General features: G+C 37.5%; 74 protein-coding genes and 1 riboswitch (2 of these 75 cut by a window edge). Of the genes, 63 read left to right on the plus strand and 11 right to left on the minus strand.

The features are described 5' to 3' along the window. The 6 genes from QBE53_05810 to QBE53_05835 all read left to right on the plus strand — a co-directional run. A protein-coding gene (locus QBE53_05810; GenBank protein WZL82625.1) for a cobyric acid synthase crosses the window boundary here: on the plus strand, window positions 1–703 show its end. The gene continues 827 nt to the left of window position 1, outside the view; the window shows 703 of its 1,530 coding nt (coding positions 828–1,530); the start codon falls outside the window, past its left edge; the stop codon is at window positions 701–703. Beyond that, window positions 700–1,656, plus strand: coding sequence for an adenosylcobinamide-phosphate synthase CbiB (cbiB, locus tag QBE53_05815; protein WZL82626.1), 957 nt, complete (start codon window positions 700–702; stop codon window positions 1,654–1,656). Before QBE53_05810 ends, cbiB begins: the two co-directional genes overlap by 4 nt. Beyond that, a complete protein-coding gene (cobD, locus tag QBE53_05820) occupies window positions 1,653–2,726 on the plus strand; it encodes a threonine-phosphate decarboxylase CobD (GenBank protein ID WZL82627.1) in 1,074 nt (357 codons plus the stop codon). The genes cbiB and cobD overlap by 4 nt, the downstream gene beginning before the upstream one ends. A 12-nt stretch (window positions 2,727–2,738) precedes the next feature. Beyond that, entirely contained in the window at window positions 2,739–3,386 is a 648-nt protein-coding gene (locus QBE53_05825; protein ID WZL82628.1) for an MtnX-like HAD-IB family phosphatase, read from the plus strand. A 109-nt stretch (window positions 3,387–3,495) separates the two neighbouring features. Next, the gene (locus tag QBE53_05830) at window positions 3,496–3,861 is read left to right on the plus strand and encodes a metalloregulator ArsR/SmtB family transcription factor (protein WZL82629.1); all 366 of its coding nucleotides are present in this window, start codon (window positions 3,496–3,498) and stop codon (window positions 3,859–3,861) included. Between the two features lie 18 nt (window positions 3,862–3,879). Beyond that, window positions 3,880–6,000: a heavy metal translocating P-type ATPase gene (locus QBE53_05835; GenBank protein WZL82630.1), complete on the plus strand. Its 2,121-nt coding sequence runs from the start codon at window positions 3,880–3,882 to the stop codon at window positions 5,998–6,000. Here QBE53_05835 and QBE53_05840 read toward each other — a convergent pair. Next, window positions 5,997–6,857, minus strand: a complete 861-nt coding sequence (locus tag QBE53_05840; GenBank protein ID WZL82631.1) for an AraC family transcriptional regulator — start codon at window positions 6,855–6,857, stop codon at window positions 5,997–5,999. The two genes, QBE53_05835 and QBE53_05840, sit on opposite strands and share 4 nt — an antisense overlap. A 343-nt stretch (window positions 6,858–7,200) precedes the next feature. Between QBE53_05840 and QBE53_05845 the strand changes: the two genes are divergently transcribed. The 4 genes from QBE53_05845 to QBE53_05860 all read left to right on the plus strand — a co-directional run bounded on the left by QBE53_05845 (window position 7,201) and on the right by QBE53_05860 (window position 12,648). Beyond that, window positions 7,201–8,559 (plus strand): sugar ABC transporter substrate-binding protein, encoded by a 1,359-nt coding sequence (locus QBE53_05845; GenBank protein WZL82632.1) that lies wholly within the window; start codon window positions 7,201–7,203, stop codon window positions 8,557–8,559. A 140-nt stretch (window positions 8,560–8,699) separates the two neighbouring features. Then, entirely contained in the window at window positions 8,700–9,548 is an 849-nt protein-coding gene (locus QBE53_05850; GenBank protein WZL83269.1) for a sugar ABC transporter permease, read from the plus strand. A gap of 13 nt (window positions 9,549–9,561) precedes the next feature. Then, on the plus strand, window positions 9,562–10,392 hold the full coding sequence (locus tag QBE53_05855; protein ID WZL82633.1) for a carbohydrate ABC transporter permease: 831 nt from the start codon (window positions 9,562–9,564) through the stop codon (window positions 10,390–10,392). Between the two features lie 45 nt (window positions 10,393–10,437). Further along, window positions 10,438–12,648 (plus strand): alpha-galactosidase, encoded by a 2,211-nt coding sequence (locus tag QBE53_05860; protein ID WZL82634.1) that lies wholly within the window; start codon window positions 10,438–10,440, stop codon window positions 12,646–12,648. 76 nt (window positions 12,649–12,724) lie between these two features. Here QBE53_05860 and QBE53_05865 read toward each other — a convergent pair whose 3' ends face one another. Further along, window positions 12,725–13,240, minus strand: a complete 516-nt coding sequence (locus tag QBE53_05865; protein ID WZL82635.1) for a hypothetical protein — start codon at window positions 13,238–13,240, stop codon at window positions 12,725–12,727. A gap of 88 nt (window positions 13,241–13,328) precedes the next feature. Further along, window positions 13,329–13,412, minus strand: a riboswitch (cyclic di-GMP riboswitch). A 195-nt stretch (window positions 13,413–13,607) separates the two neighbouring features. Between QBE53_05865 and ptsP the strand changes: the two genes are divergently transcribed. The 5 genes from ptsP (at window position 13,608) to QBE53_05890 (ending at window position 18,934) form a co-directional block, all read left to right on the plus strand. Then, window positions 13,608–15,248, plus strand: coding sequence for a phosphoenolpyruvate--protein phosphotransferase (gene ptsP, locus QBE53_05870; GenBank protein WZL82636.1), 1,641 nt, complete (start codon window positions 13,608–13,610; stop codon window positions 15,246–15,248). 185 nt (window positions 15,249–15,433) lie between these two features. Continuing rightward, window positions 15,434–16,267 carry a PRD domain-containing protein gene (locus QBE53_05875; GenBank protein ID WZL82637.1) on the plus strand — a complete coding sequence of 278 codons (834 nt, stop codon included), beginning with the start codon at window positions 15,434–15,436 and terminating at the stop codon, window positions 16,265–16,267. A gap of 14 nt (window positions 16,268–16,281) precedes the next feature. Beyond that, entirely contained in the window at window positions 16,282–16,785 is a 504-nt protein-coding gene (locus QBE53_05880) for a PTS glucose transporter subunit IIA (protein WZL82638.1), read from the plus strand. Window positions 16,786–16,869: 84 nt separating this feature from the next. Next, window positions 16,870–18,303, plus strand: coding sequence for an N-acetylglucosamine-specific PTS transporter subunit IIBC (nagE, locus tag QBE53_05885; protein ID WZL82639.1), 1,434 nt, complete (start codon window positions 16,870–16,872; stop codon window positions 18,301–18,303). 19 nt (window positions 18,304–18,322) lie between these two features. Then, window positions 18,323–18,934 carry a carbohydrate-binding family 9-like protein gene (locus QBE53_05890; protein WZL82640.1) on the plus strand — a complete coding sequence of 204 codons (612 nt, stop codon included), beginning with the start codon at window positions 18,323–18,325 and terminating at the stop codon, window positions 18,932–18,934. Window positions 18,935–19,281: 347 nt separating this feature from the next. Here QBE53_05890 and QBE53_05895 read toward each other — a convergent pair whose 3' ends face one another. The 8 genes from QBE53_05895 to QBE53_05930 all read right to left on the minus strand — a co-directional run bounded on the left by QBE53_05895 (window position 19,282) and on the right by QBE53_05930 (window position 24,401). Then, window positions 19,282–20,463: a site-specific integrase gene (locus tag QBE53_05895; GenBank protein WZL82641.1), complete on the minus strand. Its 1,182-nt coding sequence runs from the start codon at window positions 20,461–20,463 to the stop codon at window positions 19,282–19,284. A 145-nt stretch (window positions 20,464–20,608) separates the two neighbouring features. Then, window positions 20,609–21,571: an Abi family protein gene (locus QBE53_05900; protein WZL82642.1), complete on the minus strand. Its 963-nt coding sequence runs from the start codon at window positions 21,569–21,571 to the stop codon at window positions 20,609–20,611. Between the two features lie 139 nt (window positions 21,572–21,710). Further along, on the minus strand, window positions 21,711–22,091 hold the full coding sequence (locus QBE53_05905; protein WZL82643.1) for a hypothetical protein: 381 nt from the start codon (window positions 22,089–22,091) through the stop codon (window positions 21,711–21,713). Window positions 22,092–22,101: 10 nt separating this feature from the next. Then, window positions 22,102–22,551 (minus strand): ImmA/IrrE family metallo-endopeptidase, encoded by a 450-nt coding sequence (locus QBE53_05910; GenBank protein WZL82644.1) that lies wholly within the window; start codon window positions 22,549–22,551, stop codon window positions 22,102–22,104. 38 nt (window positions 22,552–22,589) lie between these two features. After that, window positions 22,590–23,117 carry a helix-turn-helix transcriptional regulator gene (locus tag QBE53_05915; GenBank protein WZL82645.1) on the minus strand — a complete coding sequence of 176 codons (528 nt, stop codon included), beginning with the start codon at window positions 23,115–23,117 and terminating at the stop codon, window positions 22,590–22,592. Window positions 23,118–23,127: 10 nt separating this feature from the next. Then, window positions 23,128–23,664 (minus strand): helix-turn-helix transcriptional regulator, encoded by a 537-nt coding sequence (locus tag QBE53_05920; protein WZL82646.1) that lies wholly within the window; start codon window positions 23,662–23,664, stop codon window positions 23,128–23,130. Window positions 23,665–23,703: 39 nt separating this feature from the next. Continuing rightward, on the minus strand, window positions 23,704–24,027 hold the full coding sequence (locus QBE53_05925; GenBank protein ID WZL82647.1) for a helix-turn-helix transcriptional regulator: 324 nt from the start codon (window positions 24,025–24,027) through the stop codon (window positions 23,704–23,706). Between the two features lie 38 nt (window positions 24,028–24,065). Further along, entirely contained in the window at window positions 24,066–24,401 is a 336-nt protein-coding gene (locus QBE53_05930) for a helix-turn-helix transcriptional regulator (protein ID WZL82648.1), read from the minus strand. Between the two features lie 154 nt (window positions 24,402–24,555). Between QBE53_05930 and QBE53_05935 the strand changes: the two genes are divergently transcribed. Next, the gene (locus QBE53_05935; GenBank protein WZL82649.1) at window positions 24,556–24,777 is read left to right on the plus strand and encodes a helix-turn-helix transcriptional regulator; all 222 of its coding nucleotides are present in this window, start codon (window positions 24,556–24,558) and stop codon (window positions 24,775–24,777) included. A 124-nt stretch (window positions 24,778–24,901) separates the two neighbouring features. Here QBE53_05935 and QBE53_05940 read toward each other — a convergent pair whose 3' ends face one another. After that, window positions 24,902–25,294: an SWIM zinc finger domain-containing protein gene (locus QBE53_05940; GenBank protein WZL82650.1), complete on the minus strand. Its 393-nt coding sequence runs from the start codon at window positions 25,292–25,294 to the stop codon at window positions 24,902–24,904. A gap of 114 nt (window positions 25,295–25,408) precedes the next feature. Between QBE53_05940 and QBE53_05945 the strand changes: the two genes are divergently transcribed. From QBE53_05945 to QBE53_06175, 47 genes are all read left to right on the plus strand, one after another. Continuing rightward, window positions 25,409–25,597, plus strand: coding sequence for a hypothetical protein (locus QBE53_05945; protein ID WZL82651.1), 189 nt, complete (start codon window positions 25,409–25,411; stop codon window positions 25,595–25,597). 321 nt (window positions 25,598–25,918) lie between these two features. Further along, window positions 25,919–26,167: a hypothetical protein gene (locus QBE53_05950; protein WZL82652.1), complete on the plus strand. Its 249-nt coding sequence runs from the start codon at window positions 25,919–25,921 to the stop codon at window positions 26,165–26,167. Window positions 26,168–26,202: 35 nt separating this feature from the next. After that, window positions 26,203–26,439: a hypothetical protein gene (locus tag QBE53_05955; protein WZL82653.1), complete on the plus strand. Its 237-nt coding sequence runs from the start codon at window positions 26,203–26,205 to the stop codon at window positions 26,437–26,439. 143 nt (window positions 26,440–26,582) lie between these two features. Continuing rightward, a complete protein-coding gene (locus QBE53_05960; GenBank protein ID WZL82654.1) occupies window positions 26,583–26,819 on the plus strand; it encodes a hypothetical protein in 237 nt (78 codons plus the stop codon). Continuing rightward, window positions 26,807–26,965: a hypothetical protein gene (locus tag QBE53_05965; GenBank protein ID WZL82655.1), complete on the plus strand. Its 159-nt coding sequence runs from the start codon at window positions 26,807–26,809 to the stop codon at window positions 26,963–26,965. The genes QBE53_05960 and QBE53_05965 overlap by 13 nt, the downstream gene beginning before the upstream one ends. Window positions 26,966–27,047: 82 nt before the next feature. Continuing rightward, window positions 27,048–27,599, plus strand: coding sequence for an NUMOD4 motif-containing HNH endonuclease (locus QBE53_05970; protein ID WZL82656.1), 552 nt, complete (start codon window positions 27,048–27,050; stop codon window positions 27,597–27,599). Further along, window positions 27,586–27,798 (plus strand): hypothetical protein, encoded by a 213-nt coding sequence (locus QBE53_05975; protein ID WZL82657.1) that lies wholly within the window; start codon window positions 27,586–27,588, stop codon window positions 27,796–27,798. Before QBE53_05970 ends, QBE53_05975 begins: the two co-directional genes overlap by 14 nt. A gap of 158 nt (window positions 27,799–27,956) precedes the next feature. Continuing rightward, window positions 27,957–28,331 (plus strand): hypothetical protein, encoded by a 375-nt coding sequence (locus tag QBE53_05980; GenBank protein ID WZL82658.1) that lies wholly within the window; start codon window positions 27,957–27,959, stop codon window positions 28,329–28,331. 11 nt (window positions 28,332–28,342) lie between these two features. Next, window positions 28,343–29,083 carry a hypothetical protein gene (locus tag QBE53_05985; protein ID WZL82659.1) on the plus strand — a complete coding sequence of 247 codons (741 nt, stop codon included), beginning with the start codon at window positions 28,343–28,345 and terminating at the stop codon, window positions 29,081–29,083. An 87-nt stretch (window positions 29,084–29,170) separates the two neighbouring features. Beyond that, entirely contained in the window at window positions 29,171–30,106 is a 936-nt protein-coding gene (locus QBE53_05990) for a hypothetical protein (protein ID WZL82660.1), read from the plus strand. 2 nt (window positions 30,107–30,108) lie between these two features. Then, entirely contained in the window at window positions 30,109–30,639 is a 531-nt protein-coding gene (locus tag QBE53_05995; protein ID WZL82661.1) for a replicative helicase loader/inhibitor, read from the plus strand. 12 nt (window positions 30,640–30,651) lie between these two features. Then, complete coding sequence (locus QBE53_06000) at window positions 30,652–30,981, plus strand: hypothetical protein (protein WZL82662.1); 330 nt, start codon at window positions 30,652–30,654, stop codon at window positions 30,979–30,981. 172 nt (window positions 30,982–31,153) lie between these two features. Continuing rightward, window positions 31,154–31,411 carry a hypothetical protein gene (locus tag QBE53_06005; GenBank protein ID WZL82663.1) on the plus strand — a complete coding sequence of 86 codons (258 nt, stop codon included), beginning with the start codon at window positions 31,154–31,156 and terminating at the stop codon, window positions 31,409–31,411. Between the two features lie 21 nt (window positions 31,412–31,432). Continuing rightward, window positions 31,433–31,651 carry a hypothetical protein gene (locus QBE53_06010; protein WZL82664.1) on the plus strand — a complete coding sequence of 73 codons (219 nt, stop codon included), beginning with the start codon at window positions 31,433–31,435 and terminating at the stop codon, window positions 31,649–31,651. A gap of 15 nt (window positions 31,652–31,666) precedes the next feature. Then, on the plus strand, window positions 31,667–31,858 hold the full coding sequence (locus QBE53_06015; GenBank protein WZL82665.1) for a hypothetical protein: 192 nt from the start codon (window positions 31,667–31,669) through the stop codon (window positions 31,856–31,858). Window positions 31,859–32,270: 412 nt separating this feature from the next. Further along, window positions 32,271–32,468, plus strand: a complete 198-nt coding sequence (locus QBE53_06020) for a hypothetical protein (protein WZL82666.1) — start codon at window positions 32,271–32,273, stop codon at window positions 32,466–32,468. A 23-nt stretch (window positions 32,469–32,491) separates the two neighbouring features. Continuing rightward, window positions 32,492–33,055, plus strand: a complete 564-nt coding sequence (locus QBE53_06025) for a hypothetical protein (GenBank protein WZL82667.1) — start codon at window positions 32,492–32,494, stop codon at window positions 33,053–33,055. A 134-nt stretch (window positions 33,056–33,189) separates the two neighbouring features. Further along, window positions 33,190–33,531: a hypothetical protein gene (locus QBE53_06030; GenBank protein ID WZL82668.1), complete on the plus strand. Its 342-nt coding sequence runs from the start codon at window positions 33,190–33,192 to the stop codon at window positions 33,529–33,531. Window positions 33,532–33,541: 10 nt separating this feature from the next. Continuing rightward, window positions 33,542–34,102, plus strand: coding sequence for a tyrosine-type recombinase/integrase (locus QBE53_06035; GenBank protein WZL82669.1), 561 nt, complete (start codon window positions 33,542–33,544; stop codon window positions 34,100–34,102). Window positions 34,103–34,308: 206 nt separating this feature from the next. Continuing rightward, window positions 34,309–34,938 carry a hypothetical protein gene (locus tag QBE53_06040; GenBank protein ID WZL82670.1) on the plus strand — a complete coding sequence of 210 codons (630 nt, stop codon included), beginning with the start codon at window positions 34,309–34,311 and terminating at the stop codon, window positions 34,936–34,938. Between the two features lie 157 nt (window positions 34,939–35,095). Beyond that, window positions 35,096–35,686 (plus strand): hypothetical protein, encoded by a 591-nt coding sequence (locus tag QBE53_06045; GenBank protein ID WZL82671.1) that lies wholly within the window; start codon window positions 35,096–35,098, stop codon window positions 35,684–35,686. Beyond that, the gene (locus tag QBE53_06050; GenBank protein ID WZL82672.1) at window positions 35,649–37,475 is read left to right on the plus strand and encodes a phage terminase large subunit family protein; all 1,827 of its coding nucleotides are present in this window, start codon (window positions 35,649–35,651) and stop codon (window positions 37,473–37,475) included. The genes QBE53_06045 and QBE53_06050 overlap by 38 nt, the downstream gene beginning before the upstream one ends. 5 nt (window positions 37,476–37,480) lie before the next feature. Further along, the gene (locus QBE53_06055; protein ID WZL82673.1) at window positions 37,481–37,729 is read left to right on the plus strand and encodes a DUF6148 family protein; all 249 of its coding nucleotides are present in this window, start codon (window positions 37,481–37,483) and stop codon (window positions 37,727–37,729) included. A 12-nt stretch (window positions 37,730–37,741) separates the two neighbouring features. Beyond that, entirely contained in the window at window positions 37,742–39,310 is a 1,569-nt protein-coding gene (locus QBE53_06060) for a phage portal protein (protein WZL82674.1), read from the plus strand. After that, window positions 39,294–40,448, plus strand: coding sequence for a Clp protease ClpP (locus tag QBE53_06065; protein WZL82675.1), 1,155 nt, complete (start codon window positions 39,294–39,296; stop codon window positions 40,446–40,448). The genes QBE53_06060 and QBE53_06065 overlap by 17 nt, the downstream gene beginning before the upstream one ends. 2 nt (window positions 40,449–40,450) lie before the next feature. Beyond that, window positions 40,451–40,822: a head decoration protein gene (locus QBE53_06070; GenBank protein WZL82676.1), complete on the plus strand. Its 372-nt coding sequence runs from the start codon at window positions 40,451–40,453 to the stop codon at window positions 40,820–40,822. A gap of 12 nt (window positions 40,823–40,834) precedes the next feature. Then, the gene (locus QBE53_06075) at window positions 40,835–41,881 is read left to right on the plus strand and encodes a major capsid protein (protein WZL82677.1); all 1,047 of its coding nucleotides are present in this window, start codon (window positions 40,835–40,837) and stop codon (window positions 41,879–41,881) included. Between the two features lie 10 nt (window positions 41,882–41,891). Beyond that, on the plus strand, window positions 41,892–42,230 hold the full coding sequence (locus QBE53_06080) for a hypothetical protein (protein ID WZL82678.1): 339 nt from the start codon (window positions 41,892–41,894) through the stop codon (window positions 42,228–42,230). Beyond that, window positions 42,220–42,519, plus strand: coding sequence for a hypothetical protein (locus QBE53_06085; protein ID WZL82679.1), 300 nt, complete (start codon window positions 42,220–42,222; stop codon window positions 42,517–42,519). Before QBE53_06080 ends, QBE53_06085 begins: the two co-directional genes overlap by 11 nt. Then, window positions 42,519–43,070, plus strand: a complete 552-nt coding sequence (locus QBE53_06090) for a phage tail protein (protein WZL82680.1) — start codon at window positions 42,519–42,521, stop codon at window positions 43,068–43,070. Before QBE53_06085 ends, QBE53_06090 begins: the two co-directional genes overlap by 1 nt. After that, the gene (locus QBE53_06095) at window positions 43,067–43,516 is read left to right on the plus strand and encodes a hypothetical protein (GenBank protein WZL82681.1); all 450 of its coding nucleotides are present in this window, start codon (window positions 43,067–43,069) and stop codon (window positions 43,514–43,516) included. Before QBE53_06090 ends, QBE53_06095 begins: the two co-directional genes overlap by 4 nt. Window positions 43,517–43,529: 13 nt before the next feature. Beyond that, window positions 43,530–44,969, plus strand: coding sequence for a phage tail sheath family protein (locus QBE53_06100; protein WZL82682.1), 1,440 nt, complete (start codon window positions 43,530–43,532; stop codon window positions 44,967–44,969). Window position 44,970: 1 nt separating this feature from the next. Beyond that, complete coding sequence (locus QBE53_06105) at window positions 44,971–45,486, plus strand: phage major tail tube protein (GenBank protein ID WZL82683.1); 516 nt, start codon at window positions 44,971–44,973, stop codon at window positions 45,484–45,486. Between the two features lie 9 nt (window positions 45,487–45,495). Further along, window positions 45,496–45,825: a hypothetical protein gene (locus tag QBE53_06110; GenBank protein WZL82684.1), complete on the plus strand. Its 330-nt coding sequence runs from the start codon at window positions 45,496–45,498 to the stop codon at window positions 45,823–45,825. Between the two features lie 144 nt (window positions 45,826–45,969). Continuing rightward, window positions 45,970–48,174: a hypothetical protein gene (locus QBE53_06115; GenBank protein WZL82685.1), complete on the plus strand. Its 2,205-nt coding sequence runs from the start codon at window positions 45,970–45,972 to the stop codon at window positions 48,172–48,174. Between the two features lie 12 nt (window positions 48,175–48,186). Then, window positions 48,187–48,387 (plus strand): tail protein X, encoded by a 201-nt coding sequence (locus QBE53_06120; GenBank protein ID WZL82686.1) that lies wholly within the window; start codon window positions 48,187–48,189, stop codon window positions 48,385–48,387. Next, on the plus strand, window positions 48,384–49,352 hold the full coding sequence (locus QBE53_06125; GenBank protein WZL82687.1) for a contractile injection system protein, VgrG/Pvc8 family: 969 nt from the start codon (window positions 48,384–48,386) through the stop codon (window positions 49,350–49,352). The genes QBE53_06120 and QBE53_06125 overlap by 4 nt, the downstream gene beginning before the upstream one ends. Next, the gene (locus tag QBE53_06130; protein WZL82688.1) at window positions 49,352–49,570 is read left to right on the plus strand and encodes a hypothetical protein; all 219 of its coding nucleotides are present in this window, start codon (window positions 49,352–49,354) and stop codon (window positions 49,568–49,570) included. The genes QBE53_06125 and QBE53_06130 overlap by 1 nt, the downstream gene beginning before the upstream one ends. Next, window positions 49,567–49,959, plus strand: coding sequence for a phage tail protein (locus QBE53_06135; GenBank protein ID WZL82689.1), 393 nt, complete (start codon window positions 49,567–49,569; stop codon window positions 49,957–49,959). Before QBE53_06130 ends, QBE53_06135 begins: the two co-directional genes overlap by 4 nt. A 7-nt stretch (window positions 49,960–49,966) precedes the next feature. After that, window positions 49,967–50,248 (plus strand): hypothetical protein, encoded by a 282-nt coding sequence (locus tag QBE53_06140; protein ID WZL82690.1) that lies wholly within the window; start codon window positions 49,967–49,969, stop codon window positions 50,246–50,248. Further along, a complete protein-coding gene (locus QBE53_06145) occupies window positions 50,245–51,372 on the plus strand; it encodes a baseplate J/gp47 family protein (GenBank protein WZL82691.1) in 1,128 nt (375 codons plus the stop codon). The genes QBE53_06140 and QBE53_06145 overlap by 4 nt, the downstream gene beginning before the upstream one ends. Then, the gene (locus QBE53_06150; protein WZL82692.1) at window positions 51,365–53,713 is read left to right on the plus strand and encodes a phage tail protein I; all 2,349 of its coding nucleotides are present in this window, start codon (window positions 51,365–51,367) and stop codon (window positions 53,711–53,713) included. The genes QBE53_06145 and QBE53_06150 overlap by 8 nt, the downstream gene beginning before the upstream one ends. Window positions 53,714–53,724: 11 nt before the next feature. Next, on the plus strand, window positions 53,725–54,609 hold the full coding sequence (locus QBE53_06155) for a hypothetical protein (GenBank protein ID WZL82693.1): 885 nt from the start codon (window positions 53,725–53,727) through the stop codon (window positions 54,607–54,609). Between the two features lie 9 nt (window positions 54,610–54,618). Then, entirely contained in the window at window positions 54,619–54,933 is a 315-nt protein-coding gene (locus QBE53_06160) for a hypothetical protein (GenBank protein WZL82694.1), read from the plus strand. Next, a complete protein-coding gene (locus QBE53_06165) occupies window positions 54,933–55,103 on the plus strand; it encodes a CD1375 family protein (protein ID WZL82695.1) in 171 nt (56 codons plus the stop codon). Before QBE53_06160 ends, QBE53_06165 begins: the two co-directional genes overlap by 1 nt. An 11-nt stretch (window positions 55,104–55,114) precedes the next feature. After that, a complete protein-coding gene (locus QBE53_06170; GenBank protein ID WZL82696.1) occupies window positions 55,115–56,266 on the plus strand; it encodes a stalk domain-containing protein in 1,152 nt (383 codons plus the stop codon). Window positions 56,267–56,269: 3 nt separating this feature from the next. After that, on the plus strand, window positions 56,270–56,573 hold the 5' portion of the coding sequence (locus QBE53_06175) for a phage holin family protein (protein ID WZL82697.1). Its footprint extends 122 nt past the window's final position; 304 of the gene's 426 nt are visible here — the first part of the coding sequence; the start codon lies at window positions 56,270–56,272; its stop codon lies beyond the right edge, outside the window.

The following is a 56,573-nucleotide window of genomic DNA, read 5'->3' on the forward strand; positions in this document are numbered from 1 at the left end:
TGAGCCGTTTATGTACGAACCGGATTGCCGTTTAAGGATTATTCGTACAGCAGATGAATTTAAAGAACCCCATGCGATTATTATTCCTGGAACCAAGTCAACGATTGATGACTTGATCTGTTTAAAGGAAAATGGACTTTTTGATAAAATTCGTGCCTATCAACAAAGGGGTGGTTTTGTCTTTGGCTTGTGTGGTGGATTTCAAGTTTTGGGAGAAAAAATTGTTGATGAGGAAGGCGTAGACCATGATCATGTGCAAACGATTGATGGATTGGGACTTCTTCCGATAGAGACCATGTTTAATGATAAAAAAAGAGTAACTCAAGTCCAGGGTAAAGTTATTGCATCTGTATTTTCAAAAGACAAGGTTTGTGTGGACGGCTATGAAATTCACCTTGGACAGACTCAATATAAAAAACAGGCGTGTCCATTTATTGAACTGGAGGGACAAGTCCTTGATGGGTGTATTGATTCAAGTGGACATGTCATTGGATCATATTTGCACCATATATTTCATAATGATCACTTTCGTCAAATTTGGCTCAATCATATTCGACAACACTATGGATTTGATTTACAACCGGTAGTAGATACAAGTCAGCATAAGGAAGCAGCGTATGACCTTTTGGCAAAAAGAGTTGCAGAGGCTCTTGATATGGAACGTGTCCAAAAAATAATTGACAAAGAGGATATACGGTTATGATTGCTCTTTTAATAGGATTAATCGTGGATATGATAATAGGAGATCCGGAGCATTGGACACATCCGGTGCGCTGGATTGGACGTGGCATACAAAAAACTGAAGAAATAATATACCCCTTTCATAATAAGCGTTTTATGGGAGGGGTACTTGTCGTTGTTATTTTATCAGTGATTACTGGGGTTGTTCTTGGTATTGACATGACCCTTAATAGGTTGGAGTGGACATGGGTAAGGTTCGGTTTTCATATATATGCTTTTTTTGCCGGAATTGCCTTTGGTTCTTTAGTGCGTATTGTAAAAAAAGTGATGATTCCTTTTGCGGCAGGAGACTTAGATAAGGCACGTTATGAGCTTGGCTTTTTTGTTAGCCGTGAGACCAAAGAGTTGACACAAGAGCAAGTGCTAAAAACAGTTATTGAAACATTGGCGGAAAATACAGTCGATGGTATTATTGCGCCTGTATTCTATGCCTTTTTGGGCGAACTTTTTTTTCAGCAAGGCATCTTGTGCATCTGGATCTATAAAGGCATTAACACCATGGATTCGATGATAGGCTATAAAAATGCACGCTATCAGGAGTTTGGTTACGTTGCAGCAAAATTAGATGATGTGGTTAACTTTATACCGGCACGTGTTGGCGCGCTTTTGATTCTTGGTGCGGGAGGACTGTGTGGTTTTGATATGAAGCATGGATTTAAGATGGTACGCCGCGACCATCATAAAACGGAAAGCCCCAATGCAGGATACCCGGAAAGTGCGATGGCAGGTCTTTTAGGGGTGCAAATTGGTGGAACCTATACATACTTTGGAAAAGAAAAAGCCAAACCAACCTTAGGTGAAGCTCTAGAACCCATTCATATGAAGCATGTATATCAAACCAAAAAACTCATCTGGACAATGCAAGTATGTATGCTTATTCTTACTTGTATTGTTATTATGGAGGGGATATTATGATGCCGTTACATGGAGCAAATATTCAAGGAACCTATGCGGCGTATGATGTAGCCTTACCAAAGGAAGAGATTATTGACTTTTCAACAAATACCAACTGCATTGCTCTTACACCTGCATTACAAAAATATTGGAGTGAACTAACTCAGGATATTGACTGTATTTGTCAATATCCTGGAGCGGAACATGGGCAACTGATAGAGGCGATCGCACAGATGCATCAACTATCCCAAGAGCGATTATTGCTTGTTAATGGTACGAATGAAGCTATCTACCTTCTTGCGTCGCTCTTGAGCAAAAAACGTGTAGGCATTATAGAACCTACGTATCCGGAATATGAATGCGCACTAAAGGCTTACAATGCCCATGTTGTTCATATCCAATATGAAGACTTTTGCAATGATGCACTAGATTATAGTCAAGTGGACGCTCTCATACTATGCAACCCAAATAATCCGACAGGTCAATACTTGTCCTATGGGGATTTAGAAGAAAAGGTTGAGCAAATGCAGGCGCATGGCGTGCTTTGTATTATGGATGAAGCCTATATGGATTTTCTGCCGTTAAAGACAGACACGATACATGCGCAGACAAAGCAATGGGCAGAAAAATATAGGCATGTGCTTTTTTTACGAAGCCTCACAAAAATATTTCGTATACCAGGGATTCGTTTAGGCTATGTGATGGCTCATCCGGAATATATAAAAGCTCTGGAAAAAAGGCAACCATCTTGGTCGGTTAATCGCTTAGCCATTGCCTTAGGGATACGTTTGATGGTAGAACAAGACTATATTCAAGAGACAAAAAACTACTATCATAAGGAGCGGGAGCGAGTTACGCAGCAACTAGTGGGTCAAGGATGGAAGGTTCTTTTTTCAACAGTGAATTTTTTTGTGGTAGAGGTATCTAGAGCGGATGACTTGATTGTGTGGTGCTTAAGGCATGGCGTTGTATTAAGGCATACCAAAAATCACAAAGGGCTTGATGGAAAATATATCCGTATTGGATTACAAAGACCGAAAGAAAATGATCGGTTGCTTGAGGTTTTAAAAGCATATCGACATCAAGAATAGAAAGGGAAAAAGATGAAGGATTTTGTATTTATTTCAGATTTTGATGGAACCATAACAAAAAAAGATTTTTATTGGATTTTACTGGAAGAGTATATTGGACAAAAAGGTATTGATTATTATTATGAATGGAAAAAAACACAAAAAATTGGAACACAGTTTTTAAACACCGTCTTTACATGGCATACCTTTACAGAACAAGAACGACTAGATGCATTAAATAAAGTTGAAATCGATAAAGACCTAAAGCCAGTTATTGAAGAAGTACATCAGCAAGGTGGAGATTTTGTTATATTAAGTGCAGGGTTTCGCTATTATATTGAATATGTGCTGTCGCAACAAGGTATTCAAGAGGTTGATGTTTATACAAATGATGGAAGCTTCAAAAACAATACATTTATAATGGAACCGGATAAAACATCACCCTTTTATTCAAAACTTTATGGAATTGATAAAGAAAAAGTCGCAATCATGCATAGAGAAAAATATAAAACCATTATATTTGCAGGAGATTCTGAACCAGACTATAAAGCGGCACTTCATGCCGACGTCATCTTTGCAAAAGATGAATTAGCTAGGCTTTTAGATGAAAATGGACATGCCTATAAACCCTATTCGTGCTTTCAAGATATTCTAACTTACTTACAACAAAGAGCCAAATAAAAAGAATGGGAAAATAGCCTTGACAAAAAGAGAATGGGTTCTTATAATATAACATATGAATACTTGTTCATATGAACAAGTATGATAATCAAAAACAAAAGGAGAGCTTATGTCAGATAAGAAGATAGATTTTGAGACGTGTCAGTGCAATGTATTTCATGAAGATATTATTCGAAGTGTTCATCAGAAGATGCCGGAAGACGAACAACTGTATGAGTTAGCAGATTTATTTAAAGTATTTGGTGATTCAACACGAATTAAGATTATATTTGCGCTATTTACTGAAGAAATGTGTGTGTGTGACATTGCAGCGCTTCTTGGTATGTCTCAGTCAGCGATATCACATCAGCTGCGTGTACTTAAGCAGGCACGTTTGGTCAAGTACAGAAAAGAAGGCAAAGTTGTCTACTATGCACTTGATGATGATCACATTAAGAACATCTTTGACCAGGGACTAAATCACATTATGGAATAGCATAAGGAGGTACTTACAATGGGAAAGAACACAAAAAAAGAGTTTCGTATTACCGGGTTGGACTGTGCACACTGTGCAACCAAGATTGAACAGGGGATTCAAAATATTGACGGGGTCAGCGTTGCTTCGCTAAACTTTGCATCTCAAACATTAACACTGCATGTACAAGACGGAAAAGATGCAGACCAAATTTATAAAGAAGCAGGAGTACTGGCAGATCATATTGAAGCTGGTGTGGCACTAGTGGATAAAGACGATACGACGGCTTCGTCTAAAGAAAGTCTTCTCAATATAAAAGAATTGAGTGTTTTGGGTGTAGGCGTTATTTTATTTGCCATGGCGATTATAGGCACCTTTTCACCGATGATTGAGTTTGGACTTTATTTTGCAGCCTATTTACTCATTGGTGGTGAAGTTCTCTTGCGGGCAGGAAAAAATATCCTCCGCGGACAAGTATTTGACGAGAATTTTCTAATGGCGATAGCAACGATCGGAGCTTTTGCAATCGGTGAATATCCTGAAGGTGTAGCTGTTATGCTATTTTACCAGGTAGGAGAACTATTCCAAGACCTTGCAATAAATCGCTCTAGACGGTCCATTAAAGAATTGTTGGACATTAAGCCGGAATATGCAAACCTTGTTGAAGGTGAGAAGAGCCGACGGGTAAAACCGGATGAAGTAACTGTAGGAAGTCGAATCATAGTAAAACCAGGAGAAAAAGTACCTTTAGATGGTGTGGTTCTTGAAGGAAACTCCATGGTTGATACGATGGCATTAACTGGAGAGTCGATGCCAAGAGATATCGGAAAAGGCGATACGATTTTATCTGGGTTCATTAACCAAAACAGTGTATTAACAGTGGAAGTTACCAAAGTCTATGCAGATTCAACAGTAGCCAAAATCATGGATTTGGTGGAAAATGCAAGTAGCAAAAAAGCCCAAACAGAAAATTTTATTACAACATTTGCGAAGTATTACACACCGGCAGTTGTGTTTTCAGCATTAGCTTTAGCGATTATTCCGCCGATTGTGACGGGAGGCGATTTTTATGACTGGATTTATCGTGCGCTTATCTTCTTGGTCGTGTCGTGTCCTTGTGCTCTTGTTATTTCTATACCTTTAGGCTTTTTTGGAGGTATCGGTGGAGCGTCTAGACATGGTGTGTTAATAAAAGGCAGTAACTATCTTGAAGCATTAAATAAAGTGGATACAGTGGTATTTGATAAAACAGGGACATTGACCCATGGGTTCTTTGAAGTAACACAGATGATTCCACATGCAAATACCGCCTTAAGTCAAGAAGAACTGCTTTATTATGCAGCGATTGGTGAAGTGCACTCGAATCATCCGATTGGTCTATCAATACTAAAAGCCTATGGAAAAACCATAGACGAAAGTAGAATTGTTCATTATGAAGATTTTGCAGGCAAGGGTGCTAAGGTGAAGTATGACCAAGATGAAATTGTAGTCGGTAATGACAAGATGATGCGCCAGATGGGTGTGGAGTTTGAATCGGTGCAATCGTTGGGAACAATTGTATATGTGGCTCTTAATAATCAGTACGCAGGTTATATTGAAATAGAAGATACCATAAAAGAAGATGCAGCGTCAACGATTAAGCGATTAAAGAAAATCGGCGTCCATAATATTGTCATGCTGACAGGAGACCGTAAAGAAGTCGGTCAGATGGTAGGTGCAAAACTTGGGATATCCGATGTTCGTGCAGAATTACTTCCAGGAGATAAGGTAACCGAGCTTGAAACCATTGTGGAAGCAAAAGCACCTTCAAAACGCGTTGCCTTTGTAGGTGATGGAGTCAATGACGCCCCTGTGCTTGCACGTGCAGATATTGGTGTGGCAATGGGAGGCTTGGGTTCAGATGCGGCTATTGAAGCGGCAGATATTGTCTTAATGACCGATGAACCATCCAAGATCGTTTCGGCCATGCATATAGCAAAGCGTACACGAAGTATTGTTTGGCAGAACATTATTTTTGCTTTAGGTGTAAAAGCCATCGTATTGCTTATGGGTGCGGGAGGAGTTGCCACAATGTGGGAAGCCGTTTTTGCAGATGTTGGCGTTGCTTTTATTGCAGTGTTAAATGCTATGCGCGTCATGCGGATAAAAGATATTCATTAAATTTGTTCACGATATGTCTTGGGACTTTTCCCATAAGAGTTTTTAAACATTTTAGAAAAATTCAGTGGATTATTATACCCGGTCTCAAGTGCGACGTCTTTAATAGGCAGCTGAGTTGTTTCCAACAACTTGGCTGCTTTTCCAAGGCGGTAATTAATAAGATATTCTTGGGGTGAGACATTGAGTTCTTTTTTAAAAATGGTTGTTAAATATGATCGGTTGATACCGACATAGTCTGCGATATCGCTGACTTTAATCTCTTGTTTATAATTAATCGCTATATATTGCAAAGCGTGTTCAACGTAAGTCTCGCTTGAGTAATCATAGCGATTTTTTTTATTTCTTTTTTCATTCTGTGCATCAATCAATGTCGATATAATATCAAATAGATAACCTACACGCTTAATTTCGTTGGTAAAAGTCAATTCATTTGAATCTAGAATTTTTCGAATGAGAGGCAAGTATGAAGCGGTAGGTATTCCGGAAGCTGCAACCGGATGATCAGCGGATAAGCCTGCGTGTTGAAGATAGTCTATCGCCATCTCTCCGTCAAAAGTTACCCACATATATTCCCAAGGATCGTTCATATCCGCGGCATAATCGATAGGAACCGATTTTGGAATTAAAAAAAGATCATCTTTTTTTAAAGCATAGGTAGTACCATTAATGGTAAGACTGCCCTTCCCGCTTAAAATGAAATGCAGATGATTTTCGTTAGGGGTTTTATGATTATAGGTATATCCGGGAGTGCAGTGCTGATGTCCGCAATGAACAAGGTATAGATCATTGGTTTGACGCTTTATGTTACGCAGACAACGGAAACCGACGCGCGAATTATAAGTTGTGGGTTTGTCCATAAGAATCCTCCTATAGAATCAATAATTATGTTAAGTTCGTCGAAGTGGCTTTGACGCTTTAATCAAGTATACGCCAAAAAGTATTGAAATGCAACATTATAACATATACATATAACATAAGGATATGGGCGTTAAGTATTAGTGGATATGCTTTGAAAAAGTGTGTAAAATCCTTGTTGATGGTGTATAATATATAAAAAAATATATAAAAACAACGAATATATATACAAATATGACATTATGATATATTTATGCAACATGAATATATTTAACTTCGCATTTATTGTATGTATAATAGGGGCATAGTCAACAAAGACTATCACAAGATAAAAGGAGGATTCATATGAAGCTAAAAAAAGTGATGGCATTAATGTTAACATTAGTAATGGTATTAAGTTTGGCTGCGTGTAGCGGGGGAGACAATTCTAATGAAGGAGGAACAGATTCAGGAGCATCAACCGATACAACCGATACTTCGTCAGAGAGCACCGATTCAGAAAGTTCCGATACATCAGGTTCTTCAGATGTCGCATTAACAGTGGCGATTTGGGATACCAATCAAGAACCTGGATTAACACAGATTATTAATGATTTTACAGAAAAAACAGGTATTAAGGCTCAAATACAAGTAACGCCATGGGAGCAATATTGGACAATGCTTGAAGCAGGTGCAACAGGCGGATCATTACCGGATGTTTTTTGGATGCACTCAAACGAAATTGCAAGATATTCTGAGTATGAGATGCTTCTTGATTTAACTGAACGTATTAAGTCCAGTGACGTATTGGATATGTCAAAATTCCCTCAAGAGATTATTGAAATCTATAACTGGGAAGGTACAACACAATATGCAGTACCAAAAGATATTGATACCATCGGATTGTGGTACAACAAGACCATGTTTGACGAAGCCGGTGTAGCATATCCAGATGATTCATGGACATGGGAAGACTTTAGAGCGGCTGCTGAACAACTTACAAAAGATGATGGAAGCCAATATGGACTTGCGCTTCGTCCAAGTAATAACCAAGCAGGTTGGTACAATTTAGTCTATGGTAAAAATGGTTACATTATTTCGGATGATAAAAAATCTTCAGGCTTTGACTTGCCGGAAACTATTGAAGCGATTGACTTTTTTGCTTCTATGTCAAAAGACGGATTAATGCCACCTTATGAAGTGCTTGCAGAAAATGAAGAACATGCACTTTTTGAAGCAGGAAAAGTGGCGATGATTATGCAAGGTTCTTGGATGCTTGCAGAATTATGTAATAATGAATATGTTATAGAAAATGCTGACATTGCAGTTCTTCCAAAAGATGCAGAGACTGGACGACGACCTTCCATTTACAACGGTCTTGGATGGGCGGCATCAGGAAATACAGAATATCCTGAAGAAGCATGGGCGTTGATTGAGTACATGGGATCAGAAGAAGCGCAACAAAAACAATCAGACCTTGGTATTGTTATTTCAGCGTATGAAGGAACAATGGATAATTGGACAGGAGCATATCCAACATTTAACCTTCAAGCGTATCTAGATATGATGGATGATCTAGTGATTCGTCCATATTCAAAAACAACGGTTCGATGGGAAAATATGGCCAATGACAAAATGATTATGGCATGGACAGGAGATAAGACGGCTGAAGAAGTTTGCTTAGAGATAGCGACAGAGATGAATGCGTTATTAGCAGAAGAATAAAAATGGGGATATAGGCGCCAAAACACATCCGTTTTGGCGCTTATATACATCTGACGAGGAAGTAAGGAGATGATGACGTGTCAACAAGAACAAAAGTAAAGGGAACAAATCGTGCCCGCAGTGAGTTCATTTGGGGGTGGATGTTTATACTTCCGACGATGATTGGATTATTTGTATTAAATATTATCCCTATTTTTCAGACAATATATCAAAGTTTTTTTAAAGCAGGAGCATTTGGAAAGGGGAATGTATTTGTTGGGCTGGACAACTACCGACGTATGTTTGCCGATGCCAGTGTTTGGCAAGCACTGATTAATACATTTAAATATGCTGTTGTTGAAGTGCCTTTTTCTATTGCAATCGCTTTGGTACTTGCGGTATTACTTAATCGTCATATGCGCGGGCGATCACTTTATCGAACGATATATTTCTTGCCGATGGTGGCTGCACCGGCAGCCGTAGCCATGGTTTGGCGCTGGTTATATAACTCTGAATTCGGTTTATTGAATCATTTGTTAAATACCTTGGGATTTGATTCAGTAAATTGGATATCGAATCCAAATACGACATTTATATGGATTGCGGTTGTGGGTATTTGGTCAGTTATTGGATATAATATGGTCCTATTTCTTGCAGGTCTACAAGAAATTCCGCAAGACTATTATGAAGCGGCGATGATTGATGGAGCAAGTGCAGTCAAACAATTTTTTCATATTACCATTCCGCTTATATCACCGATGATGTTTTTTGTATCCGTAACACGAATTATCGCGGCAATGCAAGTGTTTGATGTAATCTATATGATGATGGATCGCAATAATCCGGCATTTTTTAAGACGCAGTCGCTGGTATATCTATTCTATCGATACTCTTTTGTTGAATCAGATAGAGGATATGGATCAGCCATTGTAATGCTGCTACTCTTGGTGATTATGGTCATTACGGTGATTCAAATACGCATGCAAAAAAAATGGGTAAACTACAATTAGGAAGGAGATTATTATGCAAAACAGAAAAATACTCAATTCGATTATCTTACATACGGTATTAATTATTGGCTCAATTGTTATGCTTGTCCCTTTCCTATGGATGGTGTTAACTGCATTTAAGACAATATCAGAGTCAACGCAGATGAACCCATTTGTGATTTTTCCAACGCAATGGCGTACAGACGCATTCGAATCAGTAATGACAAAGATGAATTTTGGGCGCTTATACTGGAATACTTTTGTACTTATGTTGGGACGTGTGTTTTTTGCGGTCATTACAGCAACGTTGGCAGGCTATGCCTTTGGACGTCTTCGGTTTAAGGGACGTGACTTGATGTTTAGCCTAGTGATTTTTCAAATGATGGTACCGGTGCAGATTTTTATTATTCCTCAATACTTGATTGTTAGCAAGTTAGGTATGCTTAACACAAGTTTTGCACTGATATTTCCGGGGCTTGTTACAGCCTTTGGTACGTTCTTATTGCGACAATCCTATATGAGTTTGCCAAAAGACTTGGAGGAAGCGGCTCGACTTGACGGATGTAATATCGGGCAAACCTTTTTATATGTGATGGCGCCGTTGACGCGCTCGGCAATGGTTGCTTTGGGAATATTTACAGCACTCTTTGCCTTTAAAGACTTGATGTGGCCATTAGTTGTCAATACAGAACAAAGTACGATTCCCCTATCGGCAGCTTTAGCAAAAATACAAGGTCAATTTTCGGCAAATTATCCTGAACTTATGGCTGCATCTTTACTTGCGGTTATTCCGATGATTATCATCTATCTTTTCTTTCAAAGACAGTTTATTCAAGGTATTGCTACCAGTGGTGGTAAGTTGTAGGAAAAGGCATATACATACAAAACGAACACATAAGGAGAAAAAAATATGGCAATTATTTTTCATGAACAATCAAGAGAGTTTCACCTCTATAATAATGGGCTAAGTTATATTATTGAAATTATGGATAATGGTCAGTTAGGAAATCTGTATTTTGGTAAAAAGATACATGACCGTGCCTGCTTTAATCATCTACATGAAGAACAAAAAAGAAGTATGGGTGCAAGTCATATGGAGTCATCTCCGCTACTTTTTTTAGAGTATACAAAGCAAGAATATCCTTCTTATGGTACAGGAGACTTTCGTTACCCGGCTTTTGAGATCAAGCAAGAAAATGGAAGTCGAATTAGTCATTTTACATATGTATCCCATAATATTTTTAATGGCAAGAAAAAAATAGAACCCCTTCCGGCAGTCTACGTTGAAGAGGAAGACGAAGCCCAGACATTAGAAATCGAACTATGGGATGAAGTGATGCAGACGCGTTTGATTTTGTCCTATACCTTATTTATGAATTATCCGGTGCTAACACGCCACGCAAAGTTCGTTCATGAAGGGAAGGAATCAATCTGCCTGACAAGTGCGTTGAGTGCGAGTGTGGATCTTGTGGATATGAACTATGAAATGTTGCATTTATCTGGGGCGTGGTCGAGAGAACGCTATGTGAAAAAAAGAATGCTAGAACATGGAGTTCAAGCGGTGCATAGCATGCGAGGTGCCAGTAGTCTAGAACATAATCCGTTTTTGGCATTAAAACGACCTGAGGCTACAGAATTTGATGGAGAAGTGTTTGGGTTTAGTTTGGTTTACAGTGGAAGCTTCTTGGCGCAAGTGGAAGTGTCCACCCATGATATGACACGGGTATCAATGGGGATTCACCCAAACAATTTTGAGTGGAGCTTAAGTTATGGCGAGACTTTTCAAACGCCGGAGGTTGTTATGGTCTATTCGGACCAAGGTCTAAACAAGATGAGTCAGACCTATCATGAACTCTATCGGACACGCCTAGCGCGCGGGCTTTGGAGAGATAAAGAACGTCCGGTACTTCTAAATAACTGGGAAGCAACCTATATGGATTTTACGGAGGATAAAATCTTAGATATAGCCAAAAAAGCCAAAGAAGTCGGTGTAGAGTTATTTGTTCTAGATGATGGCTGGTTTGGAACGCGGGATGACGACATGCAAGGCTTAGGCGATTGGTATGTCAATACAGATAAGTTGCCTAATGGTATTCGGGGGCTATCGGAAAAAGTAGAAGACTTAGGTATGAAGTTTGGTCTATGGATTGAGCCGGAGATGGTTAACAAAAATAGTGGGTTGTATCGTGCCCATCCGGAGTGGTTGATTTCAACACCTAATCGCTTAGACAGCTTTAGCCGTACACAACATGTGCTGGATTACTCCCGAAAAGAAGTGGTGGATTATATTCATGAGATGATATCAAAGATTATCCGTGAATCAAAGATCTCATATATAAAGTGGGATATGAACCGATATATAACAGAATGCTATTCTCATGGAGCATCACCAATGGAACAGGGAAAAGTCATGCATCGTTATATTCTAGGTGTCTATGATTTGTATACACGTTTAATTCAGGAGTTTCCGCAGATTTTATTTGAGTCTTGTTCAAGTGGTGGAGGACGATTTGACCCGGGGATGCTATATTTTGCACCTCAGACATGGACAAGTGATGATACGGATGCTATAGAACGTTTAAAGATTCAATATGGGACGAGTGTTGTCTATCCGTTATCAAGTATAGGGGCGCACATATCTGCAGTACCCAATCATCAAATTAAACGGATGACACCGCTTAAAACCCGTGGGAAAGTTGCATTTTTTGGGGCGTTTGGATATGAGATGGACTTAAATACCCTATCGGATGATGAGCTAATGATTGTACGTGAACAAATCGCTTACTATAAAGAAAATAGAGCGTTAATTCATCAAGGCGTATTTTATCGGCTAAAAAGTCCTTTTGAAGGGCATGATACGGCATGGATGGTTGTGGCAAAAGATCAAAGTGAAGCTATTGCAGCTTATTATCAAAGTCTAAACCGGGTCAATGCTAGCTGGCTTCGCTTTAAACTTAAAGGACTTCATCCCGATAAAAAATATCAGGTGACCAACCCATATATGTCCCATGAAGCATACGGAGATGAACTTATGGAGATAGGCCTTGTTCTTCGACGTAAATGGTTGAATCTAGAAGGTGGAGATTTTGCTTCGCTCATCTTTAACCTAAAAGAATGTTAAGATAAGCGTTGATTTTAACGTAAAAGAGGCATTGCGCCAGCAGATGATATGCTGGTGCAATGCCTCTTAAGCTTTTTTATTTATTGGGTTTATTTGCGTTATTGCCTTTGTTATTTTTTTCGGGTTTTCCGGCTTTCTCCGGTTTGTCAGATTTTTCCGGTTTTTCCGGTTTGACTTTAGCGTTACTGGATGGGTTAGCTTTTAATTCTTCTTGAGCTTTCTTTTTGTTTTCAATACGCTCTTTTTGAATTTCGCGAATTGTTTTTTGAGCCCACTCATCAAGATCAATGGAATCATCTAAATCCGTTGCTTTTAATCGAGTAAGCAAATTTGCTTTTCCAGGGGAGATGGAATACTTCGTTGCCATTTCAAAACGTTCTTTGATAAAATCTGGCAATGGATTCTCAATAGAGATGGCTCCATCCGTTGTCTGTGAAGTATCGCCGTCAATCTCTACTCCTTCAATAACATCGGGAGTTTCGCTGGAACTTGTGGTGCTGTCTTCATTTGCAAAAAGAGTGAAGCTAAAAGCGATTAAAAAAACAGTAACCGTCATTCCAAGTTTTGCTAATACATTTTTTGTGTTCATCATAAATCCTCCTAAAAAAAATATGTGTATAGTAGCGCGAATACTTTCTATCCGAAATAATGCGCAAAAAGAGAATACGATGAAGCATCTCTTCGGCAACTGGCTACCTTTCCATATAGGTTAAGGCCCTTAAGTTTTGCGTCCTTATTTTTCAATAAGTTTGCCTTTATCGGATAAAATAAGTATAAAGAAAAATGCATAAAAAATCAAGAGTTATATTGACAGGTGATTAAAGTCATGCTAGGATAATGAAAGTTAAATATAGAAGTATATGGATTGTTACTTAATTTTAAGGCAAAACCAAAAACCAAGAGATAGCAAGGAGTCTCTAGTTTTTGGTTTTTTTTGTGAGTATGGAAAGGTGGTTGTTATGAAAACAATTTATGGGAAAGGTGTAGTTGATGGGATTACAAAAGGTAAGATCATGTACTACCAACCAGCAACAAATGAAGTGCCAACCCAGCTATGTAAAGAACACCAGCATGAATGGGAAAAATTCATTCAAGGACGTGCATTGGCTCAAAAAGAACTTGGTGCATTGAAGCAAGCGATGGATGAAGAGACATCTAAAGAAGAAGTGGATATTCTAGAAGCACATATGATGATGATGGATGATGTGACGTTTGAAGAAATGATTAAGGAAAACATATGGACTCATTCAATGAATGCAGCCTATGCAGTATCGAGTGCGTCTAAAGAGCTGGTAGAGATTTTTAATCATATGGAAAACGCATATATGCGTGAACGTGCTCTTGACTTAAAAGATGTGACAAGGCGTATAATAAATGCTATATTGCATCCTCAATCAAATCTTAAGCGTGGTTTTAATCCAGAAGGAGAGATGATTATCCTGGCAGCGAAAGACTTGTTGCCAAGTGAAACGATTCAGATGGATAAAACAAAAATTTTGGCGTTGCTTACAGAAGAGGGGACTCCAAACTCTCATACGGTTATTATTGCGCGCTCCCTCAATATTCCTGCAATTATTTCGGTAGGAGAACAGCTAAATAGTTCCCTTGACGGAAAAGAGGCTATTGTAGATGGCGATCAAGGTAGAATTCATATTGAACCTGATGCCAAAACAATATCAAGCTTTCAAAAGCGTCAGAGTATGATAGAAAAGCAAAGAGAAGAAGATGATGAACTGATTGGCTTGGATAATGTTACAAAGGATGGCAAGCGTATAAATGTATATGCAAATATTGGAAGTCCGGAGGAAGTTGAAGCGGTATGTCGATATGATGCAGGGGGAATCGGACTTTTTCGAAGTGAATTTTTGTTTTTAGAAAAGACAGATTATCCAACAGAAGAAGAGCAATTTCAAGCCTATAAAAAAGTGGCGGTTGCGATGAAGGATAAGCCGGTTATCGTAAGAACAATAGATATAGGTGCGGATAAACAAGCGAGTTACTTTAAGATTCCGCAAGAAGAAAACCCGGCAATGGGCTATCGGGCGATACGGATTTGCTTGGAAGAACCGGAAATTTTTAAAGTTCAGCTTAGAGCCCTATACCGTGCGTCGGCGTTTGGACGCATTGCCATTATGTTTCCAATGATTACATCGGTTGAAGAAGTTTTAGAGATTAAACGTATTATTCGTGAAGTTAAGCAAGAGTTGACCCAAAGGGGGATAGCTTATTCGAATAATGTCGAGCTAGGCATTATGATTGAGACACCTGCTGCGGTTATGATGAGTGATGCGTTGGCAGAAGTTGTGGATTTTTTTAGTATTGGGACAAATGATTTAACTCAGTATACTCTAGCGGTTGATCGGCAAAATCCACGTATAGAACGGTTTTATAATCCCCACCATCCAGCGGTTTTGCGTATGATTGAGTTTGTTGTTAATAATGCACATAAAAAAGGGAAATGGGTAGGAGTTTGTGGTGAACTTGGTGGTGACCTTGAATTGCTTGAATTTTTCTTGAAAATAGGCTTGGATGAAGTGTCTATAGCACCTTCGAAGGTTTTGAAAATGAGAAAAGCGATACGATCGATAGAATCTGAGTAGGCAATAAGCACAATCATTAAAAAAAAAGATGTTGACTTTTAGATAAAGTGCTGGTATAGTGAATATAGTAAAAAGAATATTTTGGATTGTTACTGGTCGTGCAGGCATCACCAAATTTTGTTGAATTAAATAATGATTCAGCTTAGTTTGGTGTTTTTTAATGTGAGGGTTAATGGAGAGGTGTTATGAGAGTTATAAAAGCAATTAATAATAATGTGGTGAGCGCAAAAGACGACACTGGACGTGAATTTGTTGTTATGGGACGTGGAATCGGATTTAAAGTAAAAGAAAATATGGAGATTGATCAAGATCGTATTGAGAAAGTTTTTTATATGGACAACCAAAATACTATTGATCATTTTAAAGAACTGCTTTCGAACATTCCTATGCAACATTTTAAAGTTAGTAATGACATTATTACCTACGCTAAACAGATTCTCAACAAAAAACTCAACCAAAACATTTATATCACACTTACCGATCACATCAACTTTGCAGTTGAACGCTATAATCAAGGCATGATGTTCCAAAACCCACTATTATGGGAAGTACAAAGTATCTATAAGAACGAGTTCCAAATTGGAGAGTACGCGATACGTCATATTAGTGACCAATTGGGGATCTTTTTCCCGGAAGATGAAGCGGCATCTATTGCGTTACATATTGTTAATGCAGAGTATAATACTGTGATGGCAGATGCTATGAATATGACAAAAATGGTACCTGTTATTGTAGATATCGTGAAGGAGTACTATCAAACAGATATTGCTGAAGATAGCTTACATTATGAACGGTTTGTCACCCATCTGAAGTTTTTAGCACAACGGATTATTAATAGAGAGCTGTTAGACAGCCAAGAAGCAGAATTACACAATGTAGTTACAAACTTATATCCAAAAGAATATGCGTGTGCACAAGAGATTGCCAAATACATTGAAAATATATATACATATAAAATCACGGAAGAGGAGTTAGTATATCTTACAGTTCATATACGTCGTGTTATCACGGTCGATTAAATTTAAAGGAGAAAATGATGATTTCAAAATTAAAAAGTTTATTTAGCAAGGACGATAAAGAATTGATTTATGCACCGATACCAGGAGATGTTATTCCGGTAACAAAAGTTAGCGACCCAACATTTGGTCAAGAGCTTGTAGGAAAAGGTGTGGCGATTATTCCCCGTGAAGGAAAAGTATATGCACCGGTCAATGGAAATGTTTCGACAATATTTCCGACGCTCCATGCTATTGCAATGGTGAGTGAAAATGGAGCGGAGATTCTTATGCATATCGGTCTAGAAACAGTTAAGCTCAAAGGGGAATTTTTTACAGCCCATGTTGAAAGCGGCGCCGATGTAAAAAAAGGTGATTTGCTTCTTGAGTTTGATGTAGAAGCGATTAAGAATGCGGGTTATGATATTGTCTCACCAGTGGTGGTGTGCAATGTTGATAACTATGCGGTGATTGACTCCAAAGTTGATCAAAATGCAGGAAATAAGGATGTTATTATTGCGTTGACAAAAAACGCTCAATAATATGGTGTGAACATCAGCCAAAATAAGTATCTGCGTGTGGTTGCATGAAGGCAGCAGCGCTACAAGAAAGGGGTAAATTGTATTATGATGAAGTATTTGCAAAAACTAGGAAAATCTTTGATGTTACCTGTTGCAGTATTGCCGGTAGCCGGGATCCTTATGGGGATTGGTTATTGGATTGACCCAACAGGTTGGGGAGCAAACAGTGTTTTAGCCGGATTCTTAATCAAAGCAGGTGGATCAGTCATAGATAATATGGCGATTTTGTTTGCGATTGGGGTTGCGGTAGGTATGTCGGATGACAATGATGGAACATCGGCATTGGCAGGTCTTGTGTCATGGTTGATGATTACAACATTATTATCAAGTGGTGCTGTTGAGATATTTACAGGGGAAGCAGCAGATCCGGCATTTGGAAAAATTAACAACCAGTTTATAGGAATTTTATCTGGTATTATTGGTGCAACATGTTATAATAAATTCAAGAATACAAAATTACCAAGTGCATTGGCGTTCTTTAGTGGAAAACGAAGTGTTGCCATTGTCACTGCAGGGGTAACAATTGTTGTTTCAGGTATTTTATTTGTAGTTTGGCCAGTATTATATGGTGGTCTTGTAAGTTTTGGTACAGCGATTTTAGGAACCGGAGCTGTTGGGGCTGGAATCTATGCTTTCTTAAATCGTCTATTGATTCCACTTGGCTTACACCATGCTTTAAACTCAGTATTCTGGTTTGATGTAGCTGGAATTAACGACTTGACAAACTTCTGGTCAGCAGAAGGTAATGGCGTATTGGGAACAACAGGTATGTATATGTCTGGTTTCTTCCCGGTAATGATGTTTGGATTGCCAGCGGCAGCCTTAGCTATGTATCATACAGCAAAAGATAGCAAGCGTAAAATCGCAGGTGGTCTTTTGGGTGCGGCAGCATTATGTTCATTCTTTACAGGTGTAACTGAGCCATTAGAATTTGCGTTTATGTTCTTAGCACCAGTACTTTATGTAGTACATGCTTTATTAGCCGGTGTTTCTTCATTTATCGTTGCATTATTGCCTGCACGTGCAGGATTTAACTTTAGCGCAGGTCTTATTGACTACGTCTTAAGTTTTAAAGCACCAATGGCACTTAATCCGTTATTATTACTTCCAGTAGGAGCAGGTTTCTTTGCATTATACTATGTTATCTTTAAAGCTGTTATCTTGAAGTTTGACTTAAAAACTCCAGGTAGAGAAGATGACACAGAAGATGAAGTCAATGTACAACTTAAAAACAATGACTTTACAGCTGTTGCAGCTGCAATATTAGAAGGTGTAGGCGGTAAAGAAAACGTAGTTAGCGCAGATAACTGTATTACACGACTTCGTCTTGAAGTTAAAGATTATACCAAGGTTCATGATAAGAAAATCAAAGCTGCAGGCGTGGCAGGGGTTATTCGCCCAAGTAAAACAAGTGTACAAGTTATCGTTGGAACACAAGTACAGTTTGTAGCAGACGAATTTAAAAAAATGTTAAAATAGGAGATTGTTAGGAGATTGTATGGAATATAAAGTTTGCAAGATTGAGACATTACAAGAGATTGAAAAGGCACAGCGACTTGAAATTAATAATTTTAACTGGAATTGTGTATACAAACCGATAGCATACGGGTATATGGCATACCTTGAAGGTGTCGGACTTGTTGTTCGGTTTGTGGTGGAAGAAGAAAATCCCCAGAGAACATACACGAAACCTCAGGATCCGGTATACCGTGATAGTGCGGTAGAGGTTTTTGTTTCCTTTCAAGAGACGCAACCTGATCAAGAATCCTTGTATATGAATTTTGAAATTAATTCAAATGGAGCCATGCTTGCAAACTATGGTTATGGACGCCATGACAGGAACGTACTTTCGCAAACAATGTATGATAAATGTAATGTGCGTGCAGAAGTTCTTAAAGACCATTGGACGGTAGACTTAGTCATTCCGATGTCTTTAATTCAAGAATTGACAGGAATAGAAAGTTTAAAAACAGGGGAGTGTTTTTACTGCAACTTTTATAAAATTGCAGAAAGCAAAGAAATCGAGCATTATGCAAGTTATAATCCGATTGTAAGCGAAAATCCAAACTTTCATCTTCCACAATTTTTTGCAAAAGCTATTGTACAATAGATGACATGTAAAAGCCGTTGTGCTCAACGTAGAGCACAACGGCTTTTTTTATGTCATGATAGCTACATAACATGTATAATGTTTTTTGCATTTATACCCCGTTTATGATTCTGAACAATAAAAAAGAACATCTTATACTTAAGATATTCTCTATGCCTTGATACGACAATAATGCAGTTGGGGGGACTCGAACCCCCACGGACCTAAGCCCACAAGATCCTTAGTTTGAAATGCATACGAACGTACATTCTTATACGGTTTTTTTTATTCTCGGAATAGGCTAAATATAAGGCTTTGCAAAAATGAAAGTCTGTAGCAGTATTTTGTATTTACCATCATTATTAAATTTATGGACCACTATGACCCAAAGAATTTAGGCTATCTAGTGCCTTCTTTTTTTGCGTTAAGTCAGAATGTGTATAGATATTTGTGATCTTTAAATCAGAATGATTCAATATCTCTTGGACAGTAATTATGTTCACACCATTAGATATTAACCATGAAGCGCATGAATGGCGCAAGCCATGAAATGTAATTCTGTTCATTTCCGGATATATCTTCAATAACTTCTTAACATCGTTTCTAAATTTATAACTAATTTGTTTGTCGGCAATAATATTTCCATTATCGTAAGTGCTCAAATATCCATCGTAAACATGGTTATATTCCTCGCCATACATTGCCTGCATTTCATCTTTATGCTTGATACTTGCTTTTAAAAAATAAACTAAATTCTCCGTTAAAGGAAGGACATTGACTTTTTTGTTTTTAGTATTGGTAAGAATTGTGTTTTCATCCATTTGTTTGATAATATTCGTACCTCTTATTTGGCTTCTGTAGGCTTTTTTCATAGCGTGACGTATTGTTATAGTCATCTTGTTAAAATCTATGTCAGAAACATGAATAGCGGCTGTTTCTTCGGCACGTAAACCAAGGTGAAGAGCAAGATAAATATTGAAATAAATGGAACTTTCTTTTAAATGTGGTAAGTATCGTTTTATTTCATCATAATTCCAATGCTTCAACTTACTTTCTTGGTTTGGGGAATCATATACATCCAGCTTAACTCTATCCATAATCTTATCTGGAATATATTCCATTGAATAGCAATAGAAGAATGCAGACTTTAAAGTTTTATGAATCTTTTTAATGGCATCTTGTGATTTGCCCATATCATGTAGCACTCTATAAAAACTTTTGACATGACCAACCTTTAAGGCTTCAACTTTCTTTTTTCCAAAATTATCTTTTATAACTTTTATCTTTTCTTCGTAAAAAAGGATACTGTCATGTCGGCAATTACGAATCACGTGTTCATCATGCCAAGTATCCATGACTTCGGCTACAGTTTGTAGATGATATGTTTTAAATTGATCAAGAACTTTCATAGCATCAATACTTTTCAAGAAGTCTTTTGCTGCTTTTTCTGTAGGGAATCCGCTAAGCCTTTTACGTTTTCTGTTTTCAGCAGTGCTACCAGGTAACTCAAATCGAACTCCGTATCCATTTTTCGTTTTATAAACCGGCATAATATACCACCTTTCTTTGAATAGGCATAAAAGCCCTTGCTTAACAAGGGTTACGTTTGGTATACTATATTTGATATATACGGTATACTGTAACCCAAGTTGGTTATTGTGTATCAGGACCGCTCTGTTGGCGCAGGGCGGTTTTTTATGTAAATTTAAGACTATCAATATAATTTGCAATACGTTGTTCATAATCTAGAGGAATTCCAGTAGTTTTACAATAAAGTGGCTTTATATTATCGTCAATGGCCATAAATGATTGAAGCTCGGCCAAAAAGTTGTGAGCAAGAAAATCATTATTTAATAAAATGACGATTGCCATTACCATTCCCCATGTGTCACGCCAAGTCTTCTTCAAATCAAAAGAACTTGACAAAGTTTGTTCAAATAAGAGGTTTACATTTTTGCTTAAATCAGAGCCTCTGTAAGATAAAAAATTTAAGTTATGCGCAATGATATTCCGGAACTTACGGACTATATGAGCTGAATCCAATAATATCTTATATTTGTCATCATTACAAAGGTCAAAATCATCAAAAACATTAAACTGATCTATAAAATCATTCTTGTCATTTGGGTTAATAAATGTCAAAAAATCAGTAGCATTCGAAAACGAGACGTTTCTAAATAGTATCCAAGGTGGGATATGATTTTTTGTATTAATGTAATGCGAGGTAGGAGTGTCCGTGCATTTAATAGATGTTTGGGTTAACTTTTCTATTAGCCGGGCGAATTTTTGCCTTTGCGGTGGATTCTTTTTCTTTTTATATTTAGTGATATCGAGATAAACTTTTTCGTCTTCAGATATATTTTTTGCAATAACATTCGACAAGATATTTTTAAACGAGTTTTCGACATATGTTGAATATTTTATTAAAACACCTTGTATGTTTTTGTTAAAAATATGTAATGCTACAAGTTGCTCAAAGGTAGTTCCGTTTATATATTTCCCGTTGTTTATGTATAAATCCTGATAACCATTAACCAAATCATAATAGGAAAATGATTTAATGCACTTTAAGGCAAAGTCAAAATCTGAGATGATTAAGCCATACTCATTTTGGAGCTTTTCTAATTGTTGAACATATGTTAAATATGGTTTATCCATTTTACAATCTCCTGTTTTATGCAAACCAAAAGCCCTGATTACAATAAATGCAATCAGGGCTTTCTGAGCGGTCCATTTAAGTATCCGCTAGTCATCTAACTACATTTTAGTATATAAAGTGATGAAAGTCAATAGAAACCTATATAGTTACAGCGGTATCTCCAACTGTTATTACTTTATTATCAGGCATTTTCTTATTCGAAACTTCTGACGAATCTACGTTGAGTTCGTTTATTGTTCTTGAAGTTTTTTGAAATTGGTTCATTGGGCTTAATAAAGCGTTGTATGTAAATGTGGAAATATCTTTGCAAACAGAGAAATTATCATAAACCGTGTCTATGGTTAACTCGGCCTTAATAGAATCTAACGTTCCTAAACTTTCTTTCGTTTCTGGATCTATAATTTCTTCACCAATTTCTACGATTCTGATTTTATCATTTTTATTGGCGCCATCTTTTTTTCCATAATTAATTATTATTGAAGTAGTATCTAAAATTTCTATTACTCTGTAGGTACTCATATTTCCTCCTTCAAAATTGTTCGAACACTCCCAACGGTTCGAATGTTATTATATACTTTTCATCTATACGATAAAACAAGCCAAGTTTGCGCTTGTAGTATTCTATTGTTTCTAATAAAAATTCTTCGGTAACACCGAAATATTCGGCTAACTCATCTCGATTTTTACACTGTGCCTGGTATCCTTTAATGATTGAACTTAATGGAATCATTTTCTCATAGGCCCAAGCTCTTGCACGCAATTCTTGTTTTTTATTTAAAATGGATGTTTGATCAAGAATGTCACCATGTGATGTATGGTAGTGACCGATTTCTTCAGCTAAAATACAAGCTTTTTCTGTAGTTGTATCTATGTGCTTGCTTATACCAATTACTCCATCTGCATATAAGCCTTTAGTTTTCATGTTCAACTCATATATGTAATCAATATTACTGTCGATAATTAGTTCTTCGTAAGTCATTTTTTCACCCCTATCAAAAAATACTTAAATATGTACAGTTATTTCTTCCTTTTACTTTTGACAAATTCTTTAAAGGATTCGATTTCTGCAAGTTCTTCTTTTGTCCAGTCTTCGGTTCCAGTGTTTGAAGCGATTGTTTTAATATCATTATTACTTTTTATAAGTAAGTAGTCTATACTAACATTAAAAAAATCTGCAATAGCTTTCAATGTTTTTAAGTCAGGTTCACGATTTCCATTTTCATACATACTAATAGTGCTTTTGGATACAGATAATAATTTGGAGAGTTCTGTTTGAGTGAGATTTTTTTTCAATCTTAATTCTTTTATTCTTTCAGAAAATTCATATGTTACTTCTGGTTCATTTTCCCAGCCCATTAAGTAAGCTGGGCGGCACTTGAAAAGGTTAGCTAATTTAACAATTGTTTCGTGTTTTATGTTTTTTATTTCTCCACTCTCATATCTTTGAGCAGTAGCTTCCTTTACACCTAAATATTCTGCAACATCTGCAAGTGTCAAATTTAAAGATAATCTTTTATTTTTGATTCTTACATTTACGACATTCACTTCAACACCTCTATTTTTTTCTTTTGCTTTTTACGAACTGCTTAAAAGCTTCAATTTCCTCTAATTCTTCCTCGGTCCAATCTTCATCATTATGATGAGCGGCAATGGTTTGAATATCATCGTTCGGTTCATCTTCCCAACCCATAAGATAAGCAGGAGTGACGTTCAGCGCCTTTGCGAAATCAATGATCTTTGATTGAGGTAAATCGATCTTACCAGATTCAACCTTTGCTATTGATGTTCTATCTTTATAACCAACTTTTTCAGCCAATTCAATTTGCGATAAACCTAATTCATTTCTTAATTGTTTTATTCTTTTAGAGAACTCATATGTTGCCTCAGGTTCATCTTCCCATCCCATAAGGTAGGCAGGAGTAACACTGAGAGCATTAGCAAATAAAATGATTTGTGATTGACTTATATCTCTTAAACCGGACTCGATTTTATTAATAGTTGATCTAGATTTATAACCAACTTTTTTTGCTAATTCTTCTTGGGTTATGTTTTTTTCTTTTCTAAGTTTTTTTATTCTATCAAAGAGAGTCATCTATTCACCCCTATCAAAAAAATAATTAAATTTATGAAATTATTTTTTTCGTTTGCTTTTCACAAATTCTTTAAAAGCTTCAATTTCTTCTAGTTCTTCCTCGGTCCATTCTTCGTCGTCATGGTGAGCAGCTATGGTTTGGATGTCACCGTTTGGTTCATCTTCCCATCCCATGAGATAATTTGGAGTTGTTCCAAGAACCTCTGCTAAATCTAAAAGTGTTTGCCGTTTAATATTTTCTACAATTCCAAGTTCATATTTATTTACTGCTGCTTTTTTTAGACCAATCTTTTCACCAAGTGCTTCTTGTGTCCAATCATTTCTTAATCTTAATTCTTTTATTCGGTCGCCCGTTATGCTCATTGAAATACCCCTATTAACATAGAACTTAAATTAGATAATTATTTTTTTCTTTTACTTTTCACAAATTCTTTAAAAGCTTCAATCTCTTGCAATTCTTCATCAGTCCATTTTTCGTCGTTATGGTGTGCTGCTATAGTATGGATGTCATCGTTTGGTTCGTCTTCCCATCCCATCAAATAGTTTGGTGTTACCTCAAGAGCTTCCGCTAGTATTTCTAGCTTTTGGATAGGTATATTCTTTATAGCCCCGGTCTCATATCTTTGAAGCGTAGATTTGCTTAACCCCGTTTTTTCAGCTAAATCTTGATATGAATATCCAAGTGCTTCTCTAGAATCTTTTATTCGTCTTATTATGTGATTAATTTCTTTATCCATATTTAACACCTCCATGCATTATATTATAAAACATTTTTTCATAAATGCAACAATAAATTAATAAAAAGTAAAAAAACGTTGCATTTATGGGTTGACAATAAAAAGATATTTTGCTAAACTTAGAGCATCCCAAATATGCAACGGAGGTGATTGTGTGGATTCTAATAAATTAAAAGGTAGGATGAAAGAAAAAGGGCATACTCAAGCGACTCTTTCTAAGAAGATGGGGATTACTGAGCAGTCTTTAAACGCCAAACTCAACGGAAAAAGAGATTTTACTTTATCTGAGTTAATAAGATTGATAGACATACTAAATATTGAAAATCCAAATGAATATTTTTTTGAAAAATCTGTCCCATATAAGCAACGAAAGTGAAAATATAACAACCACAGAACATCGATGTTTGAATTGTTACAGGAAATAAAAGAAGAACTCCAAGATAACGGCAACGAAGGTGATATAAGCATAAAAAAACCCCGTATAAATACGGGGAATAAGATTATTTGCTTTGCAGAGCATTTACAATCTTACTAAATTTTTCAATAGAAATGGCACCATTTAGATAATATTCCTTGTAACGTTCAATCTCGTTCTGAATGTTATCATTAAAAGATTTTGAAGCTTTTCTGTTAACTTTTGGAATATCTTCAAGGTAACCAAGTTCGAAAGCGAGACGATAGATGTGTTTACATGGTAATTGTCGAGTATCAAAATCGTAACAAGTACAATTATCAAGCGTTACATCATAAGAACCTTTAGAGCCAACAACCATGGCGGTCTTATCATCAAAATTAACAGATATATTTTGAGACTTGATTTTTTTCATGTTGGCAATTCGCTTAATTTGGTCATGATCTTCATGAATAGTATTATCCCATTTTCCAAAATCCATATTATTTATCTCCCTTAATTTATTTCAATCTGGCAAGATTGATAAATATAGTATAGCAAGGAGACAATAGGAAAGCAATAAAACACTAAAAACACGTGAATAGGAGGTGAAAAGATGGAAAAAAAGAGCAAATATGAATGGATATTCATGCTGTATTTTTTCAAGGCTTTTACAAAAGTTTTTATATGGAGTTTAATGCATGGAAAAACACATGAATTTTTAAAAACTATTGAAAAGCTTGCTAAGTTGACGGATGAATTAAAAGAAGACTCCAAGGCAGAAACTCCCGAGAAGTCTAAATAATCAACTTAAGAATTAATTAAATCCATAATATCTTCACATACAGATTTGATTATTTCTGCAACTTTTATAGTATTATTTCCGAACTTTGCAATGTTGCCTATATCACTGATGAATTTCAAAACTTTTTCGATAGTAATTCGAGCTTATCAAGCGCAAGTTGTGCATGTGTGAAGTTTTTCAACTCATCATGTGTAAATTGACTTAGTTCACTATATTTCAATAATAATCCCCCTTTCAAGCTATTTCAGCACGGCAATGCTGATAAACATATTGTAAGGGAAACAATAGCACAAAGCAACCATATAAGAAAGGAGCATTAGTATGATATCAATTGATCCAAATGGACTTTATTCAGCAAAAGATTTATCTGAACTTTTTGAAGTCGTAGACAAAAACATCTATCCATTTATGAAGAAGGTAAAGCACAGCAAGGGACCAGGTGGAATGAGAGTTACCGGCAGAACATTATTGGAATATTTTGAACAAGATGTTGAAGAAGAAAATGAAATGAATCCTAAGCTTGAGGCGAAGATTGCAGCGCTTAAACGCTCGATGTGTAATTCTAACTAGACAAATTTAGGAAACAATGAAATTGGAGGTGTTTTATGATTTTTGAAAATATACCAGGTTTCAACGAGTTGTCAGAGCCAGCGAAGAAAAAATTCATTTCAACATGTATTGTGCATCAGAATAGCCTTAAAAAAGAACAAAAAGCTGGATGGAAACCAATAAGGGTAGTTGAAGCTAAGAATCATATCAAAGTTCACTTTTACAACGGAGAATGGTTGAATTATTATCCAAACAATAGCTGGGAGGGTGGAAGAGAGAGACTTTCAATCTAATGCAATTAATCGAAGAAATTGGAGGTGAGATATGAAAACTCGATGCACTGAGTGCAACAGATATTGGATTACAAGCGTTTTAAAACAAAACATAAATGATTATATTTGTCCGGCATGTGCGGCAAATGGAAGGAGCAAAAATAATGCCAAGAAGAATTGATTATCAAACAATTGCAATGGATTTAATTTCTAAGGTTCCTAAGTTTGATTTGGAACTGTTAAAAGAAAAGCTACAAGTCCAAAAAGTAGAACGGCATTACTTCAATAAGCTAAATGCTACGCTCAACGCAAATGGATACAAGATTCACGAAATAACGAAAGGGATTTATGAGGTAATTGAGCTGACAAGAGAGGAAAAGAGGAGATTATGGGAAGAATAATAACCGCAATTAACAGAACGATGATTGTCATAACGGTTGTCATCATATTAGCTTCAATCATTATGTTATACCGAATCAATGAAATTCATACTGACATGGAAAGGAATCTTGCTGAAATCAATGAAATGCTTATTGAAATTGAATAAAAAGAAAGCCCTACCAAAAACGGTAAGACCTCATCGCAATTTGATTTTACCATTCTTGGAGGGTTTTTGCAAGGTGAAGATTATGTGGAAAGATATTAAGGGATATGAAGGAAAATATCAAGCGTCAAAAGATGGTCAGATAAGAAGAATATACAAAACGAGAGAACCAAGAATAATGATCCAAGAAATTAAAAATGGAAAAGCACTAGTCCGTTTATCTGATCAATCAGGTAGAAAAGAATTCAGGGTTCATCGGCTTATATATGAAACCTTCAAAGGAACTATTCCAGCTGGATATTCGGTAAGACATGTTAACCTAGTTAAATCAGAGAATGCCTTATGGAACTTACAACTCATTTCCGCCCAAGAGTTGGGAAGAGAAACAGGACATAAAAGCAGACAAAAAGCTGTGTTGAAAATAGATAAGAAGGGTGAAGTTGTAAAGATATACCGGTCAGCGAGGCAATGTGCAAAAGATAACTATGTTAGTTACCAAACCATTTGTGATCGATGTAATTTCAAAGGCATTAAACATTCCTTGTTTATTGGTGGATATGCCTATTGTTGGGATGATGACAAAAAAATCAGAAAATTTATGAACATTTTGAAGGGAGTAATCAATGGAAAGAATTGAATTATTGAAGGTTACAGCTGACCCAGAAAAACTGTTAAAAAACGGAGATATAAAAGTAACTGCAATGAATGGCGCTCGATTGACTGAGCCGGAAGAAATAGAGTTCAAGCGCTTGGTTGCCGAGGCTTCTGACATACTTGCAAAAGCGTTGATGCGTGAGGTAATGATTAAGTGTGCAGAAGAAGCTGGAAGGAGTTGAACGTCATTTGAACAAGGACGTGCTAATCCAACCATTTAGAACATTAGAGTGTTCATGTGGATATACATGTTGGAGTTTAAATGTAAATGCTGTTTGTCCCAAGTGTGGACAGGCAGTAACTACTCATATACAAAATCAGAAAGGTGGGAATCAAAACGATGGACAATAATATCACGTTAGAAACATTAGCTGGAGGTGCCTTGGCTGAACAGTTTGATGAAGAAATGAAAAAAGTGTTGGAAAATATCAATGATCCAAACACTGATCCTAATGCTAAAAGGTCAATAACAATCAAGGTGACTCTTAAGCCGGATGATGCTAGAAATATGGCCAATATTGACGCTTCATGCAAAAGTTCATTAGCACCATATAAATCTATTGGCACGATGGCAGCTCTTGGAAAAGTTGAAGGAGAATTTGTTGCCCAGGAGTTTAGTCGGCATGCAATGCAAGGGCAACGGACAGTAGATGAAGTTGAAAAAGAAAATGGAAACATTAAACCAATTAATATTAAGAATGCGCAAAGCAAATAGGAGGAAGAAAGATGATTAGAGAAGCAATTGAGTTTTTATTGTCAAAACAAGCAAATTTTGAAACATATGTAGATGGATATGGAAAAGAGCATATAGGCTATGATGGAAAACATTTTCGCATAACTGCAGATACTATTTCAAAAGGATTTGAATTAACGACGCTACAAGGCGTTGTAGATTACATCAGTGAAAACATTGATGCCGAAGAACATGAATCTGAACTAACTATTCATATCATTAGTCCTTCAAAAGTTAAAATATATACGGATTTGAATCAAGATTTAGCAAGAACAGAAGTAGTAAGTTCTAATGCTATTTTATCCGGTTTTCAAATGGATCATTGGTATGATTCTGAAACTTTTATGATTCATCTTCTAAGTAACTTTGTTAATACAGATGATCTTAAAAAATTGGTGCAACTGATTGGAACAATAAGTGTTGATGAAGGTGTTACGACTGAGGATGATGGATTCACGCAAAAAGTTACCGCTCGAAAAGGAGTTCATTTGAAGGGCAATGAACTTCTACCTCCAAGAGTTCAATTAAGTCCAATTAGAACATTCGTTGAAGTGGAACAACCTATATCTGAATTTTCACTTAGAGTCAAGGAAGAACGCGGAATAATCTATGGTGCGTTGTTCCAAGCAGATGGTGGATACTGGAGAATCGAGGCAATGCAAAATATCAAGAACTATCTACAAGAGAATTTAGAGTCTCTTGATATATACAACAAAATCAAAATTTTAATGTAACAAGAACATTCAGCCGGGACACCTATATGTCCCGGCATTAAGGTGGGATCGCTATGAGATATTTGACTAAAAGAAAGGTGACAGACAATGGATAGATACTCAAAAATACAATCATCCGTATGGAGTAGTGAAAAGTTTGAAAAATTAGATCAGATTGATAAATTTGTATATTTGTATTTGTTGTCAACGCCACATGGAAACTCAATTGGATTATATAAATTAAAGTCTGGATATGCTTCGGTGGATTTAGGAATAAATAAGAAAGAATACCTAGAGAGTATGGAAAGGCTATCGAAAGCCTATCTTATACACTTTGATAATGATACAGAAACCATATTTGTACCTAATTTTTTAAAATTTAACCCTTTTACGAATGAAAATCATGCAAAAGGTAGTAAAGCGTTGGCGGATAAGTTTGCATCGAATCCTCTGTATCCTTTATTTTATGAGGATTTAGAGAAATATTGCGATAAATTTATACATGTTTTTTTAAAGCCTATCGAAAGCCTATCGGAAGCCTGTCGAAACACAGATACAGATACAGATACAGATACAGATACAGATACAAATACAGATACAAATACAGATACAAATACAAATACAGAAACAGAAGATACATTGTCGCCCATCGAGGATGATGCGACGGAAGGTAATCCGGAACATAAAAAAGTACCTCACAAATTACTGCAAGGAAAGTACAACACGATATGCGCTTCTCTGCCTGACTGTATAGATTTAACAAGTAAGCGAAAAGATAAGTTGCGGATTCTATTCAGGAACCTTGAAGAAGATCCGCAAAGAGTAATCGAGATATTTAAAAAAGCTGAAGCCTCTGACTTCTTGTCTGGACGAAATGGCAAGTGGACCAGCTGCAACTTTGATTGGCTGATTAATTATAACAATGCAGTTAAGGTCCTTGAGGGCAACTATGATAATGACCGGGATAGTAAAAAGTCAAAAAGTTCAGGAAACCCATTCTTTGAGTATGCAAATAGACTTGAGAATGATAACAAGGGAGGTTAACAATGACACATAGGGAAACATCAGTACTTTTAGGGATAATTCAGGTGGCATATCCCAAATTCTATAGCAACGAATTTGATGTGGATAATGCAGTAAACGTGTGGCAAGAAATGCTCCAAGATATCGGACTAGATTTAGCGAAGGCAGCCGTTCACATACACATCAGCACAAGTCCTTTTCCGCCAACAATTTCAGATATCCGCAAGCATGCAGTCAATGCTGTACATAAATCGATATCAGCAGATGAAGCTTGGGGACAAGTTAAAAGAGCTATATCTAAATATGGCAGTTACAGAGAAGAAGATGCATTAAACAGTATGAATGAATCGGTGGCAAAGCTAGTTAGAAGATTTGGCTTTAAGGACTTATGCATGAGTGAAAACATCATGGCTGATCGAGCCCACTTTTTGAAGTTATGGGATACTTCAAGTAAGCATGAAAGAGAACAAGCTTTAATACCAAGTAGCGTTAAAGACAAATTGACGTTAATGGGCAAAAACATTGGATTAATCGAAAATAAACAAGAAATCTAAGGAGTAGATGAAATGCCGTATATTGAGCAAACAGTAGAACAATTCTTCGCACAAGTTAATAAACGTGAAGATGCGATTGAAAGACAAATGGGAATAGATGGATCAAGAGTTGCTTGGGCTCCAAACTCAGGCAAGAAACGTGTTGATGATAAAGTAAGGTCCAAGATACATAATGCGGTCAAGAAGAAGATCAACAAAGGAATTTTTAGGGTTGATGATATTGCAATTAGATTTAACGTAAGTACAAATGCAACAGGAAAGATCATTGCCAAATATGCCAGGGAAAACGGCATTACTAAAGTCAAGCATCTTGGCAAAGGCATTGAGTTAATTAAAGATTAAGCCGCCCTAATCGGCTTGATATAGATCAAAAGTCAAAGAAACCAATTAACCAAGGATATTGTCACAAGCCGGGTGGCCATCAACCAACCGCATCGGGGGTGGCTGCTCGGTAATATCTAACCGTTAAGGATTGTTAAGGTATATGTGCATTAGAAGAAAGAGAGGGTAGATAATGTTTAAAAAATTTACAATCGACAAGCAAGTAGAAGGCGTGAAAGAAAATACTATTATAATTGAATATCCGGAAGATACACCAAATGAAGTGATCGAAAAAGACTTTACGGATTGGATATTTGGTCAAATAGATGCAGGAATCTCCGAACCAGAAATGGGAAGATGCAAAATATGTAGCGGAGAAGAATTAGTCGGAAATCTAGAAGTAAACGAAGGATTATGCAACGATTGCTACAATGATGAAAATCCATTTTAAGATTAAGGAGAGTGAAGCGGAATGAAAGCAATATTTTGTTTTAAATTAACAGATGTCGATGAATGCGGATATATAAAAATGTCAATTGTAAATAATGAGGTCATAGAAGAAATTGAAGATGATAAATACGAAGAAGTGCATAAAAACCTAATTGACACAGTGAAAGAGCAACTTCATGACACCGTAGAAGTAGAGTGCATATCTTGTAATGAATATTTAGCAATGACAGATGAAGGTTAAGGAGAGTGAAGCAGAATGATAAATAAAGAGCAATTTAATCAAATAGCTGAAGATGCAGAAAGCAGAGGTCTATATCCGTGTGGATATCGTCGTGTTTGTTGGGAACGTGCATGTCCATGTGATGCAGGGATGAAAGAATTTAGTGAAAAAATATACTCATCACTACAACAAGAAAGCGAAAGGATGGTTAGAGAGGAATGCAATTAATCAGAGGGAGAGTGAAGAAAGTGAATAAAATGAGAGAATATGCCTTGTACAAAGGAGATACACTGTTGTCAGTCGGGACGATACCGGAGATAGCAAAAGAGCAAAATGTGAAGGTGAAAACACTATATTTCTACATGTCGCCGTCGCAGAAAAAACGATGCAAGAACGGTAGAGTGCTAATTAGATTGGAGGATGACGAAGATGAATAACTGCAAAACATGCGAGCATTCCTATTGCATAGGAGAAGAAGTTAAAACAGGAAAGAAAGTATTTGAGTGTCACAGAATAAAGGGAAAACCGAAATACATGGGTTATGGAAATAGGGAAAGCGAATGCGAATATTACATCAAGAAAGACCCCAAAATTCACAAATTATATTCATGAGAAGACATGTGAAAGGAGCGTACAGCAAATGAATAATTTAACAACCAAAGGTAAGTTTTTATCAAATGCAGAATTAAATCACCTAGAGAAATTAGCAGAAATTGGCGAAGCAACACAGATGGCTTTTGAACAGAATATGAAGATGGTTCCGGATGTCATTGGTGATGGAGAAGTGGAGATTGAAACAGCTGACGAATTACTTGTGTGGAGCAAAAGCTTAGATTAAATACACCAAAGGGAGGATAACACATGGGAAAGAACCCTATGTTTAACGGATCAGGTTGTAAAGATCCGACGGCATATTCGGCGATAAAAAAAGTGGATCAAGAAAGAAGAGCGGAAAAACAGAAGTTAGAAAATGAAATAAAAGATTTACTCGAACAGTACTCATACGCGTGTAATAATATTCAGGTAATGAAAGAAGAAATAAAAGCCTTAGGAGAAGCAATAAAGGCTGAAAGGGATACATCGAAAGCAATACAGATTAGAGAAGATAGTGTGCAAGGAAGTAACTGTATCTCAGATCCTACTGCAGAAGCAGTAACACGTATAATTGATAAATATGAAAAACAAGTTAATTATTTGAGTGAAAGAATCGATCAACTTTATGTTGTGAAAAATAGAGTTGATGAAATATTGAGTTCTATGAATGAGCAGCAAAGGGAAGTATTAACACTTCTTCACATCAAGCAATATAAATGGCACCAGGCTTGTAATAAGTTACACATTAGCAAATCTTCTCTCTACAGAATCCGAGATGAAGGTATAAAAAGAGGATTTGAATGTATCAAAAAAACTAAAAAAAACAGGTGATTGGTAAAAGTTGGGAAAAAATAGGACAAAATGCGTGGTAAGATGATAGTGTCAAAAAAATCATATAAAATGATTTCCCCTTAAAAAGCCATTTAGGAGCAAATTCCTAAGTGGCTTTTTGAATTGGAGGCAATATGCGAAAGAATTTAATTACAGTTGAAAATCTCGAGAACAACATCAAGAAAAACGTAGAGTTGTTGAATGAATTAATTCGATATCAAAAGTTCGAGTGTACAAACTTTAACGAGGAAGTACTCCGAGAGTATATTAAACAACAAAGTGTAGTAAAAGTAGCTGATTACCTCAATCAAAAAGGGTATAGAATTGAAACAGATAAATCGAAAAGAAAGTATATTTCCAATGATATTAGTGAAATAATTATGGCGAAAGATATAGATGCAGATCCTGGACTTCATGCATTTGCTAAAAAGATTCATTTGCACATGAAGAAAAAGGTTGGATCATTATATAATTAGGTGATGTGAAATGAAAGAAGTATATCCAATTAAAGATATTGATGTGCTTAATGCTCTATTAAATTACTATTATGTAAGGAATGAGCGAGATTATGTGCTATTTAACTTTGGAATCTACGCACCACTAAGAATCTCTGATATTTTGAGATTTAAGGTTCGGGATGTTAGAGGAAAAGAACACTTTTACATCACTGAAAAGAAGACTAAAAAGCCTAGTCGTTTTCCGCTTAATAATGAATTGAAAAAAGTGCTTAATCATTACATTCAAGATAAAAAGGATCATGAATATTTGTTTGCATCGAGACAAAAAAACAAGAATGGAATACATGGTCCAATATCACGTCAAACAGCTTGGAGAATTTTGAATTCAGGAGCAAAAGAAATGGGAATTGAAAAAATCGGTTGCCACTCTTTGCGGAAAACCTTCGGGTATCACTACTACCGAAAGACGAAAGATATTATGATGTTGAAGGAGATCTTTAACCATGCTGATATAGCAGAAACAAGGCATTACATAGGTCTTACAGAGACAATAAGATACGATGCTATCAAATCATTCACATATGACTAATTGCGGAAATGATTTTTTGTTTTGTCTTGACTGTTACATAATCAGAAGTGGTTGCACTGATAGTTCGTTTTTTCGGTGTCTTATGGAAGGAAATGTTTTAAATGAGTGCAACAAAATCATAGATATGTCTTACTAACTTGATAATAAATTGACATGGTGTATAATTATTTTATGTACAAATAAAGGAGTAATATAAGGGGGACTTGATGAGCAGTAATAAAAAAATAATAAAGCCTTTTTTTGAAAAAAAAGGTAAAATTGTGATTGGTATTATAGCAGTAATATTTTTTTGGATATTATATAAATGTGGAATCAGAATTACTTATTCGCCTAATATAGCATATAATTGGGAGGCAATTAGTGCATTTGCAACAGTTGCCGGCGTTGCTATAGCGGCCCTTATTCCGGTTACACTTTGGTATATGGATAAAGAAAATGAAATTAAAAAACAAGAAATAGGAACCTCAAATCTTCAGCTATTGGAGGAGTTAAAAGAATTTAAAGATGAGTATAATGATAAAATAGAACATTTATGCAAGATGATAGATGATGAAGGGAAATTTATTATAAACGATAATATAAGGAGTTCAAATCGAAAAAGAGTAAAATCAGAACATGATCTTTTAAAAGAAAGAGCATTAGCATATGTCAAGGTTGGAATGTCTGTTAATACTAATAGAGTTGCAAAATATCTTAATATAAAGGAACCAAGAGCATCAAGGATATTAGATGATTTATATTCAGAAGGAAAGATTAGAAGTAACAGATACACAAGATTAGCGATAGGAAAGAAAAATAATAAAAATGATGAAAAAATTTGGAGTATAAAACATTAAGATTACATAGAGTCAATAGGTTCTTCTGGCTCCTGAAACCCATGCGGGTACGGACGACCCCAAAAGTCATTCAGTTACAAAAAAGATTTTTGGGAGGTTTCCGTTTCCGCTTTTTTGTTGCAATCAAATATTACCGATTTTGAAAGGAGTGATTCTGGTGGCAGTGAATAATACCATGGATACTTTATCAACATTGACCGTCTCCGGGAAAACCCTGGGGAAAATTTTAAATGTGACGGACCGACGCATACGACAATATGCTGAGGAAGGTGTTATTGAAAAAGCCAGTCGTGGGAAGTATATGTTGCTTCCCAGTATTCAAAAGTATATTGCTTCACTCAAAGCAAACAATGAAGCAGATCAGATGCATGAGCAGCAAGGTAAATTAAATTACGATGACGAGCATGCCAAGCATGAAGTAATCAAACGCAAGATTGCTGAGATTCAGTTAGCAAAAATACAAGGTGAAGTTCATGCAGCAGAAGATGTTCGTATAGTGATGGAAAATATGTTATCCAATTTCAAAGCACGATTACTAGGGGTGCCATCAAAGATGGCGCCTTCTTTATTGGCCAGAAATGAAATAAATGTCATTCAAAATTTACTTGAAGGTGAACTCAATGAAGTGCTTGAAGAATTAGCTGACTATGATCCTGCATTATTCCTGTCGGAAGATTATATAGAACTTGACGATGAAGAGGATGAATATTATGAACTCGACGAAGAAGATACCGAAGAGGACGATTAGACTTTTTCGCTCGATTGCTAAAATCGTTGCACCGCCTCCAAAGTTAACCGTCAGTGAGTGGGCAGATAATTTTAGAAAGCTTTCACCGGAAAGTTCGGCTGAACCCGGACAATGGAGAACAGATCGAGCGCCTTATCAGCGTGAGGTCATGGATGCAGTGAATGATCCAGAAGTTGAAACCGTTGTTGCTATGTTTAGTTCACAGGTTGGAAAGACTGAAATGGAACTGAATATCTTGGGTTATTACATGGATTACAATCCTGCACCTATTATGATTCTTTTACCAACAGTTGACTTGGCCAAGTCCTTTTCAAAGAAACGAATTGCACCAATGATACGAGATACTCCAGTATTAAGTGCCAAGGTCAGTGACAGTAAGTCGAGGGATTCGGATAATACCATACTAGAAAAAGGATTTCCGGGTGGATATGTGGTCCTTGTTGGATCCAATTCACCAACAAACTTATCATCAAGACCGATTCGAGTGTTATTAGCAGATGAAATTGACAGATTTCCGGATTCAGCAGGTGATGAAGGTGATCCATTAAGCTTGGCCGAGAAAAGAACGAAGACGTTTTACAATCGTAAGAAGATTTATGTTTCGACGCCAACTGAAAAAGGCATTTCACGTATTGAAGACGAATACGAGTCTAGTTCAAAAGAACAGTGGTGCTTACCGTGTCCTGTTTGTGGATATTATCAGCCCCTATCATGGAAACAAATTCGTTTTGAAGATGTAACCATGGAATGTTGTCATTGCAAGGAGCGAAGCAATGAATTTGAATGGAAAAATCAAGAAGGTAAGTGGATTGCACAAAATCCTGAGGTCAAAGACAAGCGTGGCTTTCATATGAATGCATTAGCATCTCCATGGGAGCGCTGGCAGACCATTATTGATGAATTTCGGCGCTCAAAAAGTGATAAAGAGAAGTTGAAAACATTTATCAACACATATCTTGGCGAGAGTTGGGAAGATCAAGACGGAGAGATGGCCGAAAAGGACACATTGATGAAACGACGAGAACGATATGAGTGTGAAGTACCTGATTCAGTTCTGATATTAACTGCAGGTGTTGATGTTCAGGATGACCGACTTGAGATAGAAGTTGTTGGTTGGGGTAAAGGTAATGTCAGTTATGGAATCCAATATCGTATGTTTTATGGTGATCCGACCGAAGATGCAGTTTGGAATGATTTGGACATGTATCTACAAAAAGTATTTACTTATGCAGATGGAAGCGGTATTAAGATTGCCGCATGTTGTGTTGACTCCGGTTATCAAGCCAATGAAGTCTATGCTTTTTGTAAGAAGCGTGAGCATCGACGCATCTTCGCTATCAAAGGGCGTGGAGGATATGGGATTCCGTTTATATCAAAACCAAGTAGAAATAATCGATATAAATGTGCGTTATTCTCCTTAGGCGTTGATGATGGAAAATCAAAGATTATTAGTCGATTAAAAATTGAATTTGAAAATAATGAAGGGTACTGTCATTTTCCGATTGAAGCTGATCGGGGATATGATGATTACTTTTTTAATGGGCTAACATCTGAGCGTCGTCGCTTTAAATATTCTAAAGGTAAGCGTACAGTGGAGTGGATCAAGAAGAAGGCCCATGCGAGAAATGAGGCGCTTGACCTTCGAAATTATGCAACGGCTGCCCTTGAAATACTGAATCCATCCTTTGAAGTTTTAGAACAACAGCGTGAACGCGGTGAAAGTATTCCGGTAACAGCCCAGAAAGTCAAAAAGCGACGTCGAGGCGTTGTAAATAAGGGAATTAGGTGATAGGAATGAATATAACGATCCAAAAAGAACGCTTAGCAAAGATAAAGATGCGATTAGACCAATACTATGAAGCTGAAATGGCTGTTTTGTCTAGTCAAAGTTATAGCATTGGAGGTCGAAGCTTGACCAGGGCTAATCTCGGAGAAATTCAGGCCATGATTGATACATTAGAAAAGAAATATGATGAGATTGATGGATTGATCAAGACCGGAGGCCGTCGAAAAGCCTATCGAATTGTACCAAGAGACTTATAAAGGGGTGATTATGTGAATATTATCGATAAAATATTAGAACCCATCAGTCCTCAAATGTATTTAAATCGCCAGATTGCGCGTAAAAAGATGCAAATACTCAACTCCGGATATGATGAAAGTGGGGCAAGCCACACCAAAAAATCTATGGTTGGTGCCACATCAGTCAGTGGAAATCCCAACCAAGATATTAACGACAATCTCGATACGCTTAGAAATAGATCAAGACAGCTATTTATGAATGGCCCGGTGGCCACATCAGCCATTAAAACAAATCGAACAAATGTCGTAGGAAGCGGACTGAAACTAAAATGTCGCATTGATCATGAAACTTTAGGGCTGAGCGAAGAAGAAGCTGCACAATGGGAAAAGAAAACAGAAAAAGAGTTTGAACTATGGGCTGAATCAAAGTTTTCGGATGCAACAAGGGTGAATAACTTTTATGAGCAACAGCAACTGGCCTTAATGAGTTGGTTACTTAACGGTGATGGGTGGGGGCTAGTTCGAAATCGGGAACCAACTGCATTTATGCCCTATTCCATTTGCATTCATTTGATTGAAGCGGACCGAATCAGTACACCCTTATCCAATTCAAGTATGGATGCCATAGAATCCACAACTGGGAAAGCCAAGAACGGAAACCGTATCTTTAATGGTGTAGAAGTTGATAAGCATGGAGCGATTGTAGCTTATCACATATCGGATTATTATCCCAATGATATGAAAATGCGAACATGGCAACGAGTAGAAGCCTTTGGGAAAATAACCGGTAATCCAAATGTTATACAGCTCATGGAATCCGAACGATGTGAACAATACCGAGGAGTGCCATATTTGGCACCGGTGATTGAAACACTGAGACAGATCACAAGATATACTAATGCAGAGTTGACAGCCGCTGTCATCACTGCTTTTTTTACGGCATTTATCAAGCAAACAGGTCCAACAAATGAAAATCCTTTTGGAGAATCCTTTAGCGAAGAAGATCGTATGGATGATGCGGACGAAACAACTTATGAGATGGGTGCAGGAACAATAAATGTGCTGGGTGTAAATGAAGATGTTGTTTTTGCCGATCCTAAACGCCCGGCAAGTGGGTTTGATGGCTTTGTGACGGCTATGATGAAACAAATTGGTGCTGCACTGGAAATACCTTATGAATTGTTGACCAAATCATTTCTTTCATCGTATTCAGCCTCACGAGCAGCTCTCTTGGAAGCCTGGAAAGCCTTTCGAATGCGACGAACATGGTTTGCCAATGACTTTTGTCAACCCATTTATGATATGTGGTTATCCGAAGCGGTTGCTATCGGGCGAATCAAAGCGCCGGGCTTCTTTAATGATCCATTAATTAAAAAGGCATGGTGTTCTGCAGAATGGGTTGGTCCTGCACCGGGTCAGATTGACCCGGTTAAGGAAGTGAATGCTTCAATTCTTCGTGTCAATCAAGGTTTTTCGACACGAGAAAAGGAAACCATGGAACTTACTGGAGGTAATTATGCAGATAATGTACGTAAACTGGCTAAGGAAAATGAAATGCTGATGACAGCGAGGGGAGGTGAAGAGGATGGCAAAGATAAGTAACAAAATTCAAATGGTCTATAACTTTGTACAAGTAAGAAATGACCTTACAGAAATCCTAATATATGACGTGATTGCCAATAAAAAGTCATATAACTGGTGGAAAGACGAGGATGGAGACGAAGTGACTCCTATGCAGTTTCGTGAAGAACTGAATGCGGTTACGACCCAAAACGTATGCGTACGTATTAACAGTGGCGGTGGAGATGTCTTTGCTGCAGAAGCGATTCGAACAGCGATTCAGGAAGCGAGAGCAAATGGAATGCAAATCACATGTAAAATTGACAGCTTATGTGCAAGTGCAGCAGTAGGTATTGCAGCTGCATGTGAATCAAGAGCTATTGCATCAAGCAGTTATTTCATGATTCATGATCCGCTCAAACTTCTGATTGGTTATTTTAATGAAACAGAGTTGATGCAACATATATCCATGCTTCAAACCATCAAAAAAGGCATTATCAATGCATACGCCAAGATTACCAGCAAGACAGAAGAGGAAATCCAAGATTTAATGAAAAAAGAAACTTGGTACACGGGCGAAGAAGCCGTTGAGGAAGGTTTTTGTGATGAAGTCATGTTTGGAGCAGACGAAGAAGAAAATGAGCAAGCAGATGAAGACGAAGTCATGAATTTGTTTAGTGTGGTCAATCAATATGACTTTAAAAATATTCCGGATGCAATCAAAAACCAAAAGCAAGCAAAAAAGAAACAAGCAAGTGACGTACCTATTAATAAATCTAAAGAAATGGAAGGTGAAGCAGACGTGGAAATTAAAAATATTGAAGAATTAGAAAAGCATTACCCGAATTTTGTCAATCAAATCCGTCAAAATGCTATCAATCAAGGGGCTGAACAAGAGAGAAACCGCTTAAAAGCAATTGATGAAATTGCAAATAACATGGATGAAAAGCTTGTTAATGAAGCTAAATACGGTGAAACAGTGATGGATGCAGGTACATTAGCTCTTGAATCCATTAAAAATCAAGCGCAAAAGGGTGCTAATTATCTAAAAAATGCGCAAAACGATGTTGAAAATTCTGGTGTTGAAGAGGTAAAAGGAGCAACATCCGACAACACAGATGTACAAGACAATGCCGAAGTCGTTGACTTCATGATTGCAGGAGCAGAAGGGAGAAGATAAGCATGGGAAATTTATACGAGCAAACAGGAAGTTATGAACCAGACAATCTAATCGTTGGAAATACGATTAATACGTCTTTAAAAGGCATTACAATTGCATCCGGACAAGGTGTATTAAATCGCGGAACCGTAATTGGAATCATAACAGCAAGTGGACTTGGAAAAGTATGTAACACGGCATCAGCAGATGGTTCAGAAGTCGCATCAGTTATTTTAGCTGATGAGGTAGATACGAATGAAGCGGATGTAGTGGCGGAGTGTTATCAGTCCGGAGAATTTAACCGAGACGCACTAATTTTTGGTGGTACAGATACTGCATCCGATCACGAAAAGGAACTAAGAACTGTTAATATCATTTTGAAAGACGCTGTATAAGGAGGAAAATAGATGCCTATTCAAATTTATCAAACACGACAAATGTTGGCTGCTATCAATAAGATGAAAGCACCAAAAACATTTTTAAGGGACACGTTTTTCCCTAACGTTCAAACCTTCGTAACAGAAAAAGTAGACATAGACTTCAAAAAAGGGCGCAGAGAGATGGCGCCTTTTGTAGCACCACGCGTAGGAGGTATTGTCGTTGATCGCAAAGGATTTACAACAAATACCTACAGCGTTCCTAGAATTTCACCTGAACGCATTATTACCGGTGACGATATCAACAAACGTTCCATGGGAGAAGCGGTATATAGCGTAAAAACTCCGGAGCAAAGAGCTGCTGAAATGATGGGACGAGATATTCGAGAACTCGATGACAGCATTACACGTCGCGAAGAGTGGATGTGTAGAGAGGTTATCTTAAACGGAAAAGTGACGATGCGCGGGCTTATTGATGACAAGAATGAAAACTACATCGAACAAGTTGTTGATTACTCATTTTCCAACAAAGAAGCGCTGACTGGTATAGACCTTTGGTCAGATGCCGGATCAGACCCATATGAATATCTTAAGCAACGCCGACTAGATATTATTAAAAAGTCAGGAAAAGCACCAAACGTAGTTATCCTTGCAGGTGACGTTGAAGCAGCCTTTATTAATCATCCAAAGATTAAAGAAATGAATGACATTCGTCGCTATCAAATGAGCACGATAGAGCCTAAGATCGTGAATGATGCAGTGACGCTTATTGGATACTTACCTGGTCTTGGCCTAGAAATTTATCGCTATGATGAGTGGTTTATTGATGATGACGGAGTAGAACAATCCATGATTCCGTCGAAACATATTATTATTGGACGAACTGGCATGGCAAAAATGATTTATGGTGCAATCACGCAAATCGAAAATAACGGTTTTGTGACCATTGAAGGTACACGTATTCCTAAAAACTGGGTAGATGCAAACAATGACGTTGTCAAATTAAGACTTGGTGCCAGACCATTACCTGTACCGGAAGATGCAGATGATTGGTATGTGGCCCAAGTACTTGAATAAAGGAGGGCCTATGATTCAGATAGTTAATTACTCTGTTCGCAGTGGTGGAAAACGATATCTAAAAGGTGAAGTGCTGAAAGGACTATCACCAAATGAAGAGAAACGCTTGGTTAAGCTTGGTTATGCAAAAATTGTTGAGACAGTGGATGCAAAAGCTAAAATCAAAGATGAGTTAAACCTTAGAAATATTACAGTGGAGGAAGCAAAATCACTCATCGAGGATATTCGAGACGTGGATAAACTCTATAGTATTTTGGAGCAAGAAGCAGCCGGCAAAGATAGATCATCTTTAATTGAATTTATTGAAGATCAGATTGAAGAAGTGGCTGGTGAGGCGAATGAGCTTTAAAGAACAAATTCAAAAAGACCATGTTAGCTTTATTAACATTAATGAAATGGCCGAAATTGTAATCATTGATGGAGAGGAAACGGAAGCGATATATAATCAAAAGACAGTGGATGACTTACAAGATGGTATTTATACAAAAAAGGACGAGCTCTTTGTGGTTTCGTCTTTTTTTGATCCCATTCCGGTACCTGGAGAACGCATTAAGGTCAATAATAATTATTTAACCGTTGAAACGGTTGAAAACTTTGGAGGTTTGTGTCATATCGTCTTTGAAGGAGTGGATTCTTAGTGAATATACATTTTGAAACAGGACGTGTTGAGCAACGTTTGGGTCAATTCAAGAAGGAAGCACCCAAAGTGATGAGCCGTGCTATCAATCGGGCGATTTCAGCAGGAAAAACACAGGCATCCAAAGATACACGAGCTAAATATGCAGTAAAGGCTAGTGATGTTAACCAAACAATTGCCATAAAAAAGGCAACAAAGAACAGACTTGGCGCATCTTTTATATCTAAAGGTCCAAGACTTTCCTTGGCTAAGTATCGAACAACACCTTCAGCACCCAGACCTCAAAAGCCACCAAAGAGCTTAAAAGTTATGATTGAAAAAGGTAAAAGAGTTCCCTATAAGGGGGCTTTTTTAGCTGAATCAGGATCATTGAAGGTCTTTAAGCGTATACAATCGGCACGATTGCCAATTAAAGAGCTTACAGGTCCGGCAATTCCACAGTTACTTAAGGGAAGCCTAAAAGAAAAAACGACTGAAAAACGAGCACATGAGGTTTATCGATCACGATTAGATCATGAAATCAAGCGGATATTGGAGCGTGGTAAGGGATGATACCCACTGAATTAGTTGATGAAATCATTGAAGAAACAAAAAAAGTCTTTCAAAACAAGCAATACAAGAAACCAAATGGTGAATTAGGTGCTTTAAATATTTATCCGCAAGATATTCCTTATAAAAAGGGAAAGCGCGATGAAGATCACTACCCACTTATTGTTGTGGCTATAGAAGATGGGGATATCGTGGAAGAAAATAACTGTAATATCGCCGTACTGATTGGAACGTTTGATGACAGAGAAGACCGTCAAGGTTTTAGAGATGCGACAGGGATTGCTAACAAGATTATTGAACGTTTTCCTATTCGAAGTCAGATGAGTAAATATCGGTTAGCTTCAATGAACTATCGGTTTCCGGCAGAAGATACCAGGGAGTATTGCTTTATTACACTAAGCATGACTTGGGAAGTGCCACAATATACACCTACAGATCCATTAATCTAGAAAGGAGAATGTCATGTATAATCATGGGATTTATATTAAGGAAAACCCAACGAAAATGGCGCGCCCGACGAGTGTTGAGAGTGCAATCCAATTTGTTGTTGGTACCGCACCGATAAATATGACCGACGGAAAGGTCAATGAGTTGGTGCTTATCCATAGCTATGAAGAAGCGGTTCAGAAATTGGGCTATTCAAATGATTTACAAAAGTATACGCTAATGCAATCCATAAATGCGTGCTTTGAAATTTTTAACGTCGCTCCAATTGTTGTTGTTAATGTTCTTGATCCACAAATTCACAAAGCTGCAGTTGCCGAAGCGATTCACCCGGTACTCAATAAAGTTGTCCATATCGAGGAAGAAGGAATCCTTCTCAATGAGAATTTTGTTGTCAAAGATGAAACAAATACAACGACCTATGAAAAGGACGTTGATTACACAGCTAGTTTTAACCTGGATGGAACATTGAAGATTCGTCTATCAGATGTCCTCACAGATACAAGCGTGAGTATCAGTTATGAACAATTAGATCCATCGTTAGTAACAGATGACGAAGTAATTGGCCAATATGATACAGAAACAGAAACCTATACCGGTATTCAACTTGCAGAATTGGCCTTTTACACCTTAGGCATTAATGTTTCCACGCTTCTTGCCCCAGGATATAGCCATAAAAAAACGGTCGGACAAGCATTAACGAGAAAAGCGAAGAAAATCAGTGCTCTCTTTTCCGCAGAAGCCCTTGTGGATTTAGATACTACTGTAGCGCCAAAATATTCAGATGTTGCAGCTGAAAAATTAGCCATGGATATTCGAGACACATATGGGGTCATGCTTTGGCCAATGTTATCAAGAGGTGGTAAGCGATATGCTTATTCTGCTCTATATGGAGCACTTTTAGCAGAAACTGACAATAAAAATGACGGAGTACCGTACGTATCAGCGTCCAATAAGGCGCTTAAGGTAGATGCGGCGGTACTTAGTGACGGCACAGAGGTCTTTTTAACCATTGAAAAAGCCAATGAACTCAATGGAAACGGTGTTGTAACAGCGATCAATCTTCTTGGGTGGAAGTCATGGGGAAATAATACCTCAGCGTATCCGGAAGTTGATGACCCTAAGGACCGTTTTATTCCAAGCCGACGAATGTTTAACTGGTGGGGGAATCGATTCATTCGAACCTACTTTGATAAGGTGGATTCGCCCATGAATTTACGTCTAATCGAAGCCATTGTGGATAATGAAAACGTGATTGCAAACGGTTATAAAAGCCGGTATCAGATTGCTGAGGCAAGGATTGAGTTTGTTCAAGAAGATAATCCTGAGTGGGAGCTCTTAGATGGGAATATTCGTTTTAATCAAATCTTGACAACTTTCCCACCTGCAAAGCAAATCATAAATACTTTGGAATTTAACACCAATGCCTTGACAACCGCTTTGTTTGGAGGTGAATAAGATGAACATGGTCCCGGATAAGATTAATAATTTCAATGTATACGACGAAGGTAACGTGCTTGTGGGCGTTAGTGGTGAGATTACTTTACCAAATCTTGAGTCAATGTCTGAAACAATTAGTGGCGCAGGTATTGCTGGTGAAATCGATATGCCGACACCAGGTCATTTTGGATCGATTAGTATCGAGATCCCCTTTCGAACCCTTTATGATCAATCATTTAGCTTATTATCACCGAGAGGGCGTATTATTACCCTTAGAGCTTCTCAAAGTTCATGGAGTTCAACCGAAGGTAAGTTAGTGAATAAAGGGTTAAAAATCACCCTCAAAACCATTCCAAAAGGGCTTGATTTAGGCACAATGGGTGTGGGAAAACCAACAGGATCCACAAACTCCCTTGAAGTTTTATATATAAAAGTAGAGCTCGATGGAAAAACGTTGCTAGAACTAGATAAACTAAACTATATTTTTGTGGTTAACGGTGAAGATATCTTAAAAGATGTTCGTAACCAGATTTAGGAGGTATTCATGGATAATAATGAACTAATTACGGTTGATGGGAAGGAAGTTGATGATTCACTGATCATCACCTTTAAAAAACCCTATACATTTGAAGGTACAACATATGAAGAGCTGGATATGAATGGATTAGAAGACTTTTCTACAGAGCAATTTGAGTTGGCCGAACGTCAATACACCAATTCAGGTAGTTTTTCAGCCATTCCTGAAATGACAGTAGGTTTCGCAAAGTATGTAGCTTCCGTTATAACTAAAAAACCTATTGAGTTTTTTAATGGGTTGCCGGCAAATGAGATGGTAAAAGTAAAAAACGTGTGCGTCGGCTATTTCTACAATTAGGACTACGCATCGGAGATGGGAAAAAGTTAAAAAAGATGGTGATTCGCTTGGCAATAAAAACCAATGCGAATCTTTTTTTGTATTTAAAAATTCCCATCGAAGAGCTTTTTGAAATAGTCGATGAGATAAGGGAGATGTCGGAGCATGGCAAGTAAAAAGATGACATATGAAACGGTCTTTGAGTTAGGCGGTAAAATAGAAAGCTCCTTCGGAAAAACGTTTAAAAATGCAAGTAAGCAAGTCAATGGCCTTCAACAAACATCAAAAAAAGCAGAGAAGTCAACACGAGGTCTTACCGACGCTTTAAAGTTAGCGACAGTGGCTGCTGCAGGATATAAAGCCTTTTCTTCGGCAAAGCAATACGCCGAAGAAAGCATCGATGCAGCCAAAGTTCAGATTGAACAAGAAACAAAGCTTGCCACAGTCGTCAGGGAAAGAGCTAAGGCAACAGATGAACAGATTGAGTCAATCTTAAAGTTAACAGCTGTTCAGCAAAATCTTGGAATTATTGGTGATGAAATTCAGATTGCAGGTGCGCAGCAGTTAGCAACATTCCTAAATCAAACCGATTCCATTGAAACCTTGTTGCCGGCAATGAACAACTTATTGGCTCAACAAAAAGGTCTGAATGCATCCACAGGCGATGCCGTAAGTATGGGGAACATGTTCGGTAAAGTTATGAATGGCCAATTAGGTGCTTTGTCTAAGGCAGGTATTTCTTTTACAGAAGCTCAGGAAGAAGTCTTAAAATATGGGACGGAATCCGAGCGAGCTGCCATGCTGGCGCAAGTCATTACAGACAATGTTGGTGCAATGAATGAAGTCATGGCTAAAACAGATAGTGGAAAGCTTCAAAATGCCACTAACCGCCTTGGAGATATGCAAGAAGTCATCGGAATGAAACTATTGCCGATTCAAGCGGAGTTTTATAGTTGGTTTGCCGATCAGATTCCAACCATGCAAAGTCTTATTTCGAGTTTTATTGATAAGACAGAATCAGGGTTTGGAAAGGCAAAGAATGTTTTCAGTCAAGTAAAACCATATATAACGGCTATCATTAACACCTTTAAAGATCTGGCGCCAAACATTGATGTCATTCGTGATCAGATTACCTGGCTAAAAGATGTTGCCCTTGAAGGATTTACCAATATCAAAGCCGCAATCGGATCATCGTCCGATGCCATAAGCCAGCTACCGATTAACGAAGTGGTGCAAAAGGTAAAAGATACTTTTATACTTCTTGGTCAAGCGGCTAAACCTATTCTAGAGTACATTATTACAGTAGGTTTACCAGGCATTATTAGTACCGGTGCATCGGTTATCCAAACAGTTGCAGACATCTATAATTTTATTCAAAACAATTGGTCAACATTTGAACCCATTATTTATGGTGTTGTTGGCGCTATAACTGCTTTTAAGACGATTACTCTTGTTACAAAGGGGGTTATGATGGCCTATAAAGCAGTTATGCTGGTTGCAACCTTGGCCACGTCTGGATTTGGTGCAGCAGTTGCATTTGTTACATCCCCGATTGGTATTGCAGTATTGGCGATTGGGGCATTAATCGCTATAGGAGTTCTAGTCTATAAGAACTGGGATAAAATCTCGGTATGGCTTAAGAAGACATTTACGAATATAAAGAATGGTGTCGTCAATATATTTAATGGAATCGTTGATTTCTTCAAAGAATGGGGACCTTTAATTCTTGCCATCATTACAGGACCTTTTGGAATGGCGATTTATGCCATCATAAGTAATTGGGAGACAATAAAAGAATTTTTCTTTAATCTCTGGTTAGGAATACAAGAGATATTTTCAGGTATTGGACAATGGTTTGGTGAAAAATTCATAGAAGCAGTAACAAATATAAAAAGTGCCTTTGAAGGAGTAAAAGAATTTTTTACAGGCATGTTTAAAGGTGTCATTGATATATTTAAAGGCTTTGTGAATATGTGGATCTCAATCATCAATAATATGATTGAAAAGATTAATGGCATTCGTATTGATATACCGGACTGGATATCTGAAAAACTTGGAATCGGTGGCTCAATTGGCTTTAATATTCCTAAAATCCCGCAACTTGCAACTGGTGGTATCGTCACACGATCAACTATATTAGAAGCTGGAGAAGGGCGCGAGAGCGAGGCCATACTTCCATTATCAAAACTTCAATCGCTACTTGATATGCCGTATATCGGTAGTGGTGGGACGATTATCTATGCCCCACACATTGAAATCAAGGGAAATGCTAATGAAACAGACATTGAACGTATCTTAGCCGAAGATAAAGCGAGATTTGAACGATGGTATAAAGCAATGAAGGCTAAAGAAAAACGAACGAAGTTTTAAGAGGGTGACTGAATGTATAGAACAAAATCAGGAGATACATGGGACAGCATTGCATACGAGCAGTATGGTGACGAAAGAAAAATGAAAGTCTTGATGCGTGCAAATCCTATGTATCTAACTATTGAAATCTTTCCGGAAGGTATTTTATTAAACCTTCCGGAAGTATCAAGTACTGCGGTGAATTCACAAGTACCACCATGGAGGCGCCTATGAAAACACGTAAAGCAGATTTAGTGATTGTTTATGAAGGGGTCAATATTACACAAGATATAAAAAGTGATGTTGAAGACTTTTCATTCACAGATAATGCATCAGGAGCAGCCGATGACATTTCTTTATCTTTAAACAATACAACAAAGAAATGGATTCAAGCATGGCAACCTATAGAGGGTGATATTATTAAGGCCGTCATTGAAAGCGGTAATAAAAGGCTTGAATGCGGTGTGTTTTATGTGGATGATATCGGATTTAGTTTCCCACCGGCAGTTGTTACAATCAATGCGGTTTCAACGCCTGTTGAATCAGATTATGTCAGTGCTAAGCATAGTAATTCATTTTTGAAAACAAACTTAAAGTCCATACTTGCACAAGTTACAAAACGACATCAAATGAAATTAGTTTATGATTCGTCAAGGAATCCTATGGTTACTTATGCAGAACAAAAAAATGAAAGCGACTCGGAATTTGTGGATAAGCTATGTCAGCACTGGGGATTATCGGTAAAAGTGTTTAATCATCAGTTGGTTATTTTCTCAGAACCGGAATACGAAAAAAGAACATCTATAGCTAATCTGGACTTGAGTGATTTTGAATCGGTAGAATGTAAGAAGCGCAAAAATGACTGTGATTATAATGGTGTGACCCTTGCTTATGCAGGAGGCGTCTATAAATATATTGTACCTGGAACAAATGGATCAAAAATACTAGAACTTGATGAGAATGTAACTACATACGAGGAAGCAGAAGCGGTTGGAAAAAGCAAACTTCGTGAAAAAAATAGAGAAGGAAAAGTTATTTCAGGAACTCTTGCGGGCGACGCTAAGCTCATTGCTTGTGCAACCGTGAATATTACTGGACTTGGTCTGTTTGACGGACGCTATTATATTGATAAAGCGACGCATTCCTTAGAGCCCCATAAAACGTCGCTTGAATTACACCATGTATTGGAGGGATATTGATGAAGGTTGGTATTGTAAGCCAAGTAGACTATACAAACAAAACAATTCGTGCGGAACGTCTAGGCATTGTGAGTCAGCCTCTATATATGCTCAAGAATCACGATATTGAACCTGTTAATTTGCCACTCATTGGTCAACGTGTTGTCTATGAGGTCATAGATGGAACAGGGGTATGCTTTGGCATATTGGTGGGAGCCACCACCGGTGAAATCATATGATAGGTTCTTTTGGAGAGGCAATATTTGAAGTATCAGACAAACGCATACATACATTTACTGGATTTTCTCGAAATGTCAGTATTCGAAAAGAAACACATAATAGTATTGGACAAAAACCAAAAACAGAAGTCATTGGCCCGGAATTAGATTCTATTTCATTTACAATCACGCTTAATAAAAACTTAGGGATTGATGTAAGACAAGAGATGGATCGGTGGGTAGGCTTGGTTAGAGAAGGGGAAGCTCACATGCTTATCATTGGAAACAAAGCACTTGGTGTTGATCTATGGCTGGCGGAGAGTATCGGCGAATCTTGGGATATAATCAGTGTCAATGGTACGATTATATCCGGGAAAATTAACGTGACGCTTCAAGAGTATGTGAGGTGATGACAAAATGACAATAGGAAGACCAAATCTTATTCTAAATGCAAAGGGAGATCAGGCATTATATCAGAGACTAATGGTATTTCTGACTACAGTTAAAGGAACCGTCCCACTAGACAGGGAATACGGCATTAGTAATGATATTTTAGATGGGCCTATACCACTTGTCAGTGCAAAACTTCGAGCGGAGATATATATACAATTAAAAAATAGATTTGATATCGTCCCTGAATCGGTCAGCTTTGATTTTGAGGACGATGTTTTATATCCAAAGGTGGTGATTAACCGATGAATTATGATAACTTACCGGAACTTGATTTTTTTCAACTTACAGTCAATGAATTACTAGAAGAAATGATCAATGATTATGAATCGGCCCATAAAGAGCAAAAAGGCGAATCCATTACTCTAGAAGTTGGAGATCCAATCAGAATATGGATACAGGCACAAGCCAATCGTATGTTCCAACTTGCTGAACTAGGGAATTATATGGCAAAACAAAACTTTATACGCTATGCAACCGGTGATTCGCTTAAAAACAAGGTGGCTTTTTTGGGAGTAGAGCAGCTTGCTGCAAAGAAGGCAAAGACCAATATCCGGTTTTACCTAGATGAGCCGTTACAGCAAGTGATTCAAATACCTGCAGGAACAATCGTATCAACTGCTGATAATACGAATTTTTTGACATCAAATGCAATGACGCTTTCCATTGGACAAATGGAAACTTTTATAGAGGCGGAAGCAGAGGAATCAGGGACGGAGGGTAACGGATACCTTCCGGGTCAAATAAATGCGCTTGTGAGTTCGGTGCCCTATGTAAAAGTAGTAAATACAGTAACGTCTTATGGTGGAGCAGATGAAGAAACGGATGAAGACTTAAAAGAACGCTTTTCATTGGTTCCTGAAAGCTTTAGTACAGCCGGTCCTGGTGAGGCATATGAATACTTTGCCAAAAGTTTTAGTACCTTAATTCAAGATGCGAAAGCTGATCAAAGTAATCCAGGAGAAGTCCTTCTAACAATTTTACTTGAAGATGGCGAAGTACCAAGCCAAGTTTTTTTGGATGATGTCTTTGAATTTTTAAACGACAGAAAGCGGCGACCCTTGACCGATCATTTAATTGTGCAAGGTCCCTCAGTGGTTAATTATTCAATTGATGTTACATATTACCTTTCAGAAGATTCTGATGTGGAAGCAACGACATCAAAAATTGAAAATGCAGTAGCAGATTTTGTGCTTTGGCAAAAATCTAAAATTGGCCGATCAAGAAATCCATCAGAACTGATTCGTCGCATACTTGGAGCAGGAGCTATTCGCGTGGAAGTATTATCACCTACTTATTCAACAACAGGTACAACAGCAATCCAAGTGGCTGATGTCATATCGGTTCAATATGGAGGTGTAGAAAGTGCGTGACTTAAAAGATTCTAAGCTATCCCTAAACTTACCAGGTAGCATCCTTACGGAGTCGATACAATTGGGCAGTGATGCAAGTGATTCAGCATTTCATAAGCTATTAGAAGGCATGCTAAAAATATACATAGATGCTGATACAGCAGATGAAAACACATTAGACCACATGGCTGTCGAAATGCATGCAGATTTTTATGACAGAAGTTTTGACATATCCATAAAAAGGCAATTGGTCAAAGATGCTTACCTTTATAAATGCTATAAGGGAACGCCATTTGCTGTTGAGCGACTCATCAAAACAGTTTATGGAGAAGGAGAAGTTAAAGAATGGTTTGAATACGAAGGCGAACCCTATCATTTCAGAGTGTATACCAGGAATCGGACAGAAGTCGAAGAAAATCGAGAAACTTTTATGAAGGCTATCGGTTCCGTGAAAAATTTAAGATCATTTTTAGATGACATTATTATTGAATATAACTCGCATAAGGAGTTGTCTAGATTTACGCATGCTGAATTAGCAGCATATACGCATTTTCAACTTAGAGAAGAGATTTTAACATCATCAAATGAGCCATCTACTCCACCAACGCCTACACTACCTAGTCTACTTGATGAAAACTTAATAACTAACAAAACATTTGTAGATACGACAAACTGGGTTGGAGTGTATACTTCAGATGTTGTTGCCATAGATGGGAATTTACGGGTGACAGGAAACAATGCAACATCAATCAGGGCATATAATGATGATACGGATATGACAGGAGCACAGGATCAAGATGTCTATTTTATGATGCTACACGTTAAGCCTACGAATGGAACGCCATCAGAAATATCATTAAAATACCGTGCAAATGGAGATGGGGACAGGACATTAAAGTCAACATCTAACATAACGCTTGGACAAGTGCATGAGCTATATGGTATGGCTGCATTAGAAGCGGGAATGCCTGGCATGGATCGGGTTGCGATTTACAATACATATCCCTCGGGAGCCGATCATATTTATTATATTATGGGATATGATGCTTTAGCGGATCCGAAATATGTTCCTTTGTGTATTAACCTATCTAAATATGATCGTGAAAATGAAACAACTTATGCTGCAACAAAGACGGATGATGAAATTGCATCCATGATACACGAAGAATTAAACACACAAAGAGAATCTAGTTTGTTATCCTACCCTACGATACCAATACCTGCCTTTGAAGAAACCTGTAGTGCATCACAGGCTGCCAATATTTTGTCATGGCAATATCAAGATAATGACTTTTGTGGCAATGGTGATGGTACAGATCTATATTCGGATTGGCGAAGTGATGGTGGCTGGTCTACAAACAAGGAAGATGTCATCATATCACGTCAATGGAATAGTAGTGAATCAAAAGCAGCTTATGCGGCTAACTCAATGTCCGGAGATATCAATAAAACACCTCAAGGCTACCTAGATGATTCATCATCACAAAGGTATCTACAACTATTGATGGTTGCTTATAAGAATGACGCTTCAAATACAGCGCTTAGAGACGCAATTATTAAAGGAATTAAATTTATTTTAAGATGCCAATATACAGGCGATACTACAGTAGGCGATTACAGTGGGCAACCGATTGATTTAGGTTCAGCGTCCGGAGGTTTTGGATCCGTAATGCCTCGTGAAGATGGAGCGGATGGAAATGCAGATGCAATGCATTATCAAAATAGAATTACTTACAGTGATGATGTGACCGCCGAAGTCATGATGTTATGGACAAGAATCATCAATGAAGTACATCCATTTGATGCATCAACTGCGTTGACTAATCTTAAATCAGTTTACACTGATTTGATTTCCGACGTAACGGCATCATACAACGCTTGTTTAAACTGTATTATCGATAGTCAAATTATAAACCAGTCGGGTCATAAGACCGGTTGGGGTGGATGGCATGATATTTATGATTTGTCGCCGGCACCTGGACGATTGTTTGAACCTAGTGATTATTGTGACATGCGTGCGCATTATGGCATCGTTGAACTGCTATTGACAATATCAAACAGGTCTACAGCTGTTAAGAGTTGCCTTGATGGAGCAATCACATTTTTAAAAGCATCAGCTAGATTAGATGCCGTGTATATTTATCCACTGAATAGTAGTAAAGATTGTTTTGTAACATCATCCGGTAATCAAGTGTGGCCAAGGTTTACCCATCCGGACACATACACAGGTGTCTATTCAACAGGAAGTGGGGCTTTTTTAACGATGCCAAATGTAAATCAACCATTTACGATTGACCCTAGAAGTAGCTATGGTTGGGGAACGGACAAATGTGAGCCTTACATGACATTACATAAATCATAGGAGGTATATAAATGGGTAAAACTCAAACACCAAATTATAATTTAACAAAAGATGATCAGAATGAATTTTATGATATTTTAATGCACGCCCAGAATATGGATTTGATTGATGGAGCGCTGAAAGGATTAAGTGACAATAAAGTAAGCAAAGTCGAAGGCAAGGATTTGTCTACTAACGACTTTACAACTTTAGAAAAGGAAAAGCTAGCAGGCATCCAAGAAGGTGCAACAAATTATCAGCATCCAGCAACACATAGTTTAGACATGATAACTGAAACAACGTTGCGAAAGATTTTTTCATCTGCAGAGAGATCAAAACTAAACGGGATAGAAGAAGGGGCAAACAATTACACGCATCCTTCATCCCATAGTCTTGATATGATTACTGAAACGACAGCAAAAAAAATAATGACAAGTGCGGAACGGTCTAAATTAGCAGGCATCCAATCTGGCGCCCAAGTCAACACAGTTACAAGTGTAGCAGGAAAAACAGGAGCGGTGTCCGTTACAAAGTCAGATGTAGGTCTTGGTTCAGTTCTGAATTATGGAGTAGCAACAACAGCGGAAGCACAAGCAGGAACGAGCAGTACGAAATATATGACGCCGTTAAGAGTGAAAGAAGCAGTAGATGCTAATGTAAAGATCGCGCATGGTACATACACGGGTGATGGAACAATAGGAAGAAATATTGTAGTTGGTTTCCAACCTAAAAAAATCATAATTGGAAATGAATATCAGATTGTAATTATTACAGAGGTCACATGGGTTAGAATATCAAATGGATCATCAGATGAAAGAGAAAATATATTAACGTCAACAGGATTCACAATTAGTTCAGATGCTGTAAATTATATGAATGGGGCAAACAAGATATACGAATGGACGGCAATAGGATAGGAGGCTCATATGATAGTAAAAGTAGAAACCAAAACATTCGAAACACATTCTATGTACCCTAATAAGGATTGGTATAACGAAGGAAACCTAGTCATCGATGAGACTAACCCAGAAAATCAAACGATGATTGAAACCATCAAAGCCCATGCGCCTAACATCATTATTGAACATCAAGACGGAGCAATAGCAAATGTAATTGTCGATGTAGCAGCAGAACAAGAAGAAGCAATGCTAAAAGGGTTAGAGCCGGATGCTTCGGAAGTCGAAAAAGCGGAGCGTCAAATACAATTAATCAATGATCTAAACGAATTGGGGGTACTGTAATGAATAAGATACAAGAAATACTAGTCAACTCTTATGCAACATTAGTCATGGCCAAAAAGATAACTATCGAGCAGGTTCCGGAAGCAAGAACTTTTGGAGCAACAGAATATACGATAAGAGAAGAGGTAGAGGTGGAAGTTGCACAAAGAACAGTGGCAGCATTAAGCTAGGAGGAAATGTATTGATCAAAGAAAATCAAGCTGAATTTGAATTAGCAAATATTGTAAAATATCAGCAAATGCCCGTCAAAAGAGATCCGGGATTAATCATTGTCCTAGATTCAAGTAATAGACCTAGAAAGCATGATGGAATACAGATTGCAATCGATAATTTCAGAGATGACGATAAGCCGGGACATAACACACAAGTTTGTGGAGTAATAAGGCAAGTCGCTCCGGACGCCAATATTGTAACATTCAATTATTTTGGTAGTGAGAAACCGAAAATTATCGACTGGATCATCGAGAACAAGAAAGATATATGCGTCGTTAATTGCTCTTTCACAAGTGGAGATAAAGAAATTGAACGATTGGAAGAACACGATATTACGGTTGTTTCATCGAGTGGAAATACAAGCCAATCAATAACTTATCCGGCAAGTCTTCCATGGATTATTTCAGTTGGAGCTTTTGAAGAGTGGAAATATAAAGTTGCAGACTATTCAAGTTATGGAAAAACACTTGATATAGTTGCTTTCACCAATATATATCTAATGGTAGATCCCGAAACAAACAAAATACATTGGTTTAACGGAACATCTTGCAGTGGTCCGGTGGCAGCTTCTATGTTGTGGCTCTACCAATCGAGATACGGCATGAAGTTTACAAGAGAACAAGCAAGACGATTTCTACATTACAACACAATAGACCTATTAGAAAAAGGCCATGATGCAAAAAGCGGATACGGTCTTTTTATTTTGCCGGAAAAAACCAAGGTCAACCTATTCATCGGATCAGATAAATACTTGATTGATGGAGTCACTTACAGAATGGATACAGCACCGGTCTTAAAAAGCAAAAGAACTTTTGTGCCGATTCGATTTGTTGCCGAAGCGCTAGGCTTCAAGGTGACATGGGGCGGAGATATTGCCGGAGGAAATAAAAAAGAAGTCATCATCCAAAACGGCAATTTAAAAGTCAATATGCTCATTGGATCAAGCGATTACCTGGTAAATAACAACAAAAGCAAAATGGATGTAAAACCCTTTCTGCAAAATAACAGGACCTATGTGCCAATACGTTTCGTAGCTGAAGCTTTAGGTGCAAAGGTAACCTGGGGCGGAGATATCGGTGGTAACAGAAATGAAGTAATTATTGAAAAGGAAGGAGAATAGCACATGGAACATATTACACATTTAAAACTATACATTATGACAGCGTTAGGAGCAATCGGAGGAGGTTGTGCATACTTTTTAGGGGGGTGGGATACAGCTTTGCAGACATTAATCTTATTTATGGCCATTGATTACATCACAGGACTTATAATTGCAGGTGTGTTCAAGAAAAGTAATAAAACAGAAAATGGAGCGCTTGAATCAAAAGCTGGTTGGCTAGGATTATTCAGAAAGGGCATGACTCTTCTTATTGTTTTAATTGCCTATCATTTAGACAATATGATTGGATCAGATTTTATTAGAACAG

The sequence above is a fragment of the Vallitaleaceae bacterium 9-2 genome (assembly GCA_038396585.1).
Taxonomy (GTDB): domain Bacteria; phylum Bacillota; class Clostridia; order Lachnospirales; family Vallitaleaceae; genus UBA1351.

Bases quoted from the DNA above. Each gene is read 5' to 3' on its own strand.
- QBE53_06135 (WZL82689.1), top strand. From the start codon at position 49,567: ATGATAGGTTCTTTTGGAGAGGCAATATTTGAAGTATCAGACAAACGC.
- QBE53_06085 (WZL82679.1), top strand. From the start codon at position 42,220: ATGAGCTTTAAAGAACAAATTCAAAAAGACCATGTTAGCTTTATTAAC.
- QBE53_06070 (WZL82676.1), top strand. From the start codon at position 40,451: ATGGGAAATTTATACGAGCAAACAGGAAGTTATGAACCAGACAATCTA.
- QBE53_06160 (WZL82694.1), top strand. From the start codon at position 54,619: ATGATAGTAAAAGTAGAAACCAAAACATTCGAAACACATTCTATGTAC.
- QBE53_05875 (WZL82637.1), top strand. From the start codon at position 15,434: ATGAGAGTTATAAAAGCAATTAATAATAATGTGGTGAGCGCAAAAGAC.
- QBE53_05930 (WZL82648.1), bottom strand. From the start codon at position 24,401: ATGGATAAAGAAATTAATCACATAATAAGACGAATAAAAGATTCTAGA.
- QBE53_06095 (WZL82681.1), top strand. From the start codon at position 43,067: ATGATACCCACTGAATTAGTTGATGAAATCATTGAAGAAACAAAAAAA.
- QBE53_06120 (WZL82686.1), top strand. From the start codon at position 48,187: ATGTATAGAACAAAATCAGGAGATACATGGGACAGCATTGCATACGAG.
- QBE53_06025 (WZL82667.1), top strand. From the start codon at position 32,492: ATGGGAAAGAACCCTATGTTTAACGGATCAGGTTGTAAAGATCCGACG.
- QBE53_05970 (WZL82656.1), top strand. From the start codon at position 27,048: ATGTGGAAAGATATTAAGGGATATGAAGGAAAATATCAAGCGTCAAAA.
- QBE53_05865 (WZL82635.1), bottom strand. From the start codon at position 13,240: ATGATGAACACAAAAAATGTATTAGCAAAACTTGGAATGACGGTTACT.
- QBE53_06105 (WZL82683.1), top strand. From the start codon at position 44,971: ATGAACATGGTCCCGGATAAGATTAATAATTTCAATGTATACGACGAA.
- QBE53_05980 (WZL82658.1), top strand. From the start codon at position 27,957: ATGGACAATAATATCACGTTAGAAACATTAGCTGGAGGTGCCTTGGCT.
- QBE53_06065 (WZL82675.1), top strand. From the start codon at position 39,294: ATGGCAAAGATAAGTAACAAAATTCAAATGGTCTATAACTTTGTACAA.
- QBE53_05945 (WZL82651.1), top strand. From the start codon at position 25,409: ATGGAAAAAAAGAGCAAATATGAATGGATATTCATGCTGTATTTTTTC.
- QBE53_06030 (WZL82668.1), top strand. From the start codon at position 33,190: ATGCGAAAGAATTTAATTACAGTTGAAAATCTCGAGAACAACATCAAG.
- QBE53_05925 (WZL82647.1), bottom strand. From the start codon at position 24,027: ATGAGCATAACGGGCGACCGAATAAAAGAATTAAGATTAAGAAATGAT.
- QBE53_06040 (WZL82670.1), top strand. From the start codon at position 34,309: ATGAGCAGTAATAAAAAAATAATAAAGCCTTTTTTTGAAAAAAAAGGT.
- cbiB (WZL82626.1), top strand. From the start codon at position 700: ATGATTGCTCTTTTAATAGGATTAATCGTGGATATGATAATAGGAGAT.
- QBE53_05975 (WZL82657.1), top strand. From the start codon at position 27,586: ATGGAAAGAATTGAATTATTGAAGGTTACAGCTGACCCAGAAAAACTG.
- QBE53_05825 (WZL82628.1), top strand. From the start codon at position 2,739: ATGAAGGATTTTGTATTTATTTCAGATTTTGATGGAACCATAACAAAA.
- QBE53_06000 (WZL82662.1), top strand. From the start codon at position 30,652: ATGCCGTATATTGAGCAAACAGTAGAACAATTCTTCGCACAAGTTAAT.
- QBE53_05950 (WZL82652.1), top strand. From the start codon at position 25,919: ATGATATCAATTGATCCAAATGGACTTTATTCAGCAAAAGATTTATCT.
- QBE53_06100 (WZL82682.1), top strand. From the start codon at position 43,530: ATGTATAATCATGGGATTTATATTAAGGAAAACCCAACGAAAATGGCG.
- QBE53_06125 (WZL82687.1), top strand. From the start codon at position 48,384: ATGAAAACACGTAAAGCAGATTTAGTGATTGTTTATGAAGGGGTCAAT.
- QBE53_06110 (WZL82684.1), top strand. From the start codon at position 45,496: ATGGATAATAATGAACTAATTACGGTTGATGGGAAGGAAGTTGATGAT.
- QBE53_05985 (WZL82659.1), top strand. From the start codon at position 28,343: ATGATTAGAGAAGCAATTGAGTTTTTATTGTCAAAACAAGCAAATTTT.
- QBE53_05940 (WZL82650.1), bottom strand. From the start codon at position 25,294: ATGGATTTTGGAAAATGGGATAATACTATTCATGAAGATCATGACCAA.
- QBE53_05910 (WZL82644.1), bottom strand. From the start codon at position 22,551: ATGACTTACGAAGAACTAATTATCGACAGTAATATTGATTACATATAT.
- QBE53_06050 (WZL82672.1), top strand. From the start codon at position 35,649: ATGAACTCGACGAAGAAGATACCGAAGAGGACGATTAGACTTTTTCGC.
- QBE53_06145 (WZL82691.1), top strand. From the start codon at position 50,245: ATGAATTATGATAACTTACCGGAACTTGATTTTTTTCAACTTACAGTC.
- QBE53_06005 (WZL82663.1), top strand. From the start codon at position 31,154: ATGTTTAAAAAATTTACAATCGACAAGCAAGTAGAAGGCGTGAAAGAA.
- QBE53_05850 (WZL83269.1), top strand. From the start codon at position 8,700: ATGTTTATACTTCCGACGATGATTGGATTATTTGTATTAAATATTATC.
- QBE53_06115 (WZL82685.1), top strand. From the start codon at position 45,970: ATGGCAAGTAAAAAGATGACATATGAAACGGTCTTTGAGTTAGGCGGT.
- QBE53_06080 (WZL82678.1), top strand. From the start codon at position 41,892: ATGATTCAGATAGTTAATTACTCTGTTCGCAGTGGTGGAAAACGATAT.
- QBE53_05920 (WZL82646.1), bottom strand. From the start codon at position 23,664: ATGACTCTCTTTGATAGAATAAAAAAACTTAGAAAAGAAAAAAACATA.
- QBE53_06010 (WZL82664.1), top strand. From the start codon at position 31,433: ATGAAAGCAATATTTTGTTTTAAATTAACAGATGTCGATGAATGCGGA.
- QBE53_06140 (WZL82690.1), top strand. From the start codon at position 49,967: ATGACAATAGGAAGACCAAATCTTATTCTAAATGCAAAGGGAGATCAG.
- QBE53_05890 (WZL82640.1), top strand. From the start codon at position 18,323: ATGGAATATAAAGTTTGCAAGATTGAGACATTACAAGAGATTGAAAAG.
- QBE53_06165 (WZL82695.1), top strand. From the start codon at position 54,933: ATGAATAAGATACAAGAAATACTAGTCAACTCTTATGCAACATTAGTC.
- QBE53_05860 (WZL82634.1), top strand. From the start codon at position 10,438: ATGGCAATTATTTTTCATGAACAATCAAGAGAGTTTCACCTCTATAAT.
- QBE53_05855 (WZL82633.1), top strand. From the start codon at position 9,562: ATGCAAAACAGAAAAATACTCAATTCGATTATCTTACATACGGTATTA.
- QBE53_05900 (WZL82642.1), bottom strand. From the start codon at position 21,571: ATGGATAAACCATATTTAACATATGTTCAACAATTAGAAAAGCTCCAA.
- QBE53_05990 (WZL82660.1), top strand. From the start codon at position 29,171: ATGGATAGATACTCAAAAATACAATCATCCGTATGGAGTAGTGAAAAG.
- QBE53_05965 (WZL82655.1), top strand. From the start codon at position 26,807: ATGGGAAGAATAATAACCGCAATTAACAGAACGATGATTGTCATAACG.
- QBE53_06015 (WZL82665.1), top strand. From the start codon at position 31,667: ATGATAAATAAAGAGCAATTTAATCAAATAGCTGAAGATGCAGAAAGC.
- QBE53_05895 (WZL82641.1), bottom strand. From the start codon at position 20,463: ATGCCGGTTTATAAAACGAAAAATGGATACGGAGTTCGATTTGAGTTA.
- QBE53_06055 (WZL82673.1), top strand. From the start codon at position 37,481: ATGAATATAACGATCCAAAAAGAACGCTTAGCAAAGATAAAGATGCGA.
- QBE53_05830 (WZL82629.1), top strand. From the start codon at position 3,496: ATGTCAGATAAGAAGATAGATTTTGAGACGTGTCAGTGCAATGTATTT.
- QBE53_05905 (WZL82643.1), bottom strand. From the start codon at position 22,091: ATGAGTACCTACAGAGTAATAGAAATTTTAGATACTACTTCAATAATA.
- QBE53_05995 (WZL82661.1), top strand. From the start codon at position 30,109: ATGACACATAGGGAAACATCAGTACTTTTAGGGATAATTCAGGTGGCA.
- nagE (WZL82639.1), top strand. From the start codon at position 16,870: ATGATGAAGTATTTGCAAAAACTAGGAAAATCTTTGATGTTACCTGTT.
- cobD (WZL82627.1), top strand. From the start codon at position 1,653: ATGATGCCGTTACATGGAGCAAATATTCAAGGAACCTATGCGGCGTAT.
- QBE53_06130 (WZL82688.1), top strand. From the start codon at position 49,352: ATGAAGGTTGGTATTGTAAGCCAAGTAGACTATACAAACAAAACAATT.
- QBE53_05880 (WZL82638.1), top strand. From the start codon at position 16,282: ATGATGATTTCAAAATTAAAAAGTTTATTTAGCAAGGACGATAAAGAA.
- QBE53_05960 (WZL82654.1), top strand. From the start codon at position 26,583: ATGCCAAGAAGAATTGATTATCAAACAATTGCAATGGATTTAATTTCT.
- QBE53_05835 (WZL82630.1), top strand. From the start codon at position 3,880: ATGGGAAAGAACACAAAAAAAGAGTTTCGTATTACCGGGTTGGACTGT.
- ptsP (WZL82636.1), top strand. From the start codon at position 13,608: ATGAAAACAATTTATGGGAAAGGTGTAGTTGATGGGATTACAAAAGGT.
- QBE53_05840 (WZL82631.1), bottom strand. From the start codon at position 6,857: ATGGACAAACCCACAACTTATAATTCGCGCGTCGGTTTCCGTTGTCTG.
- QBE53_06020 (WZL82666.1), top strand. From the start codon at position 32,271: ATGAATAATTTAACAACCAAAGGTAAGTTTTTATCAAATGCAGAATTA.
- QBE53_06075 (WZL82677.1), top strand. From the start codon at position 40,835: ATGCCTATTCAAATTTATCAAACACGACAAATGTTGGCTGCTATCAAT.
- QBE53_06035 (WZL82669.1), top strand. From the start codon at position 33,542: ATGAAAGAAGTATATCCAATTAAAGATATTGATGTGCTTAATGCTCTA.
- QBE53_05955 (WZL82653.1), top strand. From the start codon at position 26,203: ATGATTTTTGAAAATATACCAGGTTTCAACGAGTTGTCAGAGCCAGCG.
- QBE53_05845 (WZL82632.1), top strand. From the start codon at position 7,201: ATGAAGCTAAAAAAAGTGATGGCATTAATGTTAACATTAGTAATGGTA.
- QBE53_06155 (WZL82693.1), top strand. From the start codon at position 53,725: ATGGGTAAAACTCAAACACCAAATTATAATTTAACAAAAGATGATCAG.